Below are 57,671 nucleotides of genomic sequence, written 5' to 3' on the forward strand. Positions count from 1 at the left end.
CTACCTGCACTAACAGGTAATGCCGTGATAACTTCACTCACTGTTGCTGTGTGCGCTATGCGTTCTCTTTCTAACGTACCTAAGGCAATACCTGGTTTTTTGTTATCACAACCGCTAAGTGTTGCTAAGGTTATAAATAATGTGAATAGACAAGAACAAGTAGCGAAAGCTTTAGTAGACATAATAATTTATCTCATTGAAATATAACCTAGTTTTTAGTCTATTCTCAATCAGTTAAAAGTCAATTTATTCTCTAGTATAAGCTAGCTGTTAACTAGGCTGAGGCTGAACATCAAGGTTAACTAGTAGGTCAATAAGAGGGGAGGTAATAGCAGTATTCGTTAAAATAACCTTTAGCAATCAAATTAATGGCTAATAGCGTGCTTATTTAAGATCAAAAAATCAAAGATAGCATCGAAAATATCTAAACTCATTTATCAGCTGAGGTCATTTTTTATGTTTGTTGTTATACATCGCTTTATCTGCTGTTGCGATTAAGCTATCGGTGGTAATACCATCATCAGGATAAATTGAAACACCAATACTACAACTCACGGTTAACTTTTCATCGTTAATCTTAAAGGGTCTGCTAATCGTATCCATAATAGTTTTAATCACAGAATCTACATTAGACTTATCAATCATATTCTCAAGTAAAATAACAAATTCGTCACCTCCAATTCTTGCAACGGTATCTGAATTACGAATTGACTGCTTAAGACGTAAAGATACTTCTACTAGCACTTGATCACCAAACGCATGACCCTTGGTATCATTAATTATTTTAAATTTATCTAAATCAATAAAAAGCAACGCAAAAGTTCTCATATCACGTTCAGACTGATCAATTAGGTGATCAATTCGGTCAAACACTAGGTATCGATTTGGAATTTCTGTCAGTTGATCATAATGAGCTAGGTGCTCAAGACGTTTAGTCTCTTTTACCCGGTCTGATATATCTCGATTTACACCTAATGCGCCGACGAGCTTATGATTAGCATCAAAAAGTGGCACACACATAGATTCAATCCAGCCAATATGACCATCTTTATGGAGCATTCTAACTTCACCGGTCCATTTTCCGTACTTCTCTACAGAGCTGATAACTTCTGAAGTAATATGTTCGGTGTCTTCGGGGAGATGTAAAATATCAACAGGCTGACCAATGATCTCTTTTTTGGAATAGCCGTATAAATTTTCAGAGCCTTTATTCCAGTCAGTAATAATGCCTTGTAGGTCAGTGATCACCAATGAATCAAAGAGGTAATCGAATGCTTTATTAATTTGTTTAAATTTATCTAAATCCATAATTCTTATAACTGCCGTTTTTATATACGATTCCCTAAAAATAATAATATATTACGAATGAGCTTTAGTCATGTTAGTTTGATAAAATTTATTCATTTTTCTTAGCTTAAATATCCAACAGCTACATTGAATGAGAAGGTGATCACTTCCTAATATACATTATGACTAAAACGCGTAACTGACAATAATCCTGAAACGTTATAAGCGATAATATGATTTTTATCCGGTTTTTAGAATGGATGAAATATCTGATTAAATGTCGAAAAATTAATATGTAGATAACACTTTAAGGCCAGTTATTGACGATTCATGTTTGGTTTAAAGGAACTAAACTTACTATTAAATATACTCATGTATATGAGCTTTTAATATCCAGGGTATTAGCGTTGTTATTAGAAGGAGATAGTGAGCCATTAAAAGTAATTTCACTTAATATGACTATTGTAAGTAACCCAAGAGTGCAATCTTCATTGCTCTAATAATAACTAATGCCATGTTGGCGGCATTAGTTATTTATTTGAAAGAGCACATTTAGATTTTTTATCAAAAAAATCACTTTAAATTTTAATAAGTGAAACATCACATTTAGCATAATTGGCAACACCATTTGCTGTTGACCCAATCAAAGCATGAATACCTTTTTTAGAGTGGGTACCAAGTATAATTAAGTCTGCCTTTTTTCTTTCTGCAAGTATGCAAATTTGCTCGTAGGGTTTCCCAAATGTGACCGAGACATCTTTCTTTAATATACCTAATGATGCGGCTTTTGATTCAATTGAAGGTAATGCACTTTCTTTTAATTCTTTTTGATAGTCTTTAGGAAGCAATGTATATGGGATGATATGAGTAACAAACAATTTAGCTTGGTATAGTTGAGATAACTCATGGGCTTTTGAAAGTACTTCCAGTCCTTCATCACTAGCTTCTATTGCGCAAATAATAGTTTTATACATATACCGCTCCATTGATAATTTGTTTTATATCATATTGATTAAAATGCAATATGTTGGCGAATAGTACAGCTTATTCTCTTGATCATATCGATTCTGTTTTGTTAAAAAAATATAATAAAATATGACTAAGTTTAGTTTACGTATCAGTGTTTCTTAACCTGATAACTAAACCCTCTAGTTAAATCAACATTTAGTCGTTCTGAAACAGATATATACGCTTAGCCTGATGTTGAAATAATCTCATTACCTGGTCCATTCAAAGCTATAACAAAGGTCACTGGTATGACTAGCGACCTTTTTAGGCTTAGTGCTGTAGAGGATAGGCGATAACCCAGTCAGTTGGTTCATTACCTTGTTTATCAAATTTATATTTAACAGAGTCAAATCCACAGCCTTTTACGAGCCCGTTAAAGTCAAAAGGTTGCTTTACGCCTGCTTTGGATTCCATGAATGCCGCATCGCTTGGTATCATAACTTTTGCATGTTCGGCTGAGATCACAAATGCAGCTTCGGCTAATATCAGATCGTTATTATGTCGCTTGATAATCTGAGCATTTCCTAAGCTATTTCCATCTAAATCTTTGAACTCGAACTCTTCTGGATGATTAATCTCGATAACATCACCGCCATCAAGTTGATATGCAATTAACATGTTTACCATTGTTTATTTATCCCTATTCTATTTGTTTTTATTTCTTAGAGGGCTTTGAAATATCATAGCCTAGTAAGCAAGTCCGATCTTATACTACATTAAAAATAACAAATTATTATTGATATGAACGTACTTAAAACAAAGTTTTGCTAATAATTTACTATTAACCATGATAATCAATAAGCCGGCGTGAGAATAAAAACCTCTCTAGCTTAACTGAAGCAGCAGAAGGCTTTTTTAGAGTAACAAAATAGGGAGTGTTAAAGAGTAAATAATCTACTTAGTTGTGTAGATACAAAATTTGTAAAGCTAAACGCATTTTTATACACAACTAAACCGCTTAGTCATTCGCTTCATTAACACTTTGTGAGTAACGTTAATAGATTTATTAGAAACCTAAAGCTAGAGGTCGTAAACCACGTCAGAGTATTCCATTACCGAATTTTATAAGAACAGAATAGGGTTGGGATTAGGCGTATAGTAATAACTATCATCATCCTACATGTCAAAATTTAGCACTCACCTTATATTCACACAGTGGATTTTAACACCAATACCACTAGGGTAACCCTAGCGTTTCGGAATATCTTAAAGGGACAGGGTATTCGTACAAATTTCCGACACGGCAAGAGCGAGTGTTATCGTACATAACTTTATTGGAATTACTACTACAGTGATAACTACAGTTAATTTCAGATTAAAATATTTTTTAGTAAATTCTTACGAGGATAGTAATATTTGAAATGGTGGCCCCTCCCTGACTTGAACAGGGGACCTGTCGATTATGAGTCGAATGCTCTAACCAACTGAGCTAAGGGGCCATCTTTTTATCCGCTTTAAATTGAGACTTCAACTTAAAGCGGCGTGAAGTATAAGCATTTTTTATTTTGTTGTCACTAGCGTATTTTTAAAAAATGATAAATTTTACGTTGTTCGCTTAATTGTTAGGCAATACGGGTGATTTTATATCACTATTGCCTAGATACTATTTATTGATAATGACTTTTCTCTTGGTTAATAAAGATAATGAAAGGATTGTTAGCCATAATATTGTGCCGCCGCTACTTGGTGTGTTGGGCGTTGGTGTTACTACAACAGGTGCGACTACTGAAACAATAACACTCCCTGTACTTGATGCGCCTCTGAAATCAGTAGCGGTAAGTTTAAATGTTAACGAGGTAGCGTTATTTGGGGCTGTAAAGCTAGCTGATAACATATCAGCGTTAGTTATTGATACCGTTGAGCCTGCTGTTTGCTCCCATAAGTAGGTCATACTGTCGCTTTCTGCATCGATGGCTTGAGCCGTTAACGTTACACCTTGATTAGTATTTACTTCAAAATTTTCTCTTAGGGTAACCACAGGTGCTGTATTTTGATCATCATCAGCAATAGTGAATATAATCTCTGCATTATTACCTAACCGACTATTATCGATGCTTGATAAGGTTAAGGTGAACGTTTCATTTTCTTCTTCTTCAATATCATCAATAATAGTTAATATAATTTTTTTAGTATCACTTTCACCTTCGCCCCAAGATACTTGCCCCGATGCATCAATGATATCGCTACCAATAATCGCTTGCCCTGAAGTCAGTTGATACTGGAATGAGATACTGCCCGATGTGCTACCCATTCGGTTAACATTTACGGTGTATTCATCAACATTCTCTGCGATTGTTTGCTCGTCGAATTCAAAGCTTCCCGTTCCTTTGTCTATTAACCCAGTAATATTGATAGTGTTGTAACTGTTTGAGCCAAGTGTTGCACCATTTGTTGGATTATATAAACGTATAAAAAAAGACTCTGACAATTCGGTATTTGTTAGGTCATCTGCAATATCAATACTTATTGTCTTATTGGTATTATCGTTTGCAGCCCAAGTGAGTGTGTTGTTTTCTACATCAAAGTCAGTGCCTTTTTTGGCGCTACCTTGAATTACTTGGTAACTTACCGCAGTACTTTCTGTAATGTCTGAACCATTACGTTGCACAATGAGGTTGAGTGTTGTTCCTTGAGCGGTTTCTGTGCTTTTACTGGTAAAGCTGAACATTCCTTTCGTTGACGCTTTTGCGTTATCTTTTAATACATACAGACCACTGTTAATATCGCTAACGAGAATATTTCCTGACGGTAAAAATGGATAAACGCCCCATGCACCATTAAAGCTTGCTGAGTTACTCGGTGTGAAAGTATCAAAGAACCCAACTTCAGTAGGCGTTGTAGGATCCGTAATGTCTAAAATGGTTAAGCCACGTTCGTAGTTAGACATATAGTATCTATTACCTCGAACAAAACCATTATGATCAATCGCTTGTGTAGGACCTGTCCATTGGCCAACCTGTGTTGGGTTCGTTAGGTCCCCAATTGAAAATATTCTAACAGTGGTGTTTAATCCACCACGAAATTCATCAAATTCATCATGTAATAAAATGAACTGCTTATCTTCAGTGCCCCAACCAGAATGTACATATTTATTGTTCGGAGCTACGTCGTTATATTCAGCAGCACCTAACTGAGTTGAGTTATTTGGATCGGTGATATTCCATAACTTCATGACGTCTTCATTAAAATCAATGAAAACAGTACAGCTACCTGACGTTAAACCACAATCATTAACTGAACGTTGATCATCTATAACAAGAGAAGCCCCATCATGGGTGTAGCCATTACCAAAATTGTTAGCAGTAACGTTGACTAATGTTTTTGGGTTTTCTAATGAATAGCTTTGGAAAGCTCCACCCCTACTGTTTGTGCCAATAAGTTGCAGTGAAGCTGTTTGATCTGGAAGCGTTATATTAAGGGTATGATCAACATTAGTGATATAAACATTATGGGCTCTACTGACGACTTTATTCTTTTCAACTAAGGTTATTGAATGAGGAAGATTGTTAAGGTCAATGATAGTCACATAATCTGTTGGACCATTTCGAACACCTTCGGTTGTAACATAAGCATAGGCTTGCCATAAATTGATATTTTCATCAAAGTATTGGTAAACTTTTACATCTCGCCATGTTGACGTTACTCCAGCTATTGTACCCACTTCAACAGGAGTGGTTGGGTTGGTAACATTAACCACAACAACGCCATTTTTTACACCCATAATAGCAAATTCATTACCCGTATTTAAATCTACATGGCCCCAAATATCGTTGCCTTCAACAGGATCACTCGACATTGCAGTTAATGGGAAATGAGCGAGTAAATCAATGTTATTGCAGTCAAAAATATCAGCTTTGCCATTAACACAAGGTTCATTTGCTTGGCTCTCACTGAGTTGATAATAACTTGCAAGTTTTTGTTTTAAATCTTTATCTTTAGCAAAGGCTTTACCATCTGCAATAACGCTAAAACCGTTGCTACGAAGCTCATCAACCATTTCAATTGGAATATTATGTAAAGTGGTAACATTTGACTGAGGGCTTTGTGATTGGTAATGATCAAACTGATTATAGCCTCCGACGACTGAGACAAGAGCGCTTTTTAAATAAAATAATTCTTCGCTTGAAGTGATTGTAAAGTCGCCTGAAGCAACAAGTACGTTATCACCTTTGTTTGCTTGGCTAACCGCATAGGCAATTGTTTTACAGGGTCTAAGAACATTATCACAGCGGTCTTTATCTACGCCATTAACAGCAACAAACCTCGACTTATCATGCTCTGAATGAGCGAATGTATTTGAAGAGAGTAAAAAATAAGATATTGAAATAATTGCAATGCCAAGAGGTAATGATATTTTAGCCATAATGTGCTCGTTTTTTATTTAGCTGCTCAATATTTGATGGCTTTACCATAGCAAGTTAACGTACAATTTAAAACCAACTCGTTAACATTACTTTAACTTCATGTAAATATTACTTTGCATTCAACGATTAAGCCTTATTCAAATGAACCGTTATATATTAAAAAAAATTTTATCTGTCACAACTATTTTTGGGTTAAGTATTACCTTACTTTCAGGATGTTTTCAAAAGTCACAGCCCACAAAAATTTCTTTTCAAGCTGTTTATAAAAATACTGACATTAACTGTGCAAGCAGTTTCTCTGATGTTCATGAATTAAAAAGTAGCGAATCACAAAAGTGGCAATATCAGCAGTTACAGTTTTTTATACATGGCGTTGAAGTGAATACCAGTAGTAATGGTTGGCAGCCTTGGCTGATGACAACAAATGCAAATCAAGCAGACAATGTCGCTTTACTGGGAGAGATATGTGATAGAAAAAATGGCAAAGGTTATTGGCAACTCGAATTAATGCCATTAGATGAAGCGGCTGTTGTTACTGATATTCGTTTTACTTTAGGTGTACCATTTGCACTTAATCACCTGAATCCATTAACCCAGCCTAGCCCATTAAATGTCGCTTCAATGTTTTGGGGATGGCAAGGGGGGCATAAATTTATGCGGGCCGAGTTAGTCTCTCAAAATGATGACTGGCTATTTCACCTAGGCTCTACAGGTTGTAAAGCATTAAGCCCAGTACGAGCACCAAAAAATGAATGTTTGTATCCTAATCGCGTGGCTGTTGCTTTACCTTTTACCTTGGAAAATTCTACCATTGAATTTGATTTAGCGTTGTTAGTACGAGATGTTGGATTAGCACGCAAAAATAGTTGTCAATCGGCAATCGATGAAGAGAGTTGTAAAATGTTATTTAAAAACTTAGGTTTGGGAGCGAATACTAGTAATGAATCGTTGTTATTTAAGACAAAAAATAATGGGTAATTGGCTTCTACATCGACTTAAATTAATACTTCAGTGCTTATTCACTTTTGGAATTTGCTTGGCTTTGCAGTCATGTAGTGATGATAATAAATTAGAAAGTGAATATCAGTGGCCCATTATCGAAGGTTTTCCTAAACCACAAGTACCACAAGATAATCTGATGACCCAAGCAAAAGTTAATTTAGGTAAACAACTCTTTTTTGATAAAAGTTTGTCTGCCAATCACCAACAAGCGTGTGCAAGTTGTCATCATCAAGAGTTTGCTTTTGGTGAAAATATTCCCCATTCATTTGGCAGCACCGCACAACCACATCGACGTAATGCCTCTGCTTTAGTTAATATAGCGTATAACAAAACGTTAACGTGGGCACACGACGGTTTAACCTCTATTGAACAGCAAATACTATTACCTATGTTTGGTGAATCGCCGGTTGAGCTAGGCATAACCGGTCATGAAGAAGAAGTTTTAGCGCGATTTAATACCAAGAGTTATCAGCGTTTATTCACTGAAGCCTTCCCAGGAAAAACCATAAGTTTCGATTTAATTGTGAAAGCATTAGCGAGCTATGTTCGCAGTTTAGTTTCTTTAAATTCGCCTTTTGATAGCTATGCATATTTGGCTGATGACAATGCTATTTCTGCCTCGGCTTTGCGCGGTATGAATTTATTTTTCTCAGAGCAGCTTGAATGCCATCATTGTCACGGCGGATTTAATTTCACTCAGTCTACCAGTCATGAAAAACAGCTAATTGATCGTAGGCCTTTTCATAATACGGGTTTGTATAATGTTAGTGATAGTCACAAATCAGGTTACCCTAAACATGATACTGGTTTGTCTGAAATTTCAACGTTAGCAAGAGATAATGGCCGATTTAGAGCGCCAACATTACGTAATATTGAAGTTAGTGCGCCCTACATGCATGACGGCAGTATTGGAAGCTTAGCGGAAGTTATTGATTTTTATGCCGCTGGTGGACGAAATGTTACTACGGGTGAATATCAAGGTGATGGTCGAAGTAATCCACTGAAAAGTCAGTTCATTAAAGGGTTTGTCTTAACAAAAGCAGAAAAAGAAGACTTAATTGCTTTTTTGAAAACCTTAACGGACCAAACATTTCTATCTGATCCCAAGCATATTATTGTTGATAAGTAAGTCTTAAAACGTGAAGGTTAAACCTGCTGATAATTCACTTTGCACCCACATATCGCTCGATATTGCGATTTTACAGGTATTGTTATCACAGAAAAGTGCGTCTTGAGAGTCAATAAGTGTCGCATATACTCTTGCACCTAAACGAATCGCTATACGGTCATTGAGTTGTAATTTACTGTAAAACCCTAGGTTTACTGATAGCTTAGTTTCATCATCAAGTTCTTTTGCCTTGGGTGAAAAATGCGTAACACCAAAGCCACCAGAAAACCAAAAGGGGACTAAGCTATTTGAAAGTGGCACATTACCACCGATATGTAGGTAAGTTACCGATAAGTCACTAGTATAAGGGCTTAATAAACTGGCAGGAATTAATTCACTTTCATAGTGACTTATCAGCAACTCACCTTGGCGTTTATTGTCATAAGGCCAAGCAACAATCACCCCAAAACTTGAGCCTTCATCTATATCTACTGCTAATGACTGAGGTTCATCAACACCATAAAAATCTCCAGCAATAGTAAAATCTCCTCCCAAACGGTAACCTGCAAAGGGAGTTACTTCGATAGGTCCAGATTTAGCCGCTAAAGTAGGTAGTGTTAAAAATAAAGAAAATAGTAGAATGAGAGAGCGCATTGAAAGTCCTTTTATGAAAAATTTGATTGGCTGATAATTGAGTCGAGTTAATTAAAGACAAAAAAAATCCAGTAATTAATTACTGGATTTTAAGTCATCTATTTAAAAATGAAAGCTTTATTCGCCGTCTAAGAAACTTTTAAGTTGCTCAGAGCGAGAAGGGTGACGTAATTTACGTAACGCTTTTGCTTCGATTTGACGAATACGTTCACGGGTAACATCAAACTGCTTACCTACTTCTTCTAACGTATGATCGGTATTCATATCGATACCAAAACGCATTCTTAACACTTTAGCTTCACGAGCGGTTAAGCCAGCTAATACTTCGTGTGTCGCATCTTTCAAGTTTTCAGCGGTAGCCGAGTCAACAGGTAGTTCGCCATTACCATCTTCAATAAAATCGCCCAAGTGTGAATCTTCGTCATCACCGATAGGGGTTTCCATTGAAATAGGTTCTTTAGCAATTTTCAATACTTTACGAATCTTATCTTCCGGCATGATCATGCGTTCAGCTAATTCTTCAGGTGTTGGCTCACGTCCCATTTCTTGTAACATCTGACGAGAAATACGATTCAATTTATTAATCGTTTCTATCATATGTACAGGGATACGAATCGTTCTGGCTTGGTCAGCAATTGAACGGGTGATCGCTTGACGGATCCACCACGTTGCATACGTTGAAAATTTGTAACCACGACGGTATTCAAATTTATCAACCGCTTTCATCAAACCAATGTTACCTTCTTGGATTAAATCTAAGAATTGTAAACCACGGTTGGTATATTTTTTAGCAATCGAGATAACTAAACGTAGGTTAGCTTCAACCATTTCTTTTTTCGCACGACGAGCCTTAGCTTCACCGATAGACATACGACGGTTAATATCTTTAATACCGTGTACATTTAAGAACGTTTCTTTTTCTAATTGGTTTAATTTATAAATACAACGTTCAACGTCTAACTCAATATCAGACATTTTTGCTGAATAAGCATGACCTGCAGCTTTTTGCTCGTTAAACCAATCTTTAGAGGTTTCATTACCTGGAAAAATTTTGATAAACGTTGTTTTAGGCATGCCAGCACCAACAACACAGTGCTTCATGATTAAACGTTCTTGAATACGTAATCTATCCATTACGCTACGCATGTTTTTAACAAGCTTATCAAAAAGTTTAGGGATTAAACGGAATTCTTTAAATACTTCAGCTAAATCATCAATCGCTGCTTGTGCGTCTTTATGACCGCGACCTTTAGCATTAATAACTTTATTTGCTTTTTCGTAGGCATTGCGAAGTAGAGTGAACTTTTCTTTAGCAAGTTCAGGACAAGGACCGGTATCTTCTTCTTCCTCATCTTCTTCGTCGCCATCAGACTTATCTTCGTCGTTGAGCTCTTCTTTTGAAAGCTCTGAACCAATATGCGTCGCTGCTGCTGGAATTTCTTCTTCTTCAGCATCAGGGTCTAAAAAGCCAACGATAATATCGGTTAAACGTACTTCTTCAGCTTCAAAGTTGTCCCACATATCGAGTAAAAAATTGATTGCCGGCGGATATTCAGCAACACTACGCTGAACTTCCTTAATGCCTTCTTCAATACGCTTAGCGATAACAATTTCGCCTTTACGCGTTAATAGCTCAACCGTACCCATTTCACGCATGTACATGCGGACAGGATCAGTTGTTCTACCAATTTCGCTTTCAACCGTAGCAAGTGCTTGGGCAGCTGCTTCAGCAGCATCTTCATCAGTATTACCTTCTGTCATCATCAAGGTATCTTGATCTGGAGCAGTTTCGAATACCTGAATACCCATGTCGTTGATCATTCTAACGATGTCTTCAACTTGGTCTGAATCGATTATATCTTGTGGCAGGTGATCGTTAACTTGAGCAAAAGTTAAGTAACCTTGCTCTTTACCTTTGGTAATGAGCTCTTTAAGTCTAGATTGTGGGGCTTGATTCATTGACGAGTGTCCACCTAAATTATGGCTATCAAAATGAAAACAGTAAGCCGGAAATTATAGCTAATTGCTTAGTATATTGCCAGCGTTAAAGTTTGTTCAACTTATTTTTGTTTGCTACGCACTTAACAAACTATGTAATTCTTGTTTCTCACTTTTACTTAAGCCAGTTGCATGTTCTTTGGCAAGCAATTGCTCCGTACGTTGTTCAATAAATTTGTTTAAAAAACTTTCTATTACATCAATAAACATCGATTCAGCATTTTCAGGTTCAACATGATGTTGTAAGCACATTAACTTTGTTAATTGGCTACCTTCAGTGGTCCCTCGAAAATGTTCAATAAGCTGAGCACTGTTAATTTTTGAATTTTGTTTACATAAAACTAACAGTCGATTTAGCAAAGGAATACCTGGCATATCGAGTTGTTGTAAAATAGTAATATCCGGTAATGCACTAATGATATGGGGGTGCTCAAGTAATAATGCAATAGCAAGGCGTAATGGTGTGATCTTACTTTGCTTCTTTACCGTACTAGCCTTGTTGTTTTGATTGTTCTTTTTACGTAATTCGTCTAAACGTTTTTCGTTGCCACGGGCGAATTTATTGGCTAATTCAGTCAAAATTGAATCTTTCAAGGTACTATCAGGCAGCTTATTTAAGTAAGGCTGGAAGAGCTCAATCATTTTTGATTTTCCTTCCAAAGTACTCATATTGACTTGCAGAGAAAGGTGATCAAAAAGAAAAACTGACAAGGGTGTGGCGTTATCTAGAATTTCTTCGAAAGCTTGTTGACCTTTTTCTCTGATCAACGAATCAGGGTCTTCACCGTCAGGCAAAAATACAAATTTTAAACTCGTACCATCGTTGATTAAAGGCAGGGCATTCTCCATGGCTCGCCATGCAGCATCTCGGCCTGCTCGGTCACCGTCATAACAACAGATAACTTCTTTAACGGTTCTAAATAAAGTTTGGCATTGTTCTGGGGTGGTTGATGTACCGAGCGACGCTACAGCATAGTCGACACCATGTTGTGCTAATGCCACAACATCCATGTAGCCTTCAACCACGACCAATCGAGACAATTGTTTATTGGCTTGTTTTGCTTCAAATAATCCGTAAAGTTCATGGCCTTTATGATAAATACGTGTTTCTGGAGAGTTTAAATACTTTGGCGTACCATCACCCAATACACGACCACCAAAACCAATAACGCGACCTCGCTTGTCACGAATGGGGAATTGAATACGACCTCTAAAACGATCATAAGGACGATTCTTATCGCCAGGGATTGCCATACCTAAATCTACAAGTTGCTGAGTGGTTTCAGGATTTTTGGCAAAATGGTTCATCATCCCATCCCAAGCGTCACTGATATAACCAATACCAAAGCGCTTCACCACTTCACCGCTTAAGCCGCGACCTTTTAAATAATCAATGGCGGAATCTTTATCGGTAGCAACTTTTAATTGTTGTTGATAAAAACGACTGATTTTTTCCATCAGTTCGTAATCATCTTGTTTTTGTTTATGAACTTGTTGTTGCTGCTTTAGTTGCGCAGGGCTCTGGTTATTCTGTTCACGTGGCACCTCCATATTATAATGGGAGGCAAGTTCTTCAATCGCATCAGGGAACTCTAAACGGTCAAATTCCATCAAAAAGGAAATAGCATTGCCGTGTTCTCCACAACCAAAGCAATGATAGAATTGCTTATCTTGGCTAACACTGAACGAGGGAGACTTTTCGGTATGGAATGGGCAACAAGCTTGATAATTTTTGCCGGCTTTTTTTAGCGGCACTCGAGAGTCAATTAATTCAACAATATCAGCGCGCGCTAATAAATCATCAATAAATTGTCGAGGGATCATACCAGTCATGTCTACATTTTCTTTGGTTGTTTGTGCGAAGGTTATTTTAAACCTAATTGACCTGTACTGGATAGGTGTTTTTTAACTTCTCACCCAAGTGAAACGATAAATAGGTATTATATAAAACAATAAAGCCGTGAAAATAAATTTCACGGCTTTAAAATGTACATTTTAATAAAACGAAAACAGTAAGCTTTAGTAAAATCCGTTATGCATTTAAGGTATTACGAACTTGGCCACTTACTGCGCCTAAGTCTGCTTTGCCTTGCATTAATGGTTTTAATACCGCCATTACTTTACCCATGTCAGCCATTGAAGCAGCACCGGTATCAGCAATAGTTTTGGTAATTAACTGACTAATTTCTTCACTTGAAAGTGGCTGCGGAAGAAAAAATCCTAACGCGGTTACTTCTTCAGCTTCTTTAGCAGCTAACTCATCACGACCACCGTCAGTAAACATTTTGATGGACTCTCTGCGTTGTTTAACCATTTTGGTTAAAATCACAATGATGTTCTCATCAGTTGGTTCAAGGTTATGATCGATTTCGGCTTGCTTAATTGATGAAATGGCCATACGAATAACACCAAGACGACATTTGTCTTTAGCACGCATCGCAACTTTCATTTCATCTCTGAGTTGGTCTATTAAACTCATTTATTTTACTCGATAGTCTTAAATACTACTAAGGTATCTTAGTACATGCGAACGCGGCGAGCGTTTTCACGAGAAACTTTTTTAGCAGCACGCTTAACAGCGGCAGCTTTCTTACGTTTACGTTCCCAAGTAGGCTTTTCGTAAGATTCGCGACGGCGAACTTCTGAAAGGATCCCTGCTTTTTCACATGAACGTTTAAAACGACGTAATGCAACGTCAAATGGTTCGTTTTCTCTAACTTTAATTACTGGCATGTATAACCTTAGTATGTATCTATATGATTGGTGTATCGCTTAAGCATTATTGCTTCGCAAACACCCACTCTATCAAAATTGGGTGACATATTCTAAAGCTAAGCACTAGTTAAAGTAAAGTGTAATATTTTCTAAAATTAAAATTAACTGATTTAATACCAATTTTATTATATATCCACTGACTTTCACGGGGGGAAAACGAATAATAATTTATTAAACGTTGTCGCTGACCATTATCTATTTTTCTGATAAAAAAGTAGATCACAACCTTGTTCAAATGGGTATAATAGCTAACGTATTTGGCGTTAAAATCGCTCAATAAAATGAAATAAACATTATTTAGGCTTTTAGGTTAAGGGTATTATGCGAATTTTAGGTATAGAAACATCTTGTGATGAAACGGGTATTGCTATTTATGATGACGGAGAAGGTGATTTACCTAAAGGTATTGTAGCCCATCGTTTATATAGTCAAATAGCTGTTCATGCTGACTACGGCGGAGTCGTTCCTGAATTAGCGTCACGAGACCATGTCCGTAAAACAATACCTTTAATTAAAGAAGTGTTAAAAGAAGCTAACTTAACCCCTGCTGATCTAGACGGCGTTGCTTATACTGCAGGGCCTGGTTTAGTGGGTGCATTATTAGTAGGCTGTTCAATTGGCAGAAGTTTAGCTTACGGCTGGGGACTTCCTGCTGTGCCTGTTCATCATATGGAAGGGCATTTACTCGCGCCTATGTTAGAAGAAAACGTGCCAGAGTTTCCTTTTGTTGCCCTGCTCGTTTCGGGTGGACATACTATGCTAGTGCGTGTTGACGGCATTGGTCGATATGAATTACTCGGTGAATCAGTTGACGATGCTGCGGGTGAAGCGTTTGATAAAACAGCTAAGTTACTTGGGCTTGATTACCCCGGCGGGCCTGCTTTATCGAAGATGGCTGAAAAAGGCACAAAAGGGCGTTATAAATTGCCGCGTCCAATGACAGATCGTCCAGGTTTAGATTTTAGCTTTAGTGGTTTAAAAACCGCTGCGGGTACCGTTATTCGCAAAGAAATAGCGTTACAAAAAGCACAAGGCAATGAAGGTATGGATGAACAAACTCATGCCGATGTCGCTTATGCATTTCAAGAAGCGGTTGTTGATACCTTAGCAATAAAATGTCGCCGTGCTTTGCAGCAGTGTGAGTTAAAACGTTTAGTGATTGCTGGTGGCGTTAGCGCCAACACATCGCTTCGAGAAAAATTAGCGGAAATTACTAAAAAGCTCGGTGGAGAAGTTTTTTATCCACGTCCTGAGTTTTGTACTGATAATGGCGCGATGATAGCTTATGCGGGCTTGCAACGTTTAAAAGCAGGAACAGATGCAGATTTATCGTTTAAAGCGACACCACGTTGGCCGTTAGATACTTTACCAGCGGTATAACTATCGGTAAAGTTGGCACATTAATGACTTCATTTGGCCTTAGTAAAGGATATTTTACCTTCATCTCCTTTTATCAATCGCCAAATGTTGTCCTTGTGGCGAAAAATAATTAATACCGAGAGCATCATCACTGGGTACATATATAGAGGTTTTAATAGCCAAATATAAAAAGGCGCAAGCGATACCGTAATAATAGCGGCTAAGCTTGAATATCGGGTAAAATAAATGACACTTACCCAGGTCAGTATCAATAAACCCCCAAGATCTAAACCTATCGGTAATAATACACCCAGTGCGGTTGCAACGCCTTTTCCGCCTCTAAAGTTAAAAAATATAGGGTACATATGGCCTAAACAAGCAGCCAATGCTATTAACCCTAAATTAAGGGGGTCTAAATCAAGGAAATAAGCGCCCCACACCGGAATAGTGCCTTTGAGGATATCAAAGAGCAGCACCAGTGCAGCGATGAATTTGTTACTGATACGCAAAACATTGGTGGCGCCAGGATTGTTTGAGCCGGTAGTGCGAGGATCTGGAAGTTTTAATAGCTTACACAATAAAATAGCACTAGAAATCGAACCGACCAAATAGGCAGCAAGCATTATTATCAGTGTTACTAATAGAGCGCTAATACAAAAACCTCACAATTCATTGTTAAAATGATGGTTAATTATAACAAGTTTTCAACAATTTTAGATATTCTAGCCTTTCATAATGTCAATGGAAATAAGTTTTTCTATCGTCTATTAATAAAAAAAATGAATTGATCCGTCAACCACTAGTTTTTATAACTTTGCACAGGTAAAATCGACCTATATTTTTAGTTGTTTTATTAAAGATGAGTGTACGTTAATGGATAAAGTTTATATTGAAGGCTTGAGTATTCAAACCACCATAGGTTTTTTCGATTGGGAAAAAGAAATAAAACAAACCTTAGTGATTGATTTAGTTATGGGGTGGGATACTGCCAAACCGGCCGAAAATGATGAGCTAGCTAAAACACTCGATTATGCCGACATATCAGTAAAAATAGCTGAATTTGCTAATAAAAATCCCGTAGATTTAATTGAAACATTAGCAGAGCGTTTGGCTAAATTCTTAATCGAAACTTATCAGATCCCTTGGCTTAAATTAAAAGTAGCCAAGCCTAATGCGGTGCATAATGCCATCACAGTTGGCGTTGAAATTGAACGTGGTAGCCAATCAAATAACAGTAATCATGGGTAATGGCGCGTTTATATATTTCGCTTGGCAGTAATGTTGACCGTCAGCACTATTTACAGACAGGATTGACTGCCCTTGAAGCGCTGCTTGGTGAGTTAACGCTATCATCTTTATTTGCTAGTAAAGCCGTAGGATTCGACGGTGCTGAATTTTATAATATGGTGATCGGTGCGACGACCGAACTTAATATAGTACAAGTGGCTAAAGCACTCCGCGAAATTGAGCTTAACAACGGTCGAGAAATTGATGCTAAAAAATATAGCCCACGCACCTTAGATTTAGATTTATTACTGTTTGACGATTTAGTGTTGGACACTCCAGCACAAATCCCACGTGCCGAGATCACAGAAAATGCCTTTGTTTTATGGCCATTGGCTGAAGTAGCGCCAGATCTTAAACACCCCATTTTAAAAAAATCGTACCAACAACTTTGGCAAGCTTACGATAAAACACAACAACAAATAACCACAGTAGACTTTTCTTGGTCAAGCCAATTATAAAAGTTAGACATTAAAAAATTGAATTATACATAAGGAATATAATAAGCAATGACCATTACAGAGATATTTATTTTAGCTATTCTCCAAGGATTAACGGAGTTTTTACCCGTATCAAGTTCAGCACATTTAATCTTACCCTCAGCTGTTTTAGGCTGGAAAGACCAAGGTTTAGCACTCGATGTTGCTTTGCATGTTGGAACATTACTCGCGGTTGTTTTATATTTTCGTAAAGATGTCGCGAATATGGCTGTTGCTTGGGTGGGCAGTATAAAAGGTGATAATACTAGTTTTGATGGCAAGCTTGCCTGGTGGATATTATTTGCGACTATCCCATTAGGAATATTTGGTTTGCTCGGCAAAGACTTTATCGAAGCACATTTACGTACTGCGTTGGTTATTGCTGCTACTACCTTAATTTTTGGATTTTTACTGGGTTTTGCTGACATTAAAGCGGGTAAAAGAAAAGCGACTGAGCATATTGATTTTGAAAAGCTAGGATTTAAAGGCGCTATGCTGATTGGTTTAGCACAGGCGGTAGCATTAATTCCGGGGACATCGCGTTCAGGTATAACAATGACTATCGGTTTGATGCTTGGCTTAAGTCGAGAAAATGCGGCTCGATTTTCTTTCTTATTGTCAATTCCTGCCATTGCGATGGCGGGGAGTTATTTAACATTAAAATTAATGACTGAAACGGGTCCTGTTGATTGGAATGCTATTGGTATTGGCAGTGTGTTAGCTTTTTTTAGTGCTTATGCCTGCATTCACTACTTTCTTATTCTATTGGAAAAAGTCGGTATGATGCCATTTGTTATCTATCGCTTAGTTCTGGGTGTCGCATTACTTTGGTTTGTGCTGGGTTGATTGATCTAAATCGGTGCTGCTATCGTTTAGTTAATTAGAAAAAAATAATAATAATAAATTTAAATATGCGATTTAATTTTTAAATACGCATCTAAATACAAATAAATACAAATTTAATATATAAAAGTGAGTAACGAATGAATTTATCATTAACCGAAGAACAGATGATGATTCAAGATATGGCAAAAAAATTCGCTGAAAGCGAATTAGCTCCTGTAGCGGCCGAACTTGATGAAACCCAAGATCAAACACTTTTCCTCAACAACCTTGCGCAGTTAACTGAACTGGGTTTTATGGGCTTAAATATTAAAGCAGAATATGGTGGCGTTGAAGCAGGCACGGTTGCTTTTAGCTTAGCGATAACAGAAATAGCACGTGCATGTGCAGCAACCGCAGTAACAACATCAGTGACAAATATGGTTGCTGAAGTTATTCAAGCGGTTGGTAATGAAGAGCAAAAGCAAAAGTATTTACCTAAAATATGTAGTGGTGAATATAAAGCAGGTGCTTTTTGTTTAACAGAGAATGACGCCGGTTCAGATCCTGCTGGCATGAAGACCTCTGCGGTACTCGACGGTGATGCATACGTACTCAATGGCAGCAAACTCTATATTACCAGTGCCAGCTTTGCTGACATCTTTGTTGTTTGGGCGGTAACTGACGCGACCGCTCGAAAAGGTAAGGGTATTTCATGTTTCTTAGTGGAAGCAAATACACCAGGTATTACGGTCAGTAAGCCAGAAGGAAAAATGGGGCAAAAAGCATCACCTACTAATGAAGTGAGCTTTAGTAATTGTCGGATACCTGCTAGTGCCATGATGGGCAAAGAAAATAAAGGCTTTGGCGTTGCGGTCGGCGAACTTGCGGGCGGTCGAATTGGTATTGGTTCATTAGCGCTAGGCATTGGTTTAGCCGCCATGGATTACGCTCGTGCTTTTATCACTGAACGTAAGCAGTTTGGCCAAGCATTATCAAACTTCCAAGGTTTACAATGGAAACTTGCCGAACGTTACACAGATTTAGAGGCAGCCCGTTTATTGTTAATGCAAGCTGCTTATACTAAAGAACAAGGGTTACCCTTTGGTAAAGCCGCTTCTATGGCGAAGTTATTTGCCGCAGAAAAAGCGAATACTGCTTGTTATGACGCTTTGCAATTAATGGGCGGTGCCGGCTATATTAAAGAATATCCGCTTGAGCGCATGGCTCGCGACGTACGTATTACCACTATTTATGAAGGCACCAGCGAGATCCAAAAAATCATTATTGCTCGTGAGTTATTAAACGAAGTCTAATTATTATTAGACTTATATGATACGAAAGCTGAATGTCCCTTCATTGATAGGCGTTCAGCTTTTTGCATTAAGGCACTTGCGCTTTTTATAATTGCCCCAAAATATAGATTATAGACGCTCATCAATAAACTAAATGGAAGTGAATGTGACTACAAATGCCATTGAAATCACCCTAGAAAATTTTCAACAAATTATTTTAGAAGAATCAAAATCGAAGTTAGTCTTAGTTGACTTTTGGGCGGCACAGGTCCCTGAAAGTTTGGAGCTAAAAGATAAGCTAGCCATCGGCTTGCAGGGTTTTGAGCAGTATATATTATACGCCACGGTTGATTGTCAAACTCAGCAACAAATTGCCCAACAATTTGGTATTCAAGGTTTACCTACGGCGATTTTAGTGAAAGATGGCCAACCACTTGATGGTTTAACTGGGCCACAAGATGACGACAATATAAAAGAATTTTTAGCGAATCATTTACCTAAAGAAGAAGACTTATTACTCATTCAGGCGCAAAAGTTATTAGCTGATAATAATATTAATGATGCCTTCACGGTCATTAATAGTGCTTATCAACTTAATAGTGAACGTGCCGACATTAAATTAATGATGGCAGATGTTTATTTACAAACGGGTAAAATAAGCGAAGCAGAATCTTTATTAACCACTATTTTAATGGTTGACCAAGACAGTCACTATCAAGCGCTTATCGCTAAACTTGAGCTTGCCAGTCAAGCCGCCGACTCACCAGAAATTAAAGCACTAGAAGCACAGTTAGTGGACGACGTTGACAACATTGCTTTACAACATCAACTTGTTGCGCAATACAGCCAAGTCAACCGACATGAAGAAGCGTTGACGTTACTGTTTCGTTTAATGCAAAAAGATAGTAGTGATGCTGCAAGCAAAGATCTTTATCTTGATGTGTTAAAGGCTTTACCTGATGGCGATCCATTAGCCAATAAATTTCGCAGAAAACTGTATACCTTGATGTATTAAATCAGTACTTGGCAGTAGATGCGTAACACTGATTATTTCAGTGTTACGCACTTTGTGAAAGGTGAGGTTTTACTCTCAAGCTGACAATATGGCTTTAAGTCTCTGATGGTTTTAATTTACCCACGAACGTTTTTCTAAATTTTGCGAGCTTAGGCGAAACAATCGCCTGACAGTAAGGATTACCAGGATTATTATTGAAATAGTCTTGATGAACATCTTCACCAGAAAAGAACTCTGACGCTTGAGTTACTTCGGTCACAACCGCTGAGCTATACATATTGCTGGCGTCGACTTCTTTAATAATATCTTCAGCAATTTGCTGTTGTTCTTTGTTGTGATAAAAAATCCCTGAGCGATACTGGGTTCCTATATCGTTACCTTGACGATTTAATTGGCTGGCATCGTGTAGCGTGAAAAACACTTCTAATATTTCACGAGAAGTGATCGCTGTGCTATCAAAGGTTAACTGCACGACTTCTGCATGACCGGTTTGACCCGAGCAAACGTCTTCATAAGTTGCTAGCGCTGCGCTACCGCCCATATAACCTGATACGGCAGATTTAATGCCGATTAATTGGTTGTATGCACCTTCAATACACCAAAAGCAACCGCCTGCCAGGGTGATTTTTTCTTCATGTGATGACATTAAAATAAACCTTAATAAATTTGATTAAAATAACTGTATAACAATAGACGTTTAGATGTCTATATGTTTTTATCTGAAATTTAAAATAAACTGTTTTTGATCAGTTAAAATTATAAAAATTAGCGTAACATCAACAAATACGATTAACCAATATAAAAATATTATGTCTTTATTTTTTAGAAAGTTTAACCAAGTTCGCACCGTTCTTTTATTGCGCAGTGCGGCAATTATTATTCAGCTGATATTAATACTTTTTGTTAATGGCGTTTTAAACTATCAGCTGCCTTGGTTACCGCTCATTATTGTTATTTCAATTGAAGCTTTATTTACGTTAGTCAGCTATTTATATTATAAATCTGGGAAAGAAGCCGATAAGCTCGCCTTACTTGGGCAGATTTGCGCTGATATCTTATTTCTCTCACTTATTTTGTATTTTAGCGGCGGAGCAACTAATGCTTTTGTCTCGTTATTACTTATTCCTATTGCTATTGCTGCTGTGACGTTAACACCGCTGTTACTTGGAAGTGTCGCACTATTAGCGATTGCTTCATACAGTGTTTTATTGTGGTTATTACCCATGTCAGTAATGCATGGCAATATGCAAAGCCACTTTATTGGTATGTGGATCAATTTTCTTTTTTCTAGCATTGTTGTTGCAACCGTTGTTGGCCAAATGGCACGAAGAATTTCTCAAAAAGAACAGGCGATAGCTGCTTTTCGGGAAGAGCAATTAAAGCAAGAAAAAATTATGTCATTAGGGGTCGCTTCTGCGCAAATAACTCATCAGCTCGCTACTCCCATAGCAACTGTACAGCTGCTTGTCGATGAACTCAGTGAAGAGCTACCTGAGCACCCAGCGATTGTTGACCTACAAGGACAGTTATTACGTTGTAGCAGAAGTTTAGCTGAGTTTCGTAAAATGGTTTTTGAGATTAAAGAGCAAAAGTCAAAAGAGGTACTTTGTGCTGATATTGTGCAAGAAATGCGTGATCATATTAACTTAAATTATCCTGATGTTAGGGTGAACTTTTTGTCTGAGACGCACCAATCAATACTCAGTGAAAACGCTAAAGTATTGGCTGATGCTTCATTATTGCCAGCGATTTTAAATTTAGTTAATAATGCGATTCGAGCCACTAAAGCCAGCGGTAGTGATAAAATTGAGTTATCTAGCTTGTTTGATGAAAAAAATTGGCAACTCAGTATTCGTGATTTTGGTTGTGGTTTTACCCAATTAACACTAAGTGAGTTAGGCGTTAAACCCGTAAACAGCAAGCAAGGGTTAGGTATGGCGGTATTTTTGAGTCATGCAAGTTTAGAGCGATTAGGTGTGACACTTACCTTAACCAATCACGTTGCCGGTGGCGCATTAGTAACGTTGAAATTACCGTTAGTGGTTAATGATATGCAGGAAAAAAGTGAATGAAATTATTAATTGTTGAAGATGACAGTACCTTTGCTAATACGCTTAAAAGGCGTATGGAAAAACATGGTTACAGCTGTTGGTTGGCCGATAATATTAACGATGCATTATTAACCTGTCATCGTCAATTGCCTGAATTCATATTGCTCGATATGAAACTCCATCATGAAAGTGGCTTAAATTTGATTAATCCGATGAGGAAGCTATTGCCAAAGAGTCGTATTATTTTATTAACTGGTTTTGCCAGTATCGCTACTGCAGTTGACGCAATAAAGCTTGGCGCAGATGATTACTTAACCAAGCCGGTCGATACACAGACTTTATTATCGGCCTTAGCTAAAAACGCTAACAGTTCGTCGCTAAAAAAATCAACATTGGTTGCAAATTCAGCAACAAACATTATAAATGAGCCAACGTTGTCAACCGAGCAGGTTGAATGGGAGTATATTCAACAAGTCTTAAAATTTAATAATGGTAATGTTTCAGCAACGGCTCGTCAGCTTTCAATGCACCGCAGAACCCTACAACGCAAGCTACAGAAAAAGCCAACGGTTAATGGTGAAGTTGATTAACCTTAGTTTTCAATATTATAAGCAATATGCTGGTGAAACCTTAACGTTAATTCATCTTTATTAATGGGGATTTCGAGTTCGGTCGCTAATAAACGCATTGCCTGTTCTATTTGGTTAATAAACTTGCCATAGCCGCTGTGCTGGGAATCTTCTGCGGTAGCCACAAAGATAAGTTGTACGTTATCAACTAACTCATCGGCTTTCCATTTACTCACCAAGCCACAGGGACTCTGTTTAGGGTTATAACCTAACATTTGTAACTCACCCATCTTAGAAATTATTTCATGCAAACTATGTCGGACAATGGGGACTAAACCATTAGCGATTAACGCCCCATTATTTAAATTAAAGCGCTTAGCCACCAGTGAAAAAGTATCAGTTAAATAAGTATAAAGCGGATTGTATGGATCTTTAGAATTGGCATCAATGTCGACTAAACCCAATAAACGATTATCAATCGTTAGATTAATTACCGCATAACTTATTGCCGATGCGTTCGGTGTTATAACAACGTTTTGTGATTTATAGCGTTCATCAATCGGCCGTAATTTATGTGCTTGTGTGCCTAAGCAGCCTTTATTTTTAGCAAATAAATCATAAGTAAGATGTTGATGATCACGTAAACGTATCGCTTGGTTAGGTAATTTTGTTTGCTCGATAAAACTATGCAGTAACCGAGTCACTTTTTGATGAAATGCCGCGGCATTAAAACGAATGTCGTCGCCAGAGGCTAAAAACAGCAGGGTGATCTTTTTTGCGCGAATACTGGCATCAAAAAAAGAATTTTGTAATTGATGATTTTGAGGATCGTAATAAAATAAAATTTGCTGGCTGGTTTGCCATTGGTGCATTTCTTGACTGTAGCGAACGCGAACTAATTTATCGTTAGCAATAAATAAGCTACTTTGTATCGCATAGTCATTACTTAGCGTAAATAATAATTGTGATAAACTTTGATAAAAATCATAGTAAGGTTGAGTGCTATGCGTTGAAATATTTGGAGAAATTAACTCTATTAATTCATCGGTAATGGCAAACTCAGCTAAAATATATTGGTTATCTCGCGCATTTGAAGGAATATAAGCTTTGTGCGCCGCACTGCGTTTTCTTATTATAGACATGTTCGTTCCCTGTTTGAAGTTAGTCGATAAACTTAGGATGATTATAAATAGACCTTGTGACACTTTTATGATGTTAAAAGGTTTTGAGTTATTATCCCGACAAGAAAATTTAATAAGTAGAGAAACTATGTTTTCAGATCAACAAGCTTTGCTCGATGCTGTAAATCAAATAATGCCTTTTGGAAAATATGCAGGTAGACCCTTACTAAAATTGCCAGAGCCTTACTTAGTGTGGTTTAAATCAAAAGGTTTTCCTGAAGGTAAGCTAGGACAGCAACTTGAATTAATTTACGAAATAAAACTCAATGGTCTTGAAGGCATGTTAGAACCACTGTTACGCTCAAGTCGCTTAGGTATTCCACAACATTAAAATAATTTTTTATATAAAAATAACTTTTAATAATCATAGGTAATAACGCTTGTTGCTAACAAATTGTTTTATTTATTTAATCTTATAATTAGGATTTTTCAGCTCTCAATCATTAACTGTCGAACACTTTTTAATCGTAATTTTACTTGATTTAGCCTCTTGCTTATTCTTAACTGAATTGTCGACTGCTGTTTTATTCGACAAGTATTAATAAGTATCACCAAGACAATGATGGAGAGTTATCGATGCAAACAAAGAAAAGAGATCGTCTAGGCAGAGCACATTCCAATGGTTATAAAGCAGGCCTCACCGGAAAAACAAAAGAAAAATGTCCTTATCAAAATACAGATGCAAAATCAGAATGGCTAGGGGGTTGGCGTGATGCGTTAACGGATAAAAATCTAGGACTATTCAAGTTATAAGTTAACATCTTATTTTTAATAAAAAGGAGCCCTTTGCTGATGTTTACTAAGGGCTGTATCTTTTTTTAGTTAACCTTATGCTTGTTCAGGCAACTGCCAGTTTATCGGAGTCATATTTTTTGATTGTAACCATTGGTTGGTTTTTGAGAAATGCTGACAGCCAAAAAAACCGCGATATGCCGATAAAGGTGAAGGATGTGGCCCGTTTAATACAAAATGCTTTTCGGTATTAATGTTTTTTCCTTTCTTTTGCGCATGAGCTCCCCAAAGTAAGAATACACAACCGCTACTTTCTTGATTAATGTGCTTTATTACTGCATCAGTAAATGTTTCCCAACCTAACTTAGCATGAGAATGAGCCTGTGCTTGTTTGACGGTTAAAACCGTATTCAGTAATAGCACCCCTTGCTCTGCCCACTGCGTTAAGCAACCGTGGCTTGGCTTATTAAAGTCAGCAAACTCATTAACAAGCTCTTTATAAATATTGACTAATGAAGGTGGGACGTTAATGCCGGGTTGCACAGAAAAAGCGAGTCCATGAGCTTGATCTTCACCGTGGTAGGGATCTTGCCCTAAAATAACCACTTTAGTGTCTTTAATATCTTGATAACAAAAAGCATTAAAAATATCGTTTTGCGCAGGAAAGATAACTTCGCCCTTTGCTCGTTGTTGAGAAATTACTTGGTTTAGTTCGATGAAATATGGCTTGGCTTGTTCTTGATTAATAAGTTGTTGCCATTGCGGCTTAATATTTTGATTTATCATGAGGTATAAAAATGGCCGTTAATCTAAATTAACGACCATTATAAACGTGTTTTTAACTGAACGAAATTAGTGATCGTTTAATAATAAATAATCACGTAAGTCGCTAAAGTTAGCGGCCATATCTTTTGATAAAATGGTTTCGCTGGCGCAGTCAGCAAGCTCTTTTGGTAGACCGATTGGTTGTCCTAAAATACTTTCAACCACCTCTTTGAATTTTGCTGGGTGTGCGGTGCCTAAAAACACACCAAATTCACCTTCATCTGCATTGTACTGTAACGCTTTATAGGCAACGGCTGCATGTGGTTCACTGATGTAACCCAGCTTGGCTAACTGTAAAACAGTTGACTGTGTTTGTTCTTCATCAATTGAAACTGAACTAATACAATCGCTAGGAACTATGCCAGACTTTAGCATATGTTCAACGCGAGGCCAGTTGTTAGGATCGCTAACATCCATAGCATTTGAAATTGTCGCTACAGTAGCATTAGGCGTCCACTCACCTGTTTTTAGGTAACGAGGCACAGTATCGTTGGCATTTGTTGCCGCAATAAATCTTTTTATCGGTAAACCGAGTGCTTTAGCAAATAAACCAGCGGTTAAGTTACCAAAGTTACCACTGGGAATCGATACCACAACATCGTTTAATTCGCTTTTACACTTTTGACGAGATAACTGTGCAAACCCTTCAAAGTAGTAACATACCTGAGCTAATAAGCGGCTGATATTTATTGAGTTAGCTGAATTTAAACCTATAGTAGTAGCTAGCTCTCTATCATCGAATGACTTTTTAACTAACGCCTGACAATCATCAAAACTCCCGTCAATAGCGAGTGTTTCAATATTGCCGCCTAAGGTCGTAAACATTTTTTCTTGTAGCAGGCTGATTTTTCCTTTCGGATATAAGATCACCACACGAATATTTTCAATGTTATGAAAAGCATGAGCAACCGCCGCGCCTGTGTCACCTGAGGTCGCCGTTAATATAGTGATCTTTTTATCTTTGCTAAAAACTTGCAAACATTTAGCCATAAAACGCGCGCCAAAATCTTTAAAGGCGAGTGTTGGACCATGAAAAAGCTCTAATATAGCTCTGTCTTTATTGATGGGTTGAATTTGTGCTGGAAAGTTAAAAGCACTGGTCACAATCTCAGTTAATTGCGCTTTAGTTAAATCACCTTCTACAAACGGGTAGAGGACATGTACACTTCTTTCAACTAAAGGCATAGCGAGTAATTCATCGATATTATCTAACACTGGGATTGTTTCAGGAAAAAAGAGTCCCTGATTTTTTCCTAGTCCTTGCTTAACCGCACCAGCAAAACTGACTTGTTCATCGTTTTCTTTTAAATTATAAAATTTCACAACATATTCCTAATAAATTTGGTATTTTTAATAAAGTGATTAAGCGGGCAATCTCTCAGCACCCGTTAAGTCAACCTGACAGACATGAACAAAACCTGAGTCTGTTTGTAAATAATTTTTTTGTAACCAAAGCGCGCTATCTTGGGCTTTTTCAAGCGAATCACAGACACAAAATAAGGTAGGCCCTGATCCTGAAATGCCTACAGCTAAATGACCTTGAGCGCTTAAATAGTCTTTAGCTTCGATAAATTTTGGTAACAAGTGCTGACGATAAGGCTCTGCAAGTACATCTTTGAGTACTGAAAATGCTTGTTGTTTATCATTACGGTGGCAAGCATCAACAAAAGTTGCTAAATTTTGTCCGAAAGTAATGGCGTCAGCACGACTGTATTGCTTGGGTAAAACATCGCGCGCAGCTTTCGTTGAGACATTAATACCTGGGTAAGCCATTACGTAGTAGCAATGATCAAATAGGGGCAAACTCTGGCTAATAAGCTGTTTGTCTGGCACCATTAATTGCAAACCACCTAAATAACATGGTGCGACATTGTCGTAATGCAAACTGCCACTTATTTTTGCCTCCATTTGACCCATCATAAATAACAGTGTTTTTTCATCAAAATATTGCTGATAGAATTCATTGAGTGCGACCAGAGCTGCGACTACAGAACAAGCACTTGAGCCCAAACCACTGCCAACCGGCATCTTTTTATCTAGTGTTAGTTGTACTTTTTTAACCGCTTGTTGCGCTTTTTCAAGTGCTAGGTTGTATAGCTCTAGACAATGCCAAACAATATTGTCTGTGGCCTTACCCGGTAGTTTATTGGCAAATTCACCAATCACAATCAGCTTATTCTCTGTGGCTGACTCTATAGTAACTACATCACCTAATAAAGTACCATCAATGGGCTTAACCGCTAGACCTAAAACATCAAAGCCAACGTTTAGGTTGCCTATTGATGCGGGAGCAAAAACAGATATAGTCATTAGTGCTGTTGCTCCCATGCTAATGTTCTTAATAGATCACCAAACACACCGGCGGCGGTAACCGCAGCACCTGCGCCATAACCGCGTAATACAAACGGTAGTGGTTGGTAATAACGGCTATGTATTGCTAACGCATTTTCACCATCTTTAACACTATAAAGTGGATGATCATTGGCAACAGCTTCAATGGCAACTTTACATTTTCCATCAACTATATTGCCGATATAACGTAAAACTTTACCTTCAGCTTTTGCGACTTTTACTCGTTGAGAAAATTCATCATCTATTTTCGCTAAGTTCTTCATAAATTCACTGACATCACCACTCGCATCAAAGTTTGCAGGTAACACTGACTCTATAGAGATATCTGATAACTCAAGCGGTATTCCTGCTTCACGCGCCATGATTAACAATTTACGCGCTACGTCCATACCGCTTAAATCGTCACGAGGGTCAGGCTCGGTAAAGCCATTTTCTTTGGCGATAGCGGTGGCTTGAGAAACGGTCATACCTTCTTCTAGTTTTCCAAACATATAGGAAAGTGAACCAGACAATATCCCTTCAAAACGTACTAATTCATCACCCGCTTTTAGCAAGCTTTGTAAGGTATCAATTACGGGTAAGCCAGCACCAACTGTTGTTTCATATAAGAAGCGACGGTTAGACTTCTGTGCTGCACTGCGCAACGCTTGATAGTATTGCCAAGAGTCAGTATTGGCTTTTTTATTTGGCGTTACAATATTAAAACCCTCTTCAAGGTACTCTACATAGCTCATCGCTAAAGATTCACTAGATGTTGAGTCGACTAATACCGGATTAATCAGATGATTCTCGCGGACAAAAGCCTTGATGTTTTCAACATTTACTGGAACAGCGTCACTTTTCATTTCTGCTTGCCAGTTATCTAAATCAATACCTTCAGTATTAAAAACCATACCTTTACTGTTAGCAATACCATACACCTTTAAAGAAATGTTTTGCTTTTTAAGCTTAGGTTGTTGACGAGCAATTTGCGCAAGAAGCTCGCTACCAACGACGCCGCAGCCAACAAGGAATACATCAATAGTGGGTTTGTGGGTGAAGAAATTTTGATGACTGACTTTCATTGCATCAGTACATTTACGTTTTTCTACCACAACAGAAATACTACGCTCTGACGAATCTTGGGCAATAGCGATGACATTGACACGCGCTTGGGCTAATGAACTGAAAAACTTAGCTGCAACTCCTTGTTGATGATGCATACCGTCACCAACTAAAGAAATAATCGATAATTCATGTTGTAACTTCAACGGTTCAAGTAAACCATTGAGTAACTCTAGTTCGAACTCTTGTTGTAAGCTTAGTTCGGCTAATTCAGCATCACTGGTGTGAATACAAAAACTGATACAGTATTCGCTGGAAGACTGGCTAATTAAGACTAAAGAAATTTTTTCTTGACTCATAGTGGCAAATACACGACTGGCCATGCCAACCATGCCTTTCATACCCGGTCCTGATACATTGACCATGGTTAAATCATCAAGATTAGATATCGCTTTAACTTTTTTGGTTTGATCATCCTCGTTAGATATTAAGGTTCCTGGCGCAGCAGGATTACCGGTGTTTTTAATCAAACAAGGAATATGAAATTGAGCAATGGGGCCAATCGTTTTTGGGTGTAGCACGCTAGCACCAAAATATGAAAGCTCCATCGCTTCTTGATACGATAAGTAATCAAGTAATTTTGCTTCCTTTATTAGACGAGGATCTGCGTTAAACACACCATCAACATCCGTCCATATTTCACAACACTCAGCTTGAGCACAAACCGCGAGAACAGCGGCAGAGTAATCAGAACCATTGCGGCCAAGCGTCGTTACTTGCCCTTGTTTGTTAACACCGATGAAACCCGGCATTAAGGCAACTTTATTGAGATTGTTGTAATGGTTTTCGAAGTTTTCTTTTGATAAGACTAAATCAGCGACTGCATTAAGAGACGCATCGTTGGTGATTAAAAATTTTTCTGGTTCAATAACAGACGTTTTAATACTTTGTGCGTTCAACACAGATTCGAGCAAGGCAACACTTAAACGCTCACCTATGCTGATAATTATAGCGCGGATATGATCCGGGCAATAAGACAACATAGTCGCACCCTGTAGATAACGTGAAAGCTTATGCTCCCAGTTTATAAGGACTTGCTCTGCATGTAATGGGCTGAATTTTGGTAAACTGGCACCAAGATCATCAATAATGGTTATAATAGCTTTTCTGAAGTGTTCTAAATCATTCTGTAATTTTATTTCATCACTAATATTCTCTGCCATAGCCACTAAATGGTTGGTTACGCCTTGTGGGGCGGAAACAACGACGGCAACGGCAGAATCGTTACTTTTGTCAGCTATAATTTTGGCAACTTGCACAAAACGTTCTGCTGACCCTAGAGATGAACCGCCAAACTTTAATACACGCATTTTACTTCCTTTTTATTGTAAATTCTTTGCGAGCCAAAGAACTTGCAATGATTAAAACCTTAAAACAAAAAAAAGCCCGGAACCTAAGGGGTCACGGGCTTTTATTTATGTGTTTTTTACACGTCAGCCGATGACAACCATCCCATTGAGGGTGGTAGTGATAATAATAATGGTAATACGACGGACAAATGTTTTCATGGTTATAAAATGCCTGAGCAGTGTTTTACTGTCAATAGTTATTTATGAATAAAAAGTTATATTTTATTCATAAATAAGCAGTAAGAGGGTTTTATTTGGATAATAAAGCGAATATATTCAGTTTTTTAGGCTGGAATAGTCTCTTTTGCAGCGCAAACTATGTTTCTTCCAGAAGCCTTAGCGTCATATAAGGCAAGGTCTGTGCGGGATATTAAGTCTTCATAACGGGTGTCTGCTTCGGTGATGACTGCAACACCAACACTGGCGGTAACATTTATTTCGACTTCTTGAAAGTTAATGATATTTTTGCTGATCGCAACACGGATCCGCTCAGCAACATCTAAAGCGCCAACAAGATCGGTATTAGGCAGAATAATTGCAAACTCTTCACCGCCATAGCGACCGAATAAGTCACCTAAGCGCAGTAGTTCACTGATCACTTTAGCGGTTTCTATTAGTACTATGTCGCCACCTAAATGTCCGTAAGTATCATTAAGTAATTTGAAATGATCTAAATCGAACATAATAAGCGCTAAACCATGCTGATAACGACGTGCGCGCGAAAATTCTTTTTCGAGACACTCTTCCCAATGCTTGCGGTTAAAGACTTGTGTTAAGCCATCGATACGATTGGCCTGTGCAAGCTCTTCAAGTGTTTTGTTTAGCTTACTTTGGTAATGGCATACATCGGTAACATCTTCGATAAGAATACAAACGTGTTCGTTAGCCTCTTTATTTTCAAGCGGCAAAAAGGTACAGTTTTGAGCCATAAAGTGACTGTCTGTCGTCATAGGGCGGGTATGAGGCAATTCAAAAAGGTGATGTCTTTGTTCCCATGAGCAAAAAGACTGGGTTTTTAGTTGAAAGACACTTTCAATTTTTCTTTTGAACCACTTTTCTGGCAGCTCGGGAAAGACAATAAAAATATCTTGTCCGATAACATTTTCAGGCTTTTTGTTAGCATGAATTTGTAAATACCGATTCCAAAATACGATATTGTATTGACTATCTATGATGAGAATACCGGTATTTAATTTGTTGGCAATATCAGGACAAATATCATCAGCAAGCATTTAGAACTCTTCCAAAATTCTGTCAATAACTGTTTTTATATTAATAATTGCTGACTCAGGAATAAACAAAACCATATCGCAATTAAATGAATAGTCAGTAACTTGATAAGTTATTTTAACTTTTAAAGCTAAGTCCCAATTAAATGATTGTTGGGCAAGATGATCGGATATTGCACTTTGTGAACCCGCTAATAAACGCGGCGCACTGTAAGACATTTGATTATCTATTTGTTTAGCAAAAACATTTAAGAAGGTGGTGGTTAAAATAGAGCTTAAGTCGATAATTTGTTCTTCAACAGATAATTCATCAGGCTCATAGCCCAGTAAATCTGCAAGTCGATCAGAATCTTTTGGCTTGTACATAAGCAGTGCTTCACCGCGAATGCCTTCGTAACCAAAGAAGCCTTGACTTACTACCGCAGCAGAATTTTCATCACTGTTTAACGAGTTAAGCAGGCTTAGCGTACTGACTTGTTCAATACTAGGTACTTTTAAATAAACAAAGGTATTTAAGTATCGGGCAAGTTGGTCACTTGCTTGACCCATAGCAACATTAATTATTTCTTGTAAACAATCTTGCTGATCTTCATTTAAGTTGAGGTTGCTCATAAAAAACCATGATTTCTTAGGTTAGTGTTAAGGACTTCTAATTCAACTGGTTTACGTAAAAAAGCTTTGGCACCGAGTTCAAGTACTTTACTTTGCATTTCTGGTTGTATATCGGCTGATATAACAAAAATTGCCGGTGTAATGTTTTCATCTTTTAGGGTTTGGAGTACACCTAAGCCATCTAGAACAGGCATGGTGAGGTCTAGAAATAGAATGTCAAATACTTGACTGCGTAAAAGTTCAACAGCTTCTTGACCATTTTTTGCTAATTGTGCATTAGCTGATAGTTGCTCTGGTAAGCTACGTAAAACTTGTTTACGGGCCATATTAGAGTCATCACAAACAAGAACTGAAAAGCTCATGTAATGGGTAATCCTTTATTTTTTTTATTTTATGGCGTTAATCTACCTTAAATAAGCGGTACTGTTAATTAATAAAGTACAAAATGCTGATTTTTTATGCTTTTAATGACGATCTCTCTAATAATTGCACAATATAACAACAAGCTAATAATAATACGGTCAAAAATTAGTGATAATTTTGCCGTGATACTTTTATTTTTTTACCTAATTAGAAGGTGATTATTAGGTTAATTAACACGATAGACATTATTGTCGAAAGGGTATAAATCGCAATAGCTTTCCAGCTGTATGTTTTGAATTTCATCATTTATCTCTTCATCTATTGATTATAACAATGGCTAATAAATTGTCATATCCTGTGAATTTAAATTAGTATTCAAATACTAAGCGATATTCGTGCCACAATATAATGTAAGTTGAAGAAATTGTTGATAATTTTATTAGTCTAATACTGAATTGATTTTATCTTCTTTATAAAAAGATTTATTTGTTCGCTCATTTATCCCCTACGAGGATATTATGACCATTAAAGAGTCGGCCATTGTAATTGGTTTTGGTGGGATTTTAACCACGTTTTAGCTGAAGCGTAGTTAGGGTAGTTAAGCGCAACTAATTGCCAAAACTTAGTTGAATGATTCATGTGCCTAAGATGACAAAGCTCGTGAACTATTACATAATCGATAATCCATTTAGGCGTCATGGCTAATAAAGAACTGAAACTCAGTTCACTTCTACTATTACAGCTGCCCCATCTAGACTTATATAATCTGACTTTAAACGATTTGGGTAAAACACCAATTTTTTCCGCATAATGAGATAAGTTTTCATCAATATAAGCATAAGTTTGCTGCTTTAACCAAGCTTCAAGTTGTTGCTTTACATATTTATCTTGGTTCTTTATATCATCAGCTACTTTGATTTTTAATTTACTAGCGAGAGTCGCTATGATGATATCTTGATGAAGCGTTATTTCTGGAAATAGACCATAATGAATATCAAGTGTTTTAAGTTCGCCATTAATAAGCAATTGGCTATCTTTTTGATAATGATTATTTTGAGTGGCAGGTTGTGCGTTTTGCTCGGCAATTTTTCTGTGCAGCCAAAGGCTTTTTGATTTAACAATGTTCGCTATATCATCTTCAGAAACATATTTTGGCGCACGGATTATAATTTTTCCGTGCTTAACTTGTAAGCCAACCGTTTTTCTTTTAACGCTACGAATGAGCTGATATGACAACATAATTCAATATTATCTAGTGTTAAGTAAAGATAAATTCAAACCAGTACAGCGCACTTTATTTACTTGTGCTCGCTTTAGCCTTACGTGGCGCTTTTACTTTTGCTGTTGCTTCAATTTCTGGCGACGAGTCAGTGCTATTTACTGTTTCAACTGGTGCTGTAACGTTCTTTTTAGCAGCAGTCTCTGGCTTAGCTTTCTTAGCTTGCAAAGCAACAAGCACATCTTCACGATTCTTAGCTAGATAAATACAGAGTTCTTCACGCACTTTTTCATCAATATTAAAGCTGCTGGCTTCAAACATCTCGGCTAAGCTGTCAGCCATATCAAGCATTTTGTCATACTCGTCTGCTGCTTTTTTATCCATGAATGTTTCTACCTCCACACCTTGTCTAATGACGACAAATCGACTTTCAACTGCCATTTTTTTTCCCTTATAGGATCAATATTACGCTTGATGGTTTTATCATATACGATTTAAAACCGCTTATACAATCAAAATTAACTGTACAAAACAACAGTATCATACGAGGTTTTCATTAAAATACAATCATTTTATAAAACCTCGTTATTGATAAATACTGTTTTAACCGATAGTAACTATAGTAATCTTACTCTAAATTTACGACCTTTTAACTTGCCATCACTAAGTTTTTTAAAGGCTTGTTTGGCAAACTTTCGACTTACAGCTACATAAGCCCAGTTATCTGATAATTGAATTTTTCCCACTTCGCTAGCTGAAATAGTTTTATCGCCAGTTAGAGCGCCAAGGATATCGCCCGCACGTACTTTTTGCTTTTTACCGCCATCTATTTGTATTGTTGCCATTTTCGGAGAATACACCGAGGCGTTTAATACACTAGCGTCTGGCAGTAATTCGCCTTCGATAGTTCGGTCAAGGTAATCTTCTAATAAACCTATTTTGTAGCTTTCTTTTTCACTGAAAAAAGAACAAGCAATACCTGTGCTACCCGCTCGGCCTGTGCGGCCAATACGGTGTACATGAATTTCGCTATCACGAGCGATATGATAATTAAATACTGCATCTAGCGCATCAATGTCTAAACCACGCGCGGCAACATCGGTGGCGACTAAAATTGAAATACTTTTATTGGCAAAGCGAACTAATACTTCGGTACGATCTCTTTGCTCTAAATCGCCATGTAAATCTTGAACATTAAAACCGTAATTACGTAGTTCATTGACAACAATTTGTACGTCTTTTTTGGTGTTACAAAAAACGATGCTTGATTCAGGTTGATGCTTTAATAACAATAAACGGATACCGTCGATACGCTCGCTGTCATTCTCTACCTTATAAAAATGCTGTGATATGGTGCTTTCTTCGTGATTCCCCTCAACGGTTACCTTGGTCGGTGATTGCATTATTTTTTTAGCAATATCGGCAATTTCTGCCGGGTAAGTTGCACTAAATAATAAGGTTTGTCGTTGTTGAGGAATTTGGCTAATAATAAAGTCAACGGAGGCTTGGAAGCCCATTTCTAGCATACGGTCGGCTTCATCGAGCACTAGCATATTCACATCGTCTAATTTCAATGTGCCTTTACCTAAATGATCTTCAATTCTTCCTGGCGTGCCAACAATGATATGAGCGCCATGCTCTAAAGAACCGACTTGCGGGCCAAAAGGCATACCGCCACAAAGGGTCAATATTTTTATGTTATGGATGGCACGGGCCAATTTACGAATTTCTTTCGCTACTTGGTCGGCTAATTCACGTGTTGGACAAAGGATCAGTGTTTGAATACGAAAACGTTTTACGTCTAGTTTTTCTAAAACACCTAGGCCAAAGGCAGCGGTTTTACCAGAGCCTGTTTTACCTTGGGCAATAACGTCACCACCGGCAATAATAGTTGGCAAGCTTTGGGCTTGAATGTCGGTCATCTGTTGATAACCCATAGACTCTAAATTTTGAATTAACTCAGGTTTGAGTTGTAAGGTGGAAAAACTAAGCTGGCTCAACGGGAATTCCTTGGCATAAAAATAATACGTCATTTTACCTTGTTTAAATGCTTATTACTCGATAAAAAAACGAATCATATTGCCAGCACACTTTTCTGGTTGTTCAAGCGGTAACATATGGCCGGTGTCGGCAAGTGTTATTAAAGAAATCAGCGGCGATTGCGTTAAAATAGCGGTAATGCGCGTTAACTTAACCAGCGAGTCATTATCACCAATTAAGAACTGAATGGGGATGGCAAGCGTAGGAAGTTTTACTAATAAATTCTCGCGTTGGGTGGTCACTGTTAATTGATGGATAAGTGTTTCCTTACCCAACTCAATATCCATTGCTCGAATACAGTTAATGATGCCTTGATTGTTGTGTTTGCTTGCATGCAGCAGTGCAGTTATACGTTTGCTGGTGATGCCTGAGTAACCATGCAATTTAACATAAGCAATCGTGCGGCTGCGCTCTTTTAATTGAGCAGGTGGCAACAAATAAGACATATTAGAAATAAGCAGTAGTTTGTTAATTTTATTAGGATATTTCAGCGCAAAAGCCGACGCGATATATCCCCCTAAAGAAAAACCCGCTAAATTTATTCTTCCTACTGGGAATTTTTGTTCAAGCGCAGTGACTATTTTATCAATACTATTTTCCACGGGGATGGCAATGTGGATAAGCTCCACATTTTCAGGTAAGTAAGTGATGCAAGCCTGCCACAGACGTTGATCGCACATGGTACCCGGTAGGCAATATATTTTAATCGTCATATTGTGTGTTCATAACAAGCTAAAAATAGATAACGCTACTGAATAACATCATCAAATAGTTGCACGTTAACCATTTCATTAGCGGGAACGTTGCCTTGGTTTGCCGGTAAAACAATATAACAGTTGGCCGTCGACATGCTGGTTAAAATTCCTGAGCCTTGACTACCTGTACTGGTAACTATCATCTCGCCTTGGTGATTGGTTGACAATATCGCCCGTTGAAAGTCCATGCGTCCGGCGCGCTTATTTAATTGGGTGGCTGTTTTTACTTTTAATAGCGGTAACTTTTTAGCTTGGGCATGCTGTAATTTTAACAACGCGGGTACTGCCAATTGATGTGCGGTGACCAAGGCTGAAACAGGGTTGCCGGGTAAGCCAAAAAAGTAACTATTAGGTAATTTTCCAAAAGCAAAAGGCTTACCGGGTTTCATGGCTATTTTCCAAAAACCAATTTCGCCTAATTGTTCAAGTATCAACTTAGTATAATCGGCGTCACCTACAGAAACACCTCCTGAGGAAATTACAACATCGGCTTGCTGATCGGCTTGTTCAAATGCAGTGCGTATTGCTTGTTCATCGTCAGCGATAATACCAAAATTAATCACCGTAACATTCAGTTTAGTCAACATCGCAATTAATGCATGGCTATTACTTTCATAAATATCACCGTCATTAAGGACTTCGCCCGGAGATTTTAATTCATCGCCGGTTGCTAATACAGCAACAGTAATTTTACGATAGACTTCTACTATTGGTACACCTAAAGATGCCAGTACACCAATATCTATCGCCGAAAGTTTTTTACCTCGGCTAAAAACGGGTTGGTCTATTGCGATATCTTCACCGGTAAAGCGAATGTTATCGTTAAATTCTCGGTTTTCTAGGAATGTAATGCCGGTATCTTTTGCTTGGCAGTTCTCTTGCATTTCAACGGTATCACAACAACTTGGTAATTTTGCACCTGTCATTATACGAATACATTCACCGATTTTACATTCACCTTGAAAAGGCGCGCCAGCCATTGACCGGCCAATCATAGTTAATGTATCGGTCGTTTGTAAACTTGCCCATTTAAAGGCATAACCGTCCATAGCTGAATTATGATGAGGAGGAACATTTAATGGGCTCGAAATGTTGCGAGCTAGCACACGATTTAAACCTAATGCTAAAGAAACCGACTCAGTTTTATCGATCGGCGTAATCGCCGACAACATTTTTTCCATCGCTTGTTCGAAAGGTAATAATCCAGGAGCAGAACAACAATCAACCATAAGTAACTCTTCTTTTATATTTATTTTTACACGGCAAATTAGCACCGCCTGCTTGTTATTCCCATTCGCGTCTATTGCAATTTACTTAACGGCATAGGAATACGTTATTATGACGTAAATTTACTCATCAATAATACGTGTAAAGTGATGACTTTTTGATGCAAATCAAAATTACTTATCGTCTAGCCGTATTTTAATAGTGAAATAGTTTACTATACTTGTATTCATTAAATGAATTATTCGCCGAGCTTTTCTAGCTAAATCTTTTTTTAGAATGCTATTTAAGCCGTGGTTAATAGTAATTTTGCTATAACCACCAGGGTTAACAGGGAAACTTGTTAGCCTCCCTACATTTGGAAAGGTGAGATGTTAACAGACAACTTCGGTCGCAAGTTTTATTACTTGCGCCTCTCTATTACTGACGTTTGCAACTTCCGTTGCACCTATTGCTTGCCTGATGGTTATTCATGCGACCATGATCGTGATTTTCTCTCCTTTGATGAAATTAAGCGTGTTGCCAACGCTTTTGCTCAAATGGGTACAGAGAAAATCCGTATTACCGGTGGCGAACCTTCATTGCGTAAAGACTTACCTGAAATTATTGCTGCTTGTAAGCAAACGCCCGGTATTAAAAAAGTCGCGATAACCACTAATGGTTATAAATTACCTGAACATCTGCAAGGCTGGCTAGATGCTGGAATTGACGCGATTAATATCAGTATTGATAGTCTTGACCCGCGCATGTTCCATTCAATCACCGGTCATAATAAGTTACCCCATATTTTAAAAGGTATAGATATGGCGTTGGCAGATGGTCGTGCAACAATTAAAATTAATACCGTATTAATGCGCGAATACAATGGTCACGACATTAAAACCTTTCTTGATTGGCTGAAAGTGACTCCGGTGACTTTGCGCTTTATTGAATTAATGCAAACGGGTGATAACCAAGAATTTTTTGATGCACAACATGTACAAGGTGCACGTATTAAGCAAAATTTAATATTAGATGGTTGGTTACCTGTAGTTAACGATAAAGCAGCAGGCCCAGCACAAGAGTTTTATCATCCTGATTATCAAGGTAAAATCGGTTTAATTATGCCGTACAGTAAAGACTTTTGTAATACTTGTAATCGTTTGCGGGTCAGTTCATTAGGTAAATTACATTTATGCTTATTTACCGAAGAAGGTTTACCGTTAAAAGAGTATTTACAGCAAGATGATATTGAGCCATTGAAAGCACAGATTCGCGCGATGATGACCGATAAAAAAGCCACACATTTTCTGCAAGATAAACTCACCGGTGCCACCAAAAACCTTGCGATGTTGGGTGGCTAAGATGAATGCAGCTTTGTTTAATCAAGGATGTTTAGGCGTAGTGCTAGCGGGTGGGAAATCTTCTCGTATGGGTAGCAATAAAGCTTTGTTAATGCGTAATAAGACTGCAGTAAATGGCAAAGAAAATATGCTCAGTTTTAGTAAGAACTTGCTGAAAAATATTGGTATAAATAACATTGTCGTCAGTGGAAACATTGATGGGGCTGATGTTAACAGCGAAAATTTTGTTACTGACCAATTTGCAGAACTTGGCCCAATGGGGGGTATTTACAGTGTTATTAAAAAATACCAACCTAAATCATTATTGATATTACCGGTTGATTTACCTTTAATGACCAAGGAAACACTTGCGCAGTTAAAAATAAAAGGTGAGTTAGCTCAAAAAGCCTGCTTTTTTTCTGATCATTTTTTACCACTTTATTTACCTAACAATGCTTTTGTTGAGCAATTCTTTACCACGCATTTTCTCCAGTATTTGCAAGGTAATAAAGGTGGGTTAAGCGAAAAAAATAACCCTAAGAAAAATGGTCCGTCTATTCGTTCGATGTTTGCACAAGTGCCACATCAAGTTTTAGCTGTAAAGTCACCACAGTGTTTATTTAATACCAATACACCGCAAGAATGGCAACAAGCGCAGCAACGCTTTTCTGTGTGAATTTTTGCGTTTTTTATTTAACAATCAACAGAAAACTAATAAAATTTAGGAAAAATCATGAGCTCTTTACATAGCGGTAACGCTTTTATTCCCTTATCAATTGCGGTATTAACTGTTTCTGATACCCGTGATGAATCAAATGACACATCAGGGCAAGTACTTGTTGAACGCTTAACTGAAGCGGGTCATAAACTTGCCGATAAAGTGATTGTTAAAGATGATGTTTATCAACTACGCGCCATTGTTTCAAAATGGATTGCTGACGATAATGTCCAAGCGATAATTTCGACCGGCGGCACCGGATTTACTGCTCGTGATAATACTCCTGAAGCCTTAGTACCTTTATTTGATAAAAATGTCGAAGGTTTTGGTGAAGTTTTCCGGGCTATTTCGCTTGATGAAATTGGCACGTCGACAATTCAGTCGCGAGCGTTTGGCGGCATTGCTAATAGCACAGTTATTTTATGTGTGCCGGGCTCAACTAATGCCTGTCGTACTGCTTGGGATAAACTCATTAGAGAGCAACTTGATGCGAGCCATCGCCCTTGTAATTTTGTACCTCATTTAAAAATGGCAGAAGTTTGTGAGACGCGCGACTAATGACTACTTTAGCAAATAATAACCATGTTAACGCCTTAAGCCATGTCAACAAACGTGGTGAAGCAAATATGGTTGATGTTACCGATAAAGCGCTGACGTCACGGTCTGCGACGGCCGAAGGTTATATCCAAATGTCGGCACATACCTTGTCGTTAATTACCCAAGGTGATAATAAAAAGGGTGATGTATTTTCTGTCGCTCGCATTGCAGGTATTCAAGCAGCAAAAAAGTGCAGTGATTTAATTCCTCTTTGTCATCCGTTGATGTTAACTAAAGTAAATGTTGATTTCACCATTGATGAAGAACGTAGCCAAGTGCATGTGACAAGTTTATGTAAACTAACCGGACAAACGGGTGTCGAAATGGAAGCCTTAACAGCGGTTGCTGTTGCGTGTTTAACATTATTTGATATGTGTAAAGCCGCTGACCCTTTAATGGAAATTCACGGTATTCGTGTAATGACTAAGGAAGGGGGTAAATCAGGCTCTTGGCAAGCAAAAGCAGAGCAAGCTTTAGAAGATTCAAAGAATAAAGGATAAGCTATGATCAAAGTAATATTTTTTGCCGCGTTGCGAGAACAGCTCGGCTCTGCGGGTACTGAAATAAGTGCTGACCTTGCTACTACCGTCGCTGAAGTTAAAGTGGCGTTAGGTGAAAAAAATAATGATTGGCAACATTACCTCACCAATAATTCATTACTTTGTGCGGTTAATCATCAAATGGTTAATAATGATTTTTTGGTGAAAGCAGGAGACGAAGTGGCTTTCTTTCCACCCGTCACCGGAGGATAAAATAGTTAATATGGCGAGTCTCAATAATAAGTACCCAGAGATCAGTATTCAAACCGAAGACTTTGATCACGGTGTTGAAGTTAATCTGTTAGAGAATGATAATGTTGAAGATGGTGCCGTTGTTACCTTTAGCGGTCGAGTGCGCAATAATAACTTGGGTTTGAAAGTTAAAGGATTATTCCTTGAGCACTACCCTGATATGACTGAAAAGCTATTAGCTGAAATCATTGATACGGCAAAAAAACGCTGGGATATTGGCCGTGTAAAAGTCATTCACCGAATCGGCCAGTTAGCCATAGGTGAACAAATTGTTTTTGTTGGTGTAACTAGTAAACATCGTCAAGATGCATTTGCTGCTAATGAATTTATTATGGATTTTTTAAAAGTGGCCGCGCCATTTTGGAAAAAAGAACTCACTGAACTTGGTGAAACCTGGTTAGCAGCGAAAGCCAGTGATAAAGAAAAAGCACAGGCGTGGAGTAAATAGCTTTGGCATTAATGCTGGCGAGTATATCTACTCGTTTTTTATTGATAGCGCTACTTATGTTACCGATAACTTTAGTTGCGGCTAAAGACACGGCAAGTGAGAATGAAGCACCCTTGCGCATTGCCGTTGCTTCGAATTTTGCACCGACATTAAAACAGTTACTAGCTCGCTTTAATTCAAATCAAAAACAATTTTTATCACCAATTCTTATCGCGGCATCCAGTGGTACTTTATTTCTACAAATTGAACATGGCGCTACTTTTGATGTGTTTTTATCTGCTGACAGTGAACGACCACAATTATTATCAACAAGCGGCTTAGCGGTGAGTGGAAGTCTGCAAACCTATGCTTTTGGGCAGCTAGCTCTCTGGTCTGCAAAGGGTAATATTGACAGCGATCTCTTGGTAGCCCTTAATAATAATAAACATCGCCTTGCCATTGCTAACCCCAGGATTGCGCCCTACGGTAAGGCTGCTAAGCAAGTATTAGAAAATTTACAACGTTGGGATGATTATAAAGACCGATTAATTCAAGGAATTAATATTGGTCAAACGTTTCAGCAAACACGTTCGCAAGCGGTAAACTTAGGCATTGTCAGTAATAGTCAATTAGTGCTCAATAATTTTAAGGGAGTATTGATCCCCTCACATTTACATCAACCAATAAAACAGCAATTAGTTATTTTAAAGCACAGTAAAAAAATAGCTCAAGCCGAACGTTTTGTTACCTTGTTGATGAGTAAGCAAGCTCAACAGTTTATTACTGAATCAGGTTATGCATCGTCGAATGAGATCAATGCCAATGAGTAATACCCACCCAGATATGCTGGCGCTGATCACTACATTAAAAATGGCGGGCTTAACCACGGTTATTTTAATGTTAATTGGCACGCCACTCGCTTGGTATCTCGCTAAAATGCAAAGCCGTTCGAAAGTTTTTATTGAAGCATTAGTGGCTTTACCTTTAGTGCTACCACCGACAGTACTGGGATTTTATTTATTATTGTTGTTTTCTCCACAATACCTTCCAGGACAAATTTGGCAACAGGCAACCGGTCAACAACTAGCGTTTAGCTTCTCTGCTATTGTTATTGGCTCTGTTTTATACTCTTTACCCTTTGTTGTGCAACCATTACAAAAGGCATTTGAGCAATTGGGCGATGACTTATTAGAAGCAGCAGCTATGCTTGGTGCTAGCGCTTTCGATCGATTTTTTACTGTTGTTATGCCGATGACTAAAGCCAGTTTTATTACCGCAGCCAGTTTAGGCTTTGCTCATACGGTTGGTGAATTTGGTGTGGTCTTAATGATTGGTGGTAATATTCCAGGTGAAACCCGTGTGCTGTCAATTGCCTTGTTCGATCATGTTGAAGCGTTCGATTATGCACAAGCACACCTTATTTCAATAAGTTTAGTTATCTCATCGCTTGTTCTATTATCTTTAATTTATTTACTGAATCGGCCTGCTAAAAATAAACGAGTTAAATCAAAGAGGTTTAATTAATGGCTGAGCTAGCACTAAATTTCACCGTTGAGCATGACGAGTTTTCATTAACAATTGATGACAAAATATCTTTAACCGGTATCACGGGGATTTTTGGTCATTCTGGCTCTGGAAAATCAACCTTATTGAAAGTGATCGCCGGATTAGAACAACAAGCACATGGCAAGGTATTACTTGATGATGAATACTTATTTAATAGCGAGGCAAAAACGTTTGTTGCGCCACATCAACGTCGCATAGGTTTAGTTTTTCAAAATAGTCGCTTGTTTCCTCATTTAAATGTCGAAGAAAACCTACGTTTTGGGCAAAAACGACATAAGAATTGTCGGTTAAGTTTTGCAGAAATAGTTGAACTCACCCAGCTTGAAAGCTTGCTCGATAAAGCGGTTACTCAACTCTCTGGGGGCGAGCAACAGCGTGTTGCATTAGCGCGTGCGATATTAGCTGAGCCAAGATTGTTATTACTTGATGAGCCCTTGAGTGCACTTGACGATAAAAATAAAATTATCTTGTTAGCTTTACTCGACAGGGTCAAGAGACAGCTTGATTTACCAATGTTATATGTCAGCCATTCTTTAGATGAGCTTCAACAACTAGCCGATAAGCTATTGGTTATTTCTTCAGGAAAAGTGAGTCATCATGGTGATATTCACCACGTTATTCATCAACTAACCACCAATAACGAAATATTGCATCAAACCAGCTTATCATTGATGGTGAAAGAGCATTTACCCGAATACGGCTTAACAAGTTTACGTTTAGGCGAGCAACAAATATTTATTGCTTGTGACAGTCCATCAGACAAAAAGAAAAAAGTGCGCTGCATTATTGCCGCTAGTGATATTAGCATTACTTTACATGAACCTATCGAAAGCTCTATTGTTAATCACTTACATGGCGAAATAACAGCAATTAGTCATATCATATCGTCTGATGGCGCTAATGCTCAAATGCTAATAACGGTTAATTGCTCAGCACAACCCTTTTTTGTCACCATTACGACTTGGTCGGCTAAGCGCTTATCGTTAATGCTGGGTCAAAGTATATTTATTCAATTTAAAGCGAATGCAGTACGTTCACTGCGTTAACTTTCTTTAGGAACTATTTAGCTGATGTTATCTCAACACGAACAACTACGTTACAGCCGTCAAATTATGCTCAATAAAATAGGTGAGCAAGGGCAGTTAGCCCTGCGTGAAGCCAAAGTACTAATCGTTGGTGTTGGTGGGCTAGGTAATCCGGCCAGTTTATATTTAGCGGCCGCCGGAGTAGGAACTTTATTTATTGCCGACGGTGATAAGGTTGAGATGACCAATTTACAGCGACAGATATTATTCACTGAAAATGATATCGGTAATAATAAAGCTGATGTTGGTGCTGAGAAATTGCAACAGCATAACAGTGACATTACTATTGAAGTCGTTGATGAGATGCTTGATGAAGAATTAGCAAACTATTACATTGAACAGGTCGATGTGGTCCTTGATTGCACCGACAATATCACCACACGTTATTTATTAAATAAAATCTGTGTTGAGCAAAAAACACCATTAATCGTTGGGGCGGCTACGGGGTTTGACGGTCAGCAATTAGTCATTGATCCTCGAAATCCAGCAAGTGCTTGCTATCAGTGCTTATTTCCTGAAAGTGAAAAAGCGCCGACCCAAAATTGTCAAACCCTTGGTATTGTCGGTCCGGTATTAGCGATTATAGCCGGTATGCAATCGTTACAGGCCATTAAATTATTAACAGGCAACACCATACATATTAATCAGTTAAATCTCTTTGATGGTTTATCAAATCAATGGCAACAATTTACCCTAAATAAACAGGACGATTGTCCGGTTTGTCGAACGAGCTAGATAATTCATGCTCATTAACGACACTGAGTTAAATGAACTAACTCAGTGTCGCTTCATATGGCTATGAGTGTCTACTCACTTGCGATGCTTTTTTTCTTATCTTCTGCTGCGATTGTTAGTAACGTTGTGGCAATATAGGCGTTAATTTGGTCTTCAAGTACGTTTAGAGGGACGGAACCATTTTTCAAAATTTGATGATGAAATTCGCGAACATCAAAATTTTGTCCCAATTCAGCTGCTGTTTTTTTACGGAGATTTCTGATGGTTATCTCACCAATTTTGTAAGATAACGCTTGTCCAGGCCATGATATATAACGATCAATTTCTGTTTTCACATTGTGTGATGAAAGTGCGGTGTTATCGGTCATAAAGTTTATGGCACGCGCTCTTGACCAGTCCATAACATGCATGCCGGTATCAACAACAAGACGGGCTGCCCGCCACATTTCATAGGTCAGGCGACCAAAATTACTATAGTGGTCTTGGTATATGCCGGCTTCAATACCTAACCATTCAGCATACAAGCCCCAACCTTCACCAAAAGCTGAAATATAGGCATTTCTTCGGTATGAAGGTAGGTTATCTAATTCGCCATTTAATGATATTTGCAGATGATGCCCAGGGACACCCTCATGTAAGGTTAAAGCGGGTAATACATAAAGGGGACGTTTATCTAACGCGTAGGTATTAACCCAATAATAACCGGGCTGAGTATCATTTTGCGCACGAATGTAGCGCCCAGTAGTATACTTAGGTGCGATGCTGTCTGGTACTGGTGCAACGCCATAAGGTGTGCGGGGTAAATGCTTAAAGAGTGCGGGTAATTTAGCATCCATTTGTTTGGCAATATACGCAGCTTCTTTAAGTAACGCTAACGGCGTTTTTGCATAAAACTGTTCATCAGTTCGTAAGAAATCGGTGAACTCAGAAAAAGTCCCTTTAAAACCAGTTTTTACAATGATCTCAGCCATTTCTTGACGAATACGTTTTACTTCACTCAAACCTAAGGTATGAATTTGCTCAGGTGTCATATTTGTTGTGGTGTAGTGTTTAACTCTATTGCGATAAAATTCATTACCGTTAGCTGTCGCCGAAACGCCAATAGTTTTACGGGCATTTGGAAAATACTCTTTGGTAAAGAATTGATAGTAGTGCTGATAAGCAGGAATAACTTTAGTTTTTAATAGCGCAATAAGCTGGCTTTTTTTATCAGAAAGCACGTCAGGAGAAATTAAATTTGACGCTGTGCTAAAAGGCTTAAGAAATTCAGAATTTTCAGCATGCTTAGGAATAAAGGCAAGTATTGACTGTTCATAGCCGATTAATACCGCTTGAGGTTGAGTGATCCCTGTCGATAATCCCTGCTGCATCCAATAAATGTTTTGATCAAAATATAGCGGAAGCGCCGATAATTTATTCAAATAGAAGTCGATATCTTTTTCTTTATTAAATGCTGTATTGTTGATGAAAAAACTTAAATTTGAGTGAAAGCCTGATTCAGCATTGAATGGCATGTAATGAGCTTTAAAATAATACTCAGCAATACTATTATCAAGTTGGGCTTTAATAATTGCATAATTAATTTTATTATCGTCTGACAGTGACGTTTGATTTATCTTTTCAAATGCTGCCGCGATAGTGAGACGTTGTTGGTATTTTTTTTCCAACATTTCTGGTGATAAATCAGGCCAATAGCTTTCTTCGTTTAGTGCTGCACTTTTTTGATAAATACCTTTACTGGCACGATGATCTAACAGGGCTTTAACCGTACTATCAAATTTTTCGTTAGCGGTGGTCTGTGGCGAGTTTTTGCTATTCATGGTGAGTTGACAAGCGCTAAGTGAAACAAGAATAGCGGGCACGACCAGAAACTTACACAAAGAAAAATTCATATTTTATTAAATTCCTACGGTTATAAACAGCTAATAAAGTAACGTAATTTTATCCAAGTAAATAGTATTGTACGACGAATTGTTCTTCTTATCCGATCAAGCACCTGACAAGTACAGCATTTGCGCGAAACTGAGTTTTCGTTATCTTAACGAAAAGCAGTTGAGTTTAGAGTATTTTTCTATAAATTGCTTTTATATGAATTAATTTTGCGTATTGGTTGTTTTAGTTGGTTTTTTATTGCTCATTAGTGCGGTTTTGCTAGAATTATTTATCGAAACAACGTACGAGCCGTCAATCATGTCACTTGAAAATCACTTTCTTCCTTTTAGAAATAATATCATTGGTCAATCATTAAGCCATGAAATCAATGGTAAGCAATTAGATATTGTTTACGCTGATTGGACTGCAAGTGGTCGACTTTATGCGCCAATTGAACATTATATCAGCCATACCTTAGGGCCTTTTGTCGCTAATACCCATACCGAAACTAATTTAACCGGGTGTGCGATGACGAATGCATATCATGATGCGCAAAAAATAATAAAACGCCATGTAAATGCCTGCGATAATGACGTATTAATCACGGCAGAAGCAGGAATGACCGGTGTTATTAATAAGTTTCAACGTATTCTAGGTCTACGTATTCCTGAGCGTATGCAAGAGCAAGTGAAGTTTGATGACTGTGATAAACCCGTTGTTTTCATTACCCATATGGAACACCATTCAAACCAAACTACTTGGTATGAGTGTGATATCACGTTAGAGATTATTGACCCTGACAGCCATGGTTTACCATCGCTTGAACATCTACAATTATTGTTAGAAAAGTACCAAGCTAGAAAAGTAAAAATAGGCTCGTTTTCTGCTTGTTCCAATGTCACTGGCATTAAAACCCCTTATCACTTGTTAGCAGAAAAAATGCACGAACACGGCGGCTTATGTTTTGTTGATTTTGCTTGTTCAGCTCCTTATGTTGATATTGATATGCATCCAACAAACTCCAAGCAAAGTTTAGACGCCATTTATTTCTCTCCTCATAAATTTCTTGGTGGGCCTGGCAGTTCGGGAGTGCTTATCTTCAATAAAATGCTCTATAAAAACAGAGTACCCGATCACCCCGGAGGTGGAACAGTCACTTGGACCAACCCATGGGGAGAGCACAGCTTTTTCAATAATATTGAAATGCGTGAAGATGGCGGAACTCCTGGATTTTTACAGTGTATTCGTACTGCCTTAGCGATAAAAGTAAAGAACGCTATGGGCGTTAACAACATTACCGCCCGTGAAAAAGAAATTACTGATTATGTAATGACTGAATTAGCCAAAAATGACAACGTAGTGATGCTAGAAAAGAATGTTAAAGACCGTTTAGCTATTGTTTCTTTTTACATACCTAATGTTCATTATAATTTAGTGGTACGATTGCTCAACGATAAGTTTGGTGTTCAAACGCGTGGTGGTTGTTCATGTGCGGGCACTTATGGTCATATATTATTGAATGTTGATCATGATACGTCTAACAAAATCACTGAAAAAATTAATAGGGGTGATTATGCTGAAAAACCTGGTTGGATACGTGCGTCATTTCATCCTACGACCTCTGATAAAGAAGTCAGGTATATTGTTGAAGCGATTAATCAAGTCACTGAAAATATTGTTGAATGGGCGAAAGAATACCGTTTTAACCCTGCTACAGGAGACTTTGAACATAAAAATTCTGCGGTTGAATATCCAAGTCTCAATGACTTTAATGCCTTAGTGCTACCCGATGTTGCAAGGATAGACACTCAATGTCAGAGGGATCTAGTACAAAATCACGTGGCTGAAATTAAAACACCAGCTTCATTATTTAAGAAAATATTTGGCTAGTTACTGAATGTCATCCGAATGAGTGGTGTAATGATTATTTTTCAAAGTGAATGATCATTTCCGCAGCCACACAATGACATTCGTCTGGGCATTCTGGGCATTCATAGCCTTGCTTACTGAGTTCATTCCAGCGTTCTGGATGTTCTTTAATTAACACGCCACCACATTTAGTGAAATATTTTACTGCGCTATTACCGGGGCTTTGTTTCCATAAATGACTAACACCCGCATTTGCACCTTGTTTAATTGCTGCTTGTGTTGATAATTTGAGTAGCTGACTGCCAACACCGTAACCACGATAATTCTCATCAACGGTATTACATTTGAAATAACAAACTTTTTCGCTGGGTTGTTGCCATAATTCAGGGCTGCACCAAGCGTCAATTTCCCATTGATTAATGGCGTAAGTTAAGCGAAAACCTATCAATACGTTATCTAGATAAGCGACAAAGTTTGCATTGATTTCGCTACTATCAGCTATTTTTAATATACCTTTTCTATACCAGACGCCCATGTTTGAGTCGTCAATATAACCAGCACCATGAACAGCTGTGCCTAAGGCAATTATTGCTGAAAAATCGCTGGGTAACATTTCACGATATAAGACTTGAGACTTTACTGAATTAAACTGTTTTTTCATTTTTTATATTTGTTTAAATAAAGTGATTTTTAGAAAATTGATCTTAGCAAATTTCCTATAAATACGGTAAAGTTTCTGTGGTTTTCTTTATTAAAGTAGTTTTGAAAAATGTACGATCCTTTACACGATAAATCTCCTGGTTGTGGTGCCCCATACCCTAAAAGTTACTGGGCTGAAAATGCAGATGTTGAAACAAATGCCCCAGCAAGTGACGGACAAATTAATCAAGACGTAGATGTTGATGTTGCTATTATAGGCGCTGGTTATACCGGGCTTTCTTGTGCGCTACATTTAGCGCGTGAACATGGTATTAAGGCGCATGTGTTAGAGGCAAATCAAACGGCTTGGGGTTGTAGTGGGAGAAATGCTGGCTTTATTCTCAAGTCTTCAGGACGTAAGTCTTATAGCGATATGGCGCAAAAATGGGGTGAAGAAGTGATGCGCGGCATTTATGATGAAATGTGCGCTGGCGTTGAAACGGTAAAATCACTGATCGCTGAAGGTATTGACTGTGACGTACAAACGCGTGGTTTTTTAAAAGTAGCGCATAAGCCGAGCAAATTAGCTGAGCTTATTAGCCAAGCAAAACTGCAACAAAAAACCTTTGCAGGTATTAAAAATAGTGATGTGGAGATTTTAACGAGAAACGAAGTTCGTCAACAATACATGGACGATAAAAATGCTTATGGCGCGATTCGCTATCAAGACGGTTTTGGTTTAAATCCGTTGAAACTGGCCTGGGGCTATCAGCGATTAGCACGTGAAGCCGGCGCTAAAGTTCATACCAGCTCTCCAGTGTTAGATATTTTAGATGAAGGGCACCAACAAAAATTGATAACACCTCAAGGTGTTGTTACGGCTAAAAAGATTGTTATTGCTACCAACGGATATACACCTAAAGGGTTTCATTCATTAACAACCGATCGAACGTTGCCGGTACTTTCACAAATTATTGTCACCGAACCTTTGTCAGAGCAGCAGTTAGCCGATTGTAACTTTTTAACGTCGAATGTAGTGATGGATACACGAGCGCTAAAATACTATTACAGAAAGCTGCCCGACAACCGCATTCTATTTGGTGGGCGTGGCGCAATAACGGGCAAGTCTGCTGATGATCCTTATTACGCACAGCGTTTGTTGGCAGTGTTAAAAACAAGTTTTCCACCGTTAGCTAAGTTAAACTACCAGTATGCTTGGTCAGGTTGGATCTGTATGTCGCTAGACGACTTACCTCATATTTATCAAAACCCTAAGAAAAATGTTTTTTATAGCATGGGTTACTGTGGCTCTGGCGTGTCATTTTCGGTGCAAGCAGGTAAGCGGTTGGCTGAAAAAGTCGCTGAAAAAGCTATTGATCCTAAAATAGAAAACTTGCCTCTTTATAATTGTCAGTTACCAAAATTTCCGTTTGCACCATTGCGACGAGTTGGCCAATGGGGATATTTTCATTATGGAAAGATTAAAGATGAGTGGCTCTAGCCATTTTTCTTTGCAAGGTACTCAACTATAATAACGGGTAGTTAGCCAATATTTATAATCCAGTCGCTGGAAACACAAAAAGAAACCGTTATACTTTTACTTATGATGATACTTAAAAAACTACTATTTTTCTTTTACCTTTTTCCGTTCTTTATTTTAGCCGACAACCGTCTAAAGACAGACGGTAATCATCTAGGTAAAGCTAGAGTTACGCTGAAAGTCGCTATAGAGGAAATAGGTTATTCTCCCTATAATTATAAAGAAAATGGAGAAATAAAAGGTTTTACTATTGATGTTCTCGATTATATTAAAGCAAACTCAAAATATGATTTTGAGTTTGTCACTTTACCTTGGCCAAGAGCACTTTATCTCGTTGCAGAAGGTAAAGTTGATCTGATACTTACATTATTTAAAAATAAAAAGCGTGCAAAAACATATCACTTTATTGAACCCTCTTACGGTTATGAGATTAATCAATTATTTACGCTTGCCGATAATAATTTTCAATATAATGGGCGATTAAAGCAATTATTACCTTATTCAATTGGAACCAAAAGAGAGTTTTCCTATGGAAAAGCTTTTGATAGCGCTAACTATCTCACCAAATTACCAGCATTAACTGAAGAAGTATTATTAAAGCTGTTACTGACCAGGCGCATCGATATGGCTATATCTAATCCATATGTTTTTAATCAATTGATTAAAAAAAATAATGTTATCTCTAAAGTTCAGGCGATGGAGCCTTATGTTGCGAAAACGCCAGTCTACCTAGGATTAACCAAAGCTAGGGCGGATTCGAAAGAAATAAAAGAAACACTAGGACAACTCATCAAAAAATTTAAAGCAGCACCTTATTATCAAGTCCTTTTAAATAAATACCAACTCAATTTTAAATAACACACGTTAATTCGGTGAAGTGGTTTACTGGCACAGTAATGTCATGCCGCTAATATATTTCTAACTGATTTATAATGTTTATTACTCAATATTGGTGTGCAAGGGCTAGTTTTTTATAAACACTTACTAGCGCCTAACCTTATCCATACTTTTATTTTTTCTGCGTCTGACAATACTGATCGCCATAGTAATTATTTGAGTAGTTACAATTAACCACAGCTTTTTTATCTGTTGGAGTATTAAAAATTGTCTTGATGTTATTAATAATATTTTTCATCTGAGTTACCTGATTTATTTTCGATAAAACGATTGTCACCTAACATTATCATTCAGTAAATTTCATAAAATTAAATATATCATTCTATAAAATGAAACGATTATTTAAGATAATGATCACTGCACTTCTCAGTAAGTTGTGCGGTAAAAATATTTTTGAGGATAGTCAGCTCATCGGTCCTTACATAATTAGGTCTAATGATTAACGCGATTGTTCTGTGTGGCCCCGGTTCATTTAAATGAATAGCCCGAAGTTCAGATTCGTTATAAGTCAATTGATCTAAGGCCATTTGTGGTACGAGCGTTGTTCCGAGTTTACCGGCAACCATTTGGATCAGTGTATGCAAACTAGCAGAGCCAAAATCAGCACTTTGTTTTGGGTTTTGTAATTGACAAGCCGCTAGTGCATGTTCCTTGAGGCAATGGCCATCTTTTAACAACATTAGTTTTTCTGTCGCTAACTCTTCACTGGTAATTTCTTGGGTTTTCTGTGGACATTCATCCTTATGGCAGACTAAATAGAAGTCTTCTTGCCAAAAACTGAAACTCATTAAACCCTCTATAGGATAGGGTAACGCCAATATCGCTGCATCAATCGCTCCGGTTCGCACCATATCAACTAAGGTATGTGATTGTTCTTCTAGTATCTTCAATTTGAAATTTGGATATTGATGCCTAACTTCGGGTAACACCTTAGGCAAAAGGTATGGACCTATAGTTGGGATGACACCTATCGACATCGAACTAGAAAAAGGTTGATTGTCGCTTTTCGCAATTTGCAATAATTCATCTAGTTCTAGTTTTACTTGGCGAGCCTTATTAAGGATCAGCTGCCCCTTTTGAGTGACTAAGACTTGTTTGTTATTGCGCTCAAATATCATCATTCCCAACTGCTTTTCAAGCTCATTAATGGCCGTACTTAGCGCTGATTGAGAAACATTACATGCCTCTGCAGCTTTTTTAAAGTGTAAAGTCTTTTCGATAGCGAGTGCGTAATGAAGCTGTTTTATTGAAATCATATTTATAACGATAATTTATATTGAACATAGATGTCATCCTAATCGAATTTATTGAATTAGTCATCTTGTTCGCAGGTAACTTATTTTGATATTGATATTCTCGATGGATAATGTGAAACCGACATTCTCATAATCTCTTGTTTAGTTATCATAATAAATATTTGGTGATTCTGTTTTTTAGAATATTAAAATCTATTTAATCAAATTTATTTATCGTTCAACAGAATCTACTATACCCACATCGAAAGCAAACATGCTTTTAAAACAAAACCATTTAACTAAACATTTTTAAATAACAGAGGTAATACCCATGGCTCAAATAGGCAAAACTATCCCAGAATTTAAAGCTCAAGCATTTCATAACGATGAGTTTGTTGAAGTAACATCTGAGAGTACTAAAGGCAAATGGTCAATCTTTTTGTTCTACCCTGCAGATTTTACATTCGTTTGTCCAACTGAATTAGAAGACATGGCAAACCAGTATGAAGAGTTGCAAGGTCTTGGTGTTGAAGTTTACTCGGTATCAACCGATACACATTTTTCACATAAAGCATGGCACGATTCTTCAGAAGCGATTGGTAAAATTAAATTTCCGATGATTGGTGACCAAACTGGCACAATTACTCGTGGTTTTGATGTGATGATTGAAGAAGATCATATGGCACACCGTGGAACATTTTTAGTCGACCCAGATGGTGTTATTCAAGTTGCCCATATTCATGCGGGTGGTATCGGTCGAAGTGCAAAAGATATGGTGCGTAATGTAAAAGCTGCACAATATGTGCGTGAAAATGACGGTGAAGTATGTCCAGCAGCTTGGGAACAAGGTGAAGCAACCTTAACACCAAGTTTAGACTTGGTTGGTAAAATCTAAGGCAGCAGTCTCGTTATGGGTGGAAGTCGTTATTCTGGTTAACCAGACTTCTTCCACCTTATTTCAACCAACAAAATGACAGCTCTTATGTCAAATTCAACAAGATAAATAATGAGGTAGCCCCATGTTAAGTGAAGATATTTTAAATGCAGTAAAAGCTTATACCCAAAATATGACCAACAAAGTATCACTAGTTTTACAGACGGGTGAACATCAAAAACGCAATGAATTAAAAGAATTTTTAACACAGTTAACATCAGTATCAGACAATCTACTACTTGTTGAACGCGATGGTGGTTTACGCAGCCCTATTACGTTCTACTTAGAAATTGACGGTAACAATAATGGCATCCACTTTTCTGGTATTCCCAGTGGACATGAATTTAATTCGTTGATATTAGCTATTTTACAGTCATCTGGTACCGAACTGAAATTAGACAGCACCTTGACTAAAATGGTGCAAAAAATCAAAGAAGATTTGCACTTTGAAGTATTTATTTCCTTAAGTTGCCATAACTGTCCTGATGTTGTGCAATCGTTGAATCAGTTTGCCTTATTAAACGAAGGTATCAGCAGTGAAATGATTGATGGTGGCTTATTTAAGAACTTAATAGACGAACGTAATATCCAAGGTGTACCGAGTGTTTACCTTAATGGCGAATTATTTGCGAATGGAAAAATAGACACAGGTCAATTAGTCGATAAACTTATCGAACGTTTCCCTTATATTGTCGGTGGCGATGACAACGAGCAGTTACCGTTACAAGATATTACCGTTATAGGCGCAGGTCCTGCCGGTGTTGCTGCTGCTATTTATGCCGCTCGTAAAGGTTTGAAAGTGACTATTATTGCTGACCGTTTTGGTGGTCAGGTCAAAGATACCGTAGGTATTGAGAACTTAATTTCAGTCTCTAAAACGACCGGCACACAACTAACGGGTAATATGCAAGCGCACTTAAATGATTACGAGATAACGACAAGAGAGTTTGTACGTGTTGAAAAAATAGATAAAGGTGAGCCCGAGAGCAAAGTACCGAAAAAGCTACATCTTTCTAGCGGCGAAGTTATCGAATCTAAAACGGTGATCATTGCTACTGGGGCTAAATGGCGTGAACTTGGTATACCAGGAGAAAAAGAAAATATTGGTTCTGGTGTCGCTTATTGTCCGCATTGTGATGGCCCATTTTTCAAAGGTAAAGATGTTGCTGTGGTTGGTGGTGGTAACTCAGGAATAGAAGCGGCATTAGATTTAGCAAGTATGGTTAATCATGTTACCGTCTTCGAATTCTTACCTGGCTTGAAAGCAGATAAAATATTGGTAGAAAAAGCGGAAGCGCATAAAAAGATCACCATCATTAAAAATGTTGCTACTAAAGAAGTGATTGCTGAAGGTGGTAAAGTTGTTGCTCTGGCTTATGAAGATAGAGCAACAGGGGAGATGAAGCAACAAAGCTTGTCGGGAATATTTATCCAAATAGGCTTATTACCCAACAGTGATTTTTTACAGGGTATTGTTGAATGTACTAAATATGGCGAAGTCATCATTGACGAAAAATGTCAGACCTCTGAGCCGGGTATATTTGCTGCTGGAGATGTTTCTACCGTGCCTTATAAGCAAATTGTTATTGCGATGGGTGAGGGTTCAAAAGCATCCTTGTCAGCATTCGATTATCTTATTAGAGAAAGTTAATCAACATCAACCACACATCTGAACTTATAGTATAGCTATTCGTTTAGATGTGTCTTATCAAAAGCCGTATAAATAAACCTTATACGGCTTTATAGTTTTTAATATTTAAAGCGACTAAATCAATTAATCGCTGCTGCGACTCGATACTGGCCCAAGCAATATGGGCAGTTATCGACAAGTTATCGATTTCTTTTTTCATTAATGCATTAATTAACGGGTGACTCACTGTTGGCGGCTCATGTTCTAATACATCGAGCACGGCGTGAGATATGATTTTATTCTTTAATGCCTGCAGTAAATCCGTACTATTAACCAGTGCACCTCGCGCCGTGTTAATCAGTAACGCCGAGGGTTTCATAAGCGCTAAAGTTTCACTATTTATTAAGTTTATCGTCTCCTCGGTTTGTGGGCAGTGTAAGCTGATAACATCGGCTTTATTTAATACTTCAGTAAAGCTATGACGGTTTTCTCTTATTTTTATCGCATTAGGACGTTCAGCAATCATGACGTGCATATCAAAAGCCTGAGCAATTTTCGCTACCGCTTTACCTAAGTTGCCAAAACCAATGATGCCGATGGTTTTTCCTGCTAATTCTTGACTTCCTTTGCCATGAAAACAAAAAGTAGCACTGTTTTGCCAATGTCCTTGTTGAGTGTTGATGTTGTGGTGTGCGGTATTACTGAAATATTCAAGCATTTGCGCAAAGACATATTGACTGACTGAGGCTTGTGAGTAACCACTGACGTTTTTAACCGAAATGTTAAGTGCTTTAGCAGCAACTAGGTCAACATTATTCATACCTGTTGCGGCAATGCACACTAATTTTAGTTGGGGTAATTGCTCGAGTATATTTTTAGATAACAACACTTTGTTGGTGATAATAATCTCAGCCGTTTTACAACGTTCAATAATTTGACTGTCAGTGGTGGTGGCATAACAGCTTAATGTACTGACCTCAGACTTTATACGGGTCAAAGAAATGCTGGCACTAAAGGTTTGTTGATCTAAAAAAACGGTTTGCATAGCGAGTAGTCAAAAAGAAATTATGTTGTTAGCTTAATAGAAATTAAGATAAAAAAAAACGGCAATCAGCGTATATTTCTGTTTACCGTTTTATCATGTGATATTTATTTTATGGCATGAGTGTTACTTAGTTTAACCAGGACGACCATCTTCTCGTGCTTTTAGCAACATTGGCCCGTAGTAAAAAGTAAAGAGTCCAAAAGCAACCAACCAGAAAAAACCACTTATATCGACAAAGAGTAAAGTTTTTTCTGGTACTAACCAAGGCCCAAATACCCGAACCATAGCCGAGAGGGTAATAGATGCAAAAGCGACCGACATCATTTTAGGTGGGGTTAATGGTCGACCAGAATGCCCTAAAGAAACACGAGAAATCATTGCTAAAATAATCCCCCCCATGCCACCAATGGTTAATAGATGCCAAACATGATTACTGGGGATTTCATCAATAATGTAGCTAAATCCTAATAAGATAAGACCAAACCAAATAAATTTAATAGCGAAATGTAATGACCATAAAAGTGGTACGCCCAGTGTTATCCAAGGTCGCCATCTCAACCAACGAATTAACTGAAATAAACCAGCAAAAATTAAGATAATGCCAAAAAACATCGGCACAAAACCCACCAATGGATGTAACAACAACATCAGCATAGCAAGCAGTAAACTGCCATTAGCAAGTTTATCAAGTAAAGGAGCAGGGGTTGTTTTTGT

56 protein-coding genes, 1 tRNA gene, 1 pseudogene and 1 riboswitch (1 of these 59 running past the window's edge) are annotated in these 57,671 nt (G+C 37.8%); of the genes and pseudogenes, 27 read left to right on the top strand and 31 right to left on the bottom strand.

Translation table 11 applies throughout. The features are described 5' to 3' along the window. The 6 genes and pseudogenes from H4J69_RS05165 to H4J69_RS05190 form a co-directional block, all read right to left on the bottom strand. Window positions 1-182, bottom strand: a pseudogene (locus H4J69_RS05165) (hypothetical protein); the annotation flags it as partial. A 265-nt stretch (window positions 183-447) separates the two neighbouring features. Continuing rightward, window positions 448-1,308: a sensor domain-containing diguanylate cyclase gene (locus H4J69_RS05170; RefSeq protein WP_182218048.1), complete on the bottom strand. Its 861-nt coding sequence runs from the start codon at window positions 1,306-1,308 to the stop codon at window positions 448-450. Between the two features lie 557 nt (window positions 1,309-1,865). Continuing rightward, window positions 1,866-2,261: a universal stress protein gene (locus H4J69_RS05175; RefSeq protein ID WP_182218047.1), complete on the bottom strand. Its 396-nt coding sequence runs from the start codon at window positions 2,259-2,261 to the stop codon at window positions 1,866-1,868. A gap of 304 nt (window positions 2,262-2,565) precedes the next feature. After that, entirely contained in the window at window positions 2,566-2,922 is a 357-nt protein-coding gene (locus tag H4J69_RS05180) for a hypothetical protein (RefSeq protein ID WP_182218045.1), read from the bottom strand. 735 nt (window positions 2,923-3,657) lie between these two features. Continuing rightward, window positions 3,658-3,734: transfer RNA gene (locus H4J69_RS05185), tRNA-Ile, on the bottom strand. Between the two features lie 164 nt (window positions 3,735-3,898). Then, complete coding sequence (locus H4J69_RS05190; protein WP_182244165.1) at window positions 3,899-6,658, bottom strand: choice-of-anchor B family protein; 2,760 nt, start codon at window positions 6,656-6,658, stop codon at window positions 3,899-3,901. Between the two features lie 142 nt (window positions 6,659-6,800). Between H4J69_RS05190 and H4J69_RS05195 the strand changes: the two genes are divergently transcribed. Next, window positions 6,801-7,637 carry an MbnP family copper-binding protein gene (locus tag H4J69_RS05195; RefSeq protein WP_182244164.1) on the top strand — a complete coding sequence of 279 codons (837 nt, stop codon included), beginning with the start codon at window positions 6,801-6,803 and terminating at the stop codon, window positions 7,635-7,637. A gap of 58 nt (window positions 7,638-7,695) precedes the next feature. Beyond that, on the top strand, window positions 7,696-8,790 hold the full coding sequence (locus H4J69_RS05200; RefSeq protein ID WP_259367713.1) for an MbnH family di-heme enzyme: 1,095 nt from the start codon (window positions 7,696-7,698) through the stop codon (window positions 8,788-8,790). 3 nt (window positions 8,791-8,793) lie between these two features. On the opposite strand, the gene H4J69_RS05205 is transcribed toward H4J69_RS05200, so the two are convergent. The 5 genes from H4J69_RS05205 to rpsU all read right to left on the bottom strand — a co-directional run bounded on the left by H4J69_RS05205 (window position 8,794) and on the right by rpsU (window position 14,154). Then, complete coding sequence (locus tag H4J69_RS05205) at window positions 8,794-9,423, bottom strand: hypothetical protein (RefSeq protein ID WP_182241782.1); 630 nt, start codon at window positions 9,421-9,423, stop codon at window positions 8,794-8,796. A gap of 117 nt (window positions 9,424-9,540) precedes the next feature. Beyond that, entirely contained in the window at window positions 9,541-11,382 is a 1,842-nt protein-coding gene (gene rpoD, locus H4J69_RS05210; protein WP_146798012.1) for an RNA polymerase sigma factor RpoD, read from the bottom strand. A 114-nt stretch (window positions 11,383-11,496) separates the two neighbouring features. After that, complete coding sequence (dnaG, locus tag H4J69_RS05215; protein WP_182221176.1) at window positions 11,497-13,254, bottom strand: DNA primase; 1,758 nt, start codon at window positions 13,252-13,254, stop codon at window positions 11,497-11,499. A gap of 199 nt (window positions 13,255-13,453) precedes the next feature. Then, complete coding sequence (locus tag H4J69_RS05220; protein ID WP_182218037.1) at window positions 13,454-13,900, bottom strand: GatB/YqeY domain-containing protein; 447 nt, start codon at window positions 13,898-13,900, stop codon at window positions 13,454-13,456. A 38-nt stretch (window positions 13,901-13,938) separates the two neighbouring features. Beyond that, window positions 13,939-14,154: a 30S ribosomal protein S21 gene (gene rpsU / locus H4J69_RS05225; RefSeq protein WP_011045067.1), complete on the bottom strand. Its 216-nt coding sequence runs from the start codon at window positions 14,152-14,154 to the stop codon at window positions 13,939-13,941. A 363-nt stretch (window positions 14,155-14,517) separates the two neighbouring features. Between rpsU and tsaD the strand changes: the two genes are divergently transcribed. After that, entirely contained in the window at window positions 14,518-15,576 is a 1,059-nt protein-coding gene (tsaD, locus tag H4J69_RS05230) for a tRNA (adenosine(37)-N6)-threonylcarbamoyltransferase complex transferase subunit TsaD (protein ID WP_070374848.1), read from the top strand. A gap of 29 nt (window positions 15,577-15,605) precedes the next feature. Here tsaD and plsY read toward each other — a convergent pair whose 3' ends face one another. Further along, a complete protein-coding gene (gene plsY / locus H4J69_RS05235) occupies window positions 15,606-16,208 on the bottom strand; it encodes a glycerol-3-phosphate 1-O-acyltransferase PlsY (protein ID WP_310733587.1) in 603 nt (200 codons plus the stop codon). Between the two features lie 220 nt (window positions 16,209-16,428). Between plsY and folB the strand changes: the two genes are divergently transcribed. From folB to H4J69_RS05260, 5 genes are all read left to right on the top strand, one after another. After that, entirely contained in the window at window positions 16,429-16,803 is a 375-nt protein-coding gene (gene folB, locus H4J69_RS05240; protein WP_070374846.1) for a dihydroneopterin aldolase, read from the top strand. After that, on the top strand, window positions 16,803-17,300 hold the full coding sequence (gene folK, locus H4J69_RS05245) for a 2-amino-4-hydroxy-6-hydroxymethyldihydropteridine diphosphokinase (protein WP_070374845.1): 498 nt from the start codon (window positions 16,803-16,805) through the stop codon (window positions 17,298-17,300). Before folB ends, folK begins: the two co-directional genes overlap by 1 nt. A gap of 48 nt (window positions 17,301-17,348) precedes the next feature. Continuing rightward, on the top strand, window positions 17,349-18,164 hold the full coding sequence (locus H4J69_RS05250) for an undecaprenyl-diphosphate phosphatase (RefSeq protein ID WP_070374844.1): 816 nt from the start codon (window positions 17,349-17,351) through the stop codon (window positions 18,162-18,164). Window positions 18,165-18,301: 137 nt separating this feature from the next. Continuing rightward, window positions 18,302-19,456 (top strand): acyl-CoA dehydrogenase family protein, encoded by a 1,155-nt coding sequence (locus tag H4J69_RS05255; protein ID WP_182244162.1) that lies wholly within the window; start codon window positions 18,302-18,304, stop codon window positions 19,454-19,456. Window positions 19,457-19,601: 145 nt separating this feature from the next. Continuing rightward, the gene (locus H4J69_RS05260) at window positions 19,602-20,450 is read left to right on the top strand and encodes a tetratricopeptide repeat protein (protein WP_310733497.1); all 849 of its coding nucleotides are present in this window, start codon (window positions 19,602-19,604) and stop codon (window positions 20,448-20,450) included. 94 nt (window positions 20,451-20,544) lie between these two features. Here the strand turns inward: H4J69_RS05260 and msrA are convergent, their stop codons facing one another. Then, window positions 20,545-21,096, bottom strand: coding sequence for a peptide-methionine (S)-S-oxide reductase MsrA (msrA, locus tag H4J69_RS05265; protein ID WP_182213211.1), 552 nt, complete (start codon window positions 21,094-21,096; stop codon window positions 20,545-20,547). A gap of 163 nt (window positions 21,097-21,259) precedes the next feature. Here msrA and H4J69_RS05270 point away from each other — a divergent pair, with 163 nt between their 5' ends. After that, window positions 21,260-22,522: a HAMP domain-containing sensor histidine kinase gene (locus tag H4J69_RS05270; RefSeq protein WP_182213213.1), complete on the top strand. Its 1,263-nt coding sequence runs from the start codon at window positions 21,260-21,262 to the stop codon at window positions 22,520-22,522. Next, the gene (locus H4J69_RS05275; RefSeq protein WP_182213214.1) at window positions 22,519-23,091 is read left to right on the top strand and encodes a response regulator transcription factor; all 573 of its coding nucleotides are present in this window, start codon (window positions 22,519-22,521) and stop codon (window positions 23,089-23,091) included. The genes H4J69_RS05270 and H4J69_RS05275 overlap by 4 nt, the downstream gene beginning before the upstream one ends. Window positions 23,092-23,093: 2 nt before the next feature. Here the strand turns inward: H4J69_RS05275 and H4J69_RS05280 are convergent, their stop codons facing one another. Beyond that, window positions 23,094-24,212 carry a DUF3083 family protein gene (locus tag H4J69_RS05280; protein WP_182213216.1) on the bottom strand — a complete coding sequence of 373 codons (1,119 nt, stop codon included), beginning with the start codon at window positions 24,210-24,212 and terminating at the stop codon, window positions 23,094-23,096. Between the two features lie 127 nt (window positions 24,213-24,339). Between H4J69_RS05280 and H4J69_RS05285 the strand changes: the two genes are divergently transcribed. Next, the gene (locus tag H4J69_RS05285; RefSeq protein WP_070374839.1) at window positions 24,340-24,582 is read left to right on the top strand and encodes a DUF3820 family protein; all 243 of its coding nucleotides are present in this window, start codon (window positions 24,340-24,342) and stop codon (window positions 24,580-24,582) included. A gap of 245 nt (window positions 24,583-24,827) precedes the next feature. Beyond that, window positions 24,828-25,004: a ribosome modulation factor gene (gene rmf / locus H4J69_RS05290; protein WP_070374838.1), complete on the top strand. Its 177-nt coding sequence runs from the start codon at window positions 24,828-24,830 to the stop codon at window positions 25,002-25,004. A gap of 75 nt (window positions 25,005-25,079) precedes the next feature. Here the strand turns inward: rmf and ung are convergent, their stop codons facing one another. From ung to moeA, 12 genes are all read right to left on the bottom strand, one after another. Continuing rightward, complete coding sequence (ung, locus tag H4J69_RS05295) at window positions 25,080-25,769, bottom strand: uracil-DNA glycosylase (protein WP_182213218.1); 690 nt, start codon at window positions 25,767-25,769, stop codon at window positions 25,080-25,082. Window positions 25,770-25,835: 66 nt separating this feature from the next. Next, window positions 25,836-27,131, bottom strand: a complete 1,296-nt coding sequence (gene thrC / locus H4J69_RS05300; RefSeq protein ID WP_070374836.1) for a threonine synthase — start codon at window positions 27,129-27,131, stop codon at window positions 25,836-25,838. A 39-nt stretch (window positions 27,132-27,170) separates the two neighbouring features. Further along, window positions 27,171-28,118 (bottom strand): homoserine kinase, encoded by a 948-nt coding sequence (thrB, locus tag H4J69_RS05305; RefSeq protein WP_182213220.1) that lies wholly within the window; start codon window positions 28,116-28,118, stop codon window positions 27,171-27,173. Next, complete coding sequence (gene thrA, locus H4J69_RS05310; RefSeq protein WP_182213221.1) at window positions 28,118-30,574, bottom strand: bifunctional aspartate kinase/homoserine dehydrogenase I; 2,457 nt, start codon at window positions 30,572-30,574, stop codon at window positions 28,118-28,120. The genes thrB and thrA overlap by 1 nt, the downstream gene beginning before the upstream one ends. A 323-nt stretch (window positions 30,575-30,897) precedes the next feature. Beyond that, on the bottom strand, window positions 30,898-31,845 hold the full coding sequence (locus H4J69_RS05315; protein ID WP_182213223.1) for a sensor domain-containing diguanylate cyclase: 948 nt from the start codon (window positions 31,843-31,845) through the stop codon (window positions 30,898-30,900). Beyond that, on the bottom strand, window positions 31,846-32,454 hold the full coding sequence (locus H4J69_RS05320; RefSeq protein ID WP_182213225.1) for a chemotaxis protein: 609 nt from the start codon (window positions 32,452-32,454) through the stop codon (window positions 31,846-31,848). It abuts the gene before it with no gap. Next, window positions 32,451-32,816, bottom strand: coding sequence for a response regulator (locus H4J69_RS05325; RefSeq protein ID WP_070374832.1), 366 nt, complete (start codon window positions 32,814-32,816; stop codon window positions 32,451-32,453). The genes H4J69_RS05320 and H4J69_RS05325 overlap by 4 nt, the downstream gene beginning before the upstream one ends. Before the next feature lie 526 nt (window positions 32,817-33,342). Further along, window positions 33,343-34,056: a M48 family metallopeptidase gene (locus tag H4J69_RS05330; protein WP_182213227.1), complete on the bottom strand. Its 714-nt coding sequence runs from the start codon at window positions 34,054-34,056 to the stop codon at window positions 33,343-33,345. Window positions 34,057-34,111: 55 nt separating this feature from the next. Further along, window positions 34,112-34,477, bottom strand: coding sequence for a YebG family protein (locus tag H4J69_RS05335; protein WP_070374830.1), 366 nt, complete (start codon window positions 34,475-34,477; stop codon window positions 34,112-34,114). A 176-nt stretch (window positions 34,478-34,653) separates the two neighbouring features. Further along, complete coding sequence (gene dbpA, locus H4J69_RS05340; RefSeq protein ID WP_182213229.1) at window positions 34,654-36,069, bottom strand: ATP-dependent RNA helicase DbpA; 1,416 nt, start codon at window positions 36,067-36,069, stop codon at window positions 34,654-34,656. A 21-nt stretch (window positions 36,070-36,090) separates the two neighbouring features. Further along, on the bottom strand, window positions 36,091-36,789 hold the full coding sequence (locus H4J69_RS05345; RefSeq protein ID WP_182213231.1) for an alpha/beta fold hydrolase: 699 nt from the start codon (window positions 36,787-36,789) through the stop codon (window positions 36,091-36,093). A 35-nt stretch (window positions 36,790-36,824) separates the two neighbouring features. After that, window positions 36,825-38,060: a molybdopterin molybdotransferase MoeA gene (gene moeA, locus H4J69_RS05350; RefSeq protein ID WP_182213233.1), complete on the bottom strand. Its 1,236-nt coding sequence runs from the start codon at window positions 38,058-38,060 to the stop codon at window positions 36,825-36,827. Between the two features lie 229 nt (window positions 38,061-38,289). Then, a riboswitch (molybdenum cofactor riboswitch) is annotated at window positions 38,290-38,440 on the top strand. Here moeA and moaA point away from each other — a divergent pair. The 10 genes from moaA (at window position 38,427) to H4J69_RS05400 (ending at window position 45,296) form a co-directional block, all read left to right on the top strand. Continuing rightward, the gene (moaA, locus tag H4J69_RS05355; RefSeq protein WP_182213234.1) at window positions 38,427-39,398 is read left to right on the top strand and encodes a GTP 3',8-cyclase MoaA; all 972 of its coding nucleotides are present in this window, start codon (window positions 38,427-38,429) and stop codon (window positions 39,396-39,398) included. (Overlaps the previous riboswitch by 14 nt.) 1 nt (window position 39,399) lies before the next feature. Further along, window positions 39,400-40,053, top strand: coding sequence for a molybdenum cofactor guanylyltransferase (locus H4J69_RS05360; protein WP_182213236.1), 654 nt, complete (start codon window positions 39,400-39,402; stop codon window positions 40,051-40,053). Between the two features lie 57 nt (window positions 40,054-40,110). Next, entirely contained in the window at window positions 40,111-40,653 is a 543-nt protein-coding gene (gene moaB / locus H4J69_RS05365; RefSeq protein ID WP_182213237.1) for a molybdenum cofactor biosynthesis protein B, read from the top strand. After that, window positions 40,653-41,192, top strand: coding sequence for a cyclic pyranopterin monophosphate synthase MoaC (moaC, locus tag H4J69_RS05370; protein WP_182213239.1), 540 nt, complete (start codon window positions 40,653-40,655; stop codon window positions 41,190-41,192). Before moaB ends, moaC begins: the two co-directional genes overlap by 1 nt. Before the next feature lie 3 nt (window positions 41,193-41,195). Next, complete coding sequence (gene moaD, locus H4J69_RS05375; protein ID WP_182213240.1) at window positions 41,196-41,444, top strand: molybdopterin converting factor subunit 1; 249 nt, start codon at window positions 41,196-41,198, stop codon at window positions 41,442-41,444. A gap of 10 nt (window positions 41,445-41,454) precedes the next feature. After that, window positions 41,455-41,931 (top strand): molybdopterin synthase catalytic subunit MoaE, encoded by a 477-nt coding sequence (moaE, locus tag H4J69_RS05380; protein ID WP_070374822.1) that lies wholly within the window; start codon window positions 41,455-41,457, stop codon window positions 41,929-41,931. An 11-nt stretch (window positions 41,932-41,942) separates the two neighbouring features. Continuing rightward, the gene (gene modA, locus H4J69_RS05385; RefSeq protein ID WP_259364643.1) at window positions 41,943-42,740 is read left to right on the top strand and encodes a molybdate ABC transporter substrate-binding protein; all 798 of its coding nucleotides are present in this window, start codon (window positions 41,943-41,945) and stop codon (window positions 42,738-42,740) included. Next, a complete protein-coding gene (modB, locus tag H4J69_RS05390) occupies window positions 42,733-43,434 on the top strand; it encodes a molybdate ABC transporter permease subunit (protein WP_070374821.1) in 702 nt (233 codons plus the stop codon). Before modA ends, modB begins: the two co-directional genes overlap by 8 nt. Next, window positions 43,434-44,522: a molybdenum ABC transporter ATP-binding protein gene (modC, locus tag H4J69_RS05395; RefSeq protein ID WP_182244161.1), complete on the top strand. Its 1,089-nt coding sequence runs from the start codon at window positions 43,434-43,436 to the stop codon at window positions 44,520-44,522. The genes modB and modC overlap by 1 nt, the downstream gene beginning before the upstream one ends. Window positions 44,523-44,546: 24 nt before the next feature. Next, window positions 44,547-45,296, top strand: a complete 750-nt coding sequence (locus H4J69_RS05400) for a HesA/MoeB/ThiF family protein (protein WP_182221162.1) — start codon at window positions 44,547-44,549, stop codon at window positions 45,294-45,296. 71 nt (window positions 45,297-45,367) lie between these two features. On the opposite strand, the gene H4J69_RS05405 is transcribed toward H4J69_RS05400, so the two are convergent. Next, window positions 45,368-47,188 (bottom strand): DUF885 family protein, encoded by a 1,821-nt coding sequence (locus H4J69_RS05405; RefSeq protein ID WP_182244160.1) that lies wholly within the window; start codon window positions 47,186-47,188, stop codon window positions 45,368-45,370. A gap of 298 nt (window positions 47,189-47,486) precedes the next feature. On the opposite strand from H4J69_RS05405, the gene H4J69_RS05410 reads away from it, so the two are divergent. Beyond that, complete coding sequence (locus H4J69_RS05410; protein WP_182244159.1) at window positions 47,487-49,058, top strand: aminotransferase class V-fold PLP-dependent enzyme; 1,572 nt, start codon at window positions 47,487-47,489, stop codon at window positions 49,056-49,058. 34 nt (window positions 49,059-49,092) lie between these two features. On the opposite strand, the gene H4J69_RS05415 is transcribed toward H4J69_RS05410, so the two are convergent. Next, window positions 49,093-49,698 (bottom strand): GNAT family N-acetyltransferase, encoded by a 606-nt coding sequence (locus H4J69_RS05415; protein WP_083277934.1) that lies wholly within the window; start codon window positions 49,696-49,698, stop codon window positions 49,093-49,095. Between the two features lie 108 nt (window positions 49,699-49,806). Here H4J69_RS05415 and H4J69_RS05420 point away from each other — a divergent pair, with 108 nt between their 5' ends. Together H4J69_RS05420 and H4J69_RS05425 are read left to right on the top strand one after the other, a co-directional pair. Continuing rightward, the gene (locus tag H4J69_RS05420; protein WP_182213249.1) at window positions 49,807-51,177 is read left to right on the top strand and encodes an FAD-binding oxidoreductase; all 1,371 of its coding nucleotides are present in this window, start codon (window positions 49,807-49,809) and stop codon (window positions 51,175-51,177) included. A 102-nt stretch (window positions 51,178-51,279) separates the two neighbouring features. Further along, complete coding sequence (locus tag H4J69_RS05425; RefSeq protein WP_182213251.1) at window positions 51,280-52,074, top strand: ABC transporter substrate-binding protein; 795 nt, start codon at window positions 51,280-51,282, stop codon at window positions 52,072-52,074. 377 nt (window positions 52,075-52,451) lie between these two features. Here the strand turns inward: H4J69_RS05425 and H4J69_RS05430 are convergent, their stop codons facing one another. Next, window positions 52,452-53,369 (bottom strand): hydrogen peroxide-inducible genes activator, encoded by a 918-nt coding sequence (locus H4J69_RS05430; RefSeq protein WP_182213253.1) that lies wholly within the window; start codon window positions 53,367-53,369, stop codon window positions 52,452-52,454. Between the two features lie 310 nt (window positions 53,370-53,679). Between H4J69_RS05430 and ahpC the strand changes: the two genes are divergently transcribed. Together ahpC and ahpF are read left to right on the top strand one after the other, a co-directional pair. After that, on the top strand, window positions 53,680-54,243 hold the full coding sequence (gene ahpC / locus H4J69_RS05435; protein WP_070374813.1) for an alkyl hydroperoxide reductase subunit C: 564 nt from the start codon (window positions 53,680-53,682) through the stop codon (window positions 54,241-54,243). A gap of 124 nt (window positions 54,244-54,367) precedes the next feature. After that, a complete protein-coding gene (gene ahpF, locus H4J69_RS05440) occupies window positions 54,368-55,933 on the top strand; it encodes an alkyl hydroperoxide reductase subunit F (RefSeq protein ID WP_182244158.1) in 1,566 nt (521 codons plus the stop codon). A gap of 79 nt (window positions 55,934-56,012) precedes the next feature. Here ahpF and H4J69_RS05445 read toward each other — a convergent pair whose 3' ends face one another. After that, on the bottom strand, window positions 56,013-56,957 hold the full coding sequence (locus H4J69_RS05445) for a D-2-hydroxyacid dehydrogenase (RefSeq protein ID WP_182244157.1): 945 nt from the start codon (window positions 56,955-56,957) through the stop codon (window positions 56,013-56,015). A 132-nt stretch (window positions 56,958-57,089) separates the two neighbouring features. Beyond that, a protein-coding gene (locus H4J69_RS05450) for an NnrS family protein (RefSeq protein ID WP_182244156.1) crosses the window boundary here: on the bottom strand, window positions 57,090-57,671 show its 3' end. It continues 621 nt past the right edge of the window; 582 of the gene's 1,203 nt are visible here — the last part of the coding sequence; the start codon falls outside the window, past its right edge — the gene reads right to left on this strand; it ends in the stop codon at window positions 57,090-57,092.

Source organism: Colwellia sp. BRX10-9 (assembly GCF_014077405.1).
In the GTDB taxonomy this organism is placed as follows: Bacteria; Pseudomonadota; Gammaproteobacteria; order Enterobacterales; family Alteromonadaceae; genus Colwellia_A.

What these genes read in the sequence shown, in the direction of transcription:
- H4J69_RS05170 (WP_182218048.1), bottom strand. Translation starts at nt 1,308, where the DNA reads ATGGATTTAGATAAATTTAAACAAATTAATAAAGCATTCGATTACCTC.
- H4J69_RS05175 (WP_182218047.1), bottom strand. Translation starts at nt 2,261, where the DNA reads ATGTATAAAACTATTATTTGCGCAATAGAAGCTAGTGATGAAGGACTG.
- H4J69_RS05180 (WP_182218045.1), bottom strand. Translation starts at nt 2,922, where the DNA reads ATGGTAAACATGTTAATTGCATATCAACTTGATGGCGGTGATGTTATC.
- H4J69_RS05190 (WP_182244165.1), bottom strand. Translation starts at nt 6,658, where the DNA reads ATGGCTAAAATATCATTACCTCTTGGCATTGCAATTATTTCAATATCT.
- H4J69_RS05195 (WP_182244164.1), top strand. Translation starts at nt 6,801, where the DNA reads ATGAACCGTTATATATTAAAAAAAATTTTATCTGTCACAACTATTTTT.
- H4J69_RS05205 (WP_182241782.1), bottom strand. Translation starts at nt 9,423, where the DNA reads ATGCGCTCTCTCATTCTACTATTTTCTTTATTTTTAACACTACCTACT.
- rpoD (WP_146798012.1), bottom strand. Translation starts at nt 11,382, where the DNA reads ATGAATCAAGCCCCACAATCTAGACTTAAAGAGCTCATTACCAAAGGT.
- dnaG (WP_182221176.1), bottom strand. Translation starts at nt 13,254, where the DNA reads ATGACTGGTATGATCCCTCGACAATTTATTGATGATTTATTAGCGCGC.
- H4J69_RS05220 (WP_182218037.1), bottom strand. Translation starts at nt 13,900, where the DNA reads ATGAGTTTAATAGACCAACTCAGAGATGAAATGAAAGTTGCGATGCGT.
- rpsU (WP_011045067.1), bottom strand. Translation starts at nt 14,154, where the DNA reads ATGCCAGTAATTAAAGTTAGAGAAAACGAACCATTTGACGTTGCATTA.
- tsaD (WP_070374848.1), top strand. Translation starts at nt 14,518, where the DNA reads ATGCGAATTTTAGGTATAGAAACATCTTGTGATGAAACGGGTATTGCT.
- folB (WP_070374846.1), top strand. Translation starts at nt 16,429, where the DNA reads ATGGATAAAGTTTATATTGAAGGCTTGAGTATTCAAACCACCATAGGT.
- folK (WP_070374845.1), top strand. Translation starts at nt 16,803, where the DNA reads ATGGCGCGTTTATATATTTCGCTTGGCAGTAATGTTGACCGTCAGCAC.
- H4J69_RS05250 (WP_070374844.1), top strand. Translation starts at nt 17,349, where the DNA reads ATGACCATTACAGAGATATTTATTTTAGCTATTCTCCAAGGATTAACG.
- H4J69_RS05255 (WP_182244162.1), top strand. Translation starts at nt 18,302, where the DNA reads ATGAATTTATCATTAACCGAAGAACAGATGATGATTCAAGATATGGCA.
- msrA (WP_182213211.1), bottom strand. Translation starts at nt 21,096, where the DNA reads ATGTCATCACATGAAGAAAAAATCACCCTGGCAGGCGGTTGCTTTTGG.
- H4J69_RS05270 (WP_182213213.1), top strand. Translation starts at nt 21,260, where the DNA reads ATGTCTTTATTTTTTAGAAAGTTTAACCAAGTTCGCACCGTTCTTTTA.
- H4J69_RS05275 (WP_182213214.1), top strand. Translation starts at nt 22,519, where the DNA reads ATGAAATTATTAATTGTTGAAGATGACAGTACCTTTGCTAATACGCTT.
- H4J69_RS05280 (WP_182213216.1), bottom strand. Translation starts at nt 24,212, where the DNA reads ATGTCTATAATAAGAAAACGCAGTGCGGCGCACAAAGCTTATATTCCT.
- H4J69_RS05285 (WP_070374839.1), top strand. Translation starts at nt 24,340, where the DNA reads ATGTTTTCAGATCAACAAGCTTTGCTCGATGCTGTAAATCAAATAATG.
- rmf (WP_070374838.1), top strand. Translation starts at nt 24,828, where the DNA reads ATGCAAACAAAGAAAAGAGATCGTCTAGGCAGAGCACATTCCAATGGT.
- ung (WP_182213218.1), bottom strand. Translation starts at nt 25,769, where the DNA reads ATGATAAATCAAAATATTAAGCCGCAATGGCAACAACTTATTAATCAA.
- thrB (WP_182213220.1), bottom strand. Translation starts at nt 28,118, where the DNA reads ATGACTATATCTGTTTTTGCTCCCGCATCAATAGGCAACCTAAACGTT.
- thrA (WP_182213221.1), bottom strand. Translation starts at nt 30,574, where the DNA reads ATGCGTGTATTAAAGTTTGGCGGTTCATCTCTAGGGTCAGCAGAACGT.
- H4J69_RS05315 (WP_182213223.1), bottom strand. Translation starts at nt 31,845, where the DNA reads ATGCTTGCTGATGATATTTGTCCTGATATTGCCAACAAATTAAATACC.
- H4J69_RS05320 (WP_182213225.1), bottom strand. Translation starts at nt 32,454, where the DNA reads ATGAGCAACCTCAACTTAAATGAAGATCAGCAAGATTGTTTACAAGAA.
- H4J69_RS05325 (WP_070374832.1), bottom strand. Translation starts at nt 32,816, where the DNA reads ATGAGCTTTTCAGTTCTTGTTTGTGATGACTCTAATATGGCCCGTAAA.
- H4J69_RS05330 (WP_182213227.1), bottom strand. Translation starts at nt 34,056, where the DNA reads ATGTTGTCATATCAGCTCATTCGTAGCGTTAAAAGAAAAACGGTTGGC.
- H4J69_RS05335 (WP_070374830.1), bottom strand. Translation starts at nt 34,477, where the DNA reads ATGGCAGTTGAAAGTCGATTTGTCGTCATTAGACAAGGTGTGGAGGTA.
- dbpA (WP_182213229.1), bottom strand. Translation starts at nt 36,069, where the DNA reads ATGACGTATTATTTTTATGCCAAGGAATTCCCGTTGAGCCAGCTTAGT.
- H4J69_RS05345 (WP_182213231.1), bottom strand. Translation starts at nt 36,789, where the DNA reads ATGACGATTAAAATATATTGCCTACCGGGTACCATGTGCGATCAACGT.
- moeA (WP_182213233.1), bottom strand. Translation starts at nt 38,060, where the DNA reads ATGGTTGATTGTTGTTCTGCTCCTGGATTATTACCTTTCGAACAAGCG.
- moaA (WP_182213234.1), top strand. Translation starts at nt 38,427, where the DNA reads ATGTTAACAGACAACTTCGGTCGCAAGTTTTATTACTTGCGCCTCTCT.
- H4J69_RS05360 (WP_182213236.1), top strand. Translation starts at nt 39,400, where the DNA reads ATGAATGCAGCTTTGTTTAATCAAGGATGTTTAGGCGTAGTGCTAGCG.
- moaB (WP_182213237.1), top strand. Translation starts at nt 40,111, where the DNA reads ATGAGCTCTTTACATAGCGGTAACGCTTTTATTCCCTTATCAATTGCG.
- moaC (WP_182213239.1), top strand. Translation starts at nt 40,653, where the DNA reads ATGACTACTTTAGCAAATAATAACCATGTTAACGCCTTAAGCCATGTC.
- moaD (WP_182213240.1), top strand. Translation starts at nt 41,196, where the DNA reads ATGATCAAAGTAATATTTTTTGCCGCGTTGCGAGAACAGCTCGGCTCT.
- moaE (WP_070374822.1), top strand. Translation starts at nt 41,455, where the DNA reads ATGGCGAGTCTCAATAATAAGTACCCAGAGATCAGTATTCAAACCGAA.
- modA (WP_259364643.1), top strand. Translation starts at nt 41,943, where the DNA reads ATGCTGGCGAGTATATCTACTCGTTTTTTATTGATAGCGCTACTTATG.
- modB (WP_070374821.1), top strand. Translation starts at nt 42,733, where the DNA reads ATGAGTAATACCCACCCAGATATGCTGGCGCTGATCACTACATTAAAA.
- modC (WP_182244161.1), top strand. Translation starts at nt 43,434, where the DNA reads ATGGCTGAGCTAGCACTAAATTTCACCGTTGAGCATGACGAGTTTTCA.
- H4J69_RS05400 (WP_182221162.1), top strand. Translation starts at nt 44,547, where the DNA reads ATGTTATCTCAACACGAACAACTACGTTACAGCCGTCAAATTATGCTC.
- H4J69_RS05405 (WP_182244160.1), bottom strand. Translation starts at nt 47,188, where the DNA reads ATGAATTTTTCTTTGTGTAAGTTTCTGGTCGTGCCCGCTATTCTTGTT.
- H4J69_RS05410 (WP_182244159.1), top strand. Translation starts at nt 47,487, where the DNA reads ATGTCACTTGAAAATCACTTTCTTCCTTTTAGAAATAATATCATTGGT.
- H4J69_RS05415 (WP_083277934.1), bottom strand. Translation starts at nt 49,698, where the DNA reads ATGAAAAAACAGTTTAATTCAGTAAAGTCTCAAGTCTTATATCGTGAA.
- H4J69_RS05420 (WP_182213249.1), top strand. Translation starts at nt 49,807, where the DNA reads ATGTACGATCCTTTACACGATAAATCTCCTGGTTGTGGTGCCCCATAC.
- H4J69_RS05425 (WP_182213251.1), top strand. Translation starts at nt 51,280, where the DNA reads ATGATGATACTTAAAAAACTACTATTTTTCTTTTACCTTTTTCCGTTC.
- H4J69_RS05430 (WP_182213253.1), bottom strand. Translation starts at nt 53,369, where the DNA reads ATGATTTCAATAAAACAGCTTCATTACGCACTCGCTATCGAAAAGACT.
- ahpC (WP_070374813.1), top strand. Translation starts at nt 53,680, where the DNA reads ATGGCTCAAATAGGCAAAACTATCCCAGAATTTAAAGCTCAAGCATTT.
- ahpF (WP_182244158.1), top strand. Translation starts at nt 54,368, where the DNA reads ATGTTAAGTGAAGATATTTTAAATGCAGTAAAAGCTTATACCCAAAAT.
- H4J69_RS05445 (WP_182244157.1), bottom strand. Translation starts at nt 56,957, where the DNA reads ATGCAAACCGTTTTTTTAGATCAACAAACCTTTAGTGCCAGCATTTCT.